At 75.0% G+C, this 55,966-nt stretch carries 52 protein-coding genes, 1 tRNA gene and 1 pseudogene (2 of these 54 only partly in view); 26 read left to right on the top strand and 28 right to left on the bottom strand.

Annotated elements, in window-relative coordinates:
* Window positions 1–1,223, bottom strand: partial view of an ABC transporter substrate-binding protein gene (locus tag ACF053_RS14610; protein WP_391954204.1) — the 5' portion only. The gene continues 61 nt to the left of window position 1, outside the view; only the first 1,223 of its 1,284 coding nucleotides appear in the window; the start codon lies at window positions 1,221–1,223; the stop codon falls past the left edge of the window.
* 170 nt (window positions 1,224–1,393) lie between these two features.
* On the opposite strand from ACF053_RS14610, the gene ACF053_RS14605 reads away from it, so the two are divergent.
* The 5 genes from ACF053_RS14605 to ACF053_RS14585 all read left to right on the top strand — a co-directional run bounded on the left by ACF053_RS14605 (window position 1,394) and on the right by ACF053_RS14585 (window position 6,815).
* Window positions 1,394–2,296: an SIS domain-containing protein gene (locus ACF053_RS14605; RefSeq protein WP_391954203.1), complete on the top strand. Its 903-nt coding sequence runs from the start codon at window positions 1,394–1,396 to the stop codon at window positions 2,294–2,296.
* Window positions 2,297–2,468: 172 nt separating this feature from the next.
* Window positions 2,469–3,419 (top strand): ROK family protein, encoded by a 951-nt coding sequence (locus tag ACF053_RS14600; protein WP_391954202.1) that lies wholly within the window; start codon window positions 2,469–2,471, stop codon window positions 3,417–3,419.
* Window positions 3,419–4,687, top strand: a complete 1,269-nt coding sequence (gene nagA, locus ACF053_RS14595) for an N-acetylglucosamine-6-phosphate deacetylase (protein ID WP_391954201.1) — start codon at window positions 3,419–3,421, stop codon at window positions 4,685–4,687. Before ACF053_RS14600 ends, nagA begins: the two co-directional genes overlap by 1 nt.
* Before the next feature lie 143 nt (window positions 4,688–4,830).
* The gene (locus ACF053_RS14590; protein WP_391954505.1) at window positions 4,831–5,757 is read left to right on the top strand and encodes a 1-phosphofructokinase family hexose kinase; all 927 of its coding nucleotides are present in this window, start codon (window positions 4,831–4,833) and stop codon (window positions 5,755–5,757) included.
* A gap of 164 nt (window positions 5,758–5,921) precedes the next feature.
* The gene (locus ACF053_RS14585) at window positions 5,922–6,815 is read left to right on the top strand and encodes a class II fructose-bisphosphate aldolase (protein ID WP_391954200.1); all 894 of its coding nucleotides are present in this window, start codon (window positions 5,922–5,924) and stop codon (window positions 6,813–6,815) included.
* Between the two features lie 141 nt (window positions 6,816–6,956).
* On the opposite strand, the gene ACF053_RS14580 is transcribed toward ACF053_RS14585, so the two are convergent.
* Complete coding sequence (locus ACF053_RS14580) at window positions 6,957–7,982, bottom strand: carbohydrate-binding protein (protein ID WP_391954199.1); 1,026 nt, start codon at window positions 7,980–7,982, stop codon at window positions 6,957–6,959.
* 65 nt (window positions 7,983–8,047) lie between these two features.
* Complete coding sequence (gene cdgB / locus ACF053_RS14575; RefSeq protein WP_391954198.1) at window positions 8,048–9,772, bottom strand: diguanylate cyclase CdgB; 1,725 nt, start codon at window positions 9,770–9,772, stop codon at window positions 8,048–8,050.
* 271 nt (window positions 9,773–10,043) lie between these two features.
* Here cdgB and ACF053_RS14570 point away from each other — a divergent pair, with 271 nt between their 5' ends.
* Window positions 10,044–10,592, top strand: a complete 549-nt coding sequence (locus ACF053_RS14570) for a flavin reductase family protein (RefSeq protein ID WP_391954197.1) — start codon at window positions 10,044–10,046, stop codon at window positions 10,590–10,592.
* Between the two features lie 288 nt (window positions 10,593–10,880).
* On the opposite strand, the gene arfB is transcribed toward ACF053_RS14570, so the two are convergent.
* Window positions 10,881–11,318, bottom strand: coding sequence for an alternative ribosome rescue aminoacyl-tRNA hydrolase ArfB (gene arfB / locus ACF053_RS14565; protein WP_058944163.1), 438 nt, complete (start codon window positions 11,316–11,318; stop codon window positions 10,881–10,883).
* A gap of 117 nt (window positions 11,319–11,435) precedes the next feature.
* Between arfB and ACF053_RS14560 the strand changes: the two genes are divergently transcribed.
* Window positions 11,436–12,011, top strand: coding sequence for a TerD family protein (locus ACF053_RS14560; protein ID WP_058944162.1), 576 nt, complete (start codon window positions 11,436–11,438; stop codon window positions 12,009–12,011).
* 153 nt (window positions 12,012–12,164) lie between these two features.
* Window positions 12,165–12,677 carry a GNAT family N-acetyltransferase gene (locus tag ACF053_RS14555; protein WP_058944161.1) on the top strand — a complete coding sequence of 171 codons (513 nt, stop codon included), beginning with the start codon at window positions 12,165–12,167 and terminating at the stop codon, window positions 12,675–12,677.
* Window positions 12,678–12,920: 243 nt separating this feature from the next.
* Here the strand turns inward: ACF053_RS14555 and ACF053_RS14550 are convergent, their stop codons facing one another.
* Complete coding sequence (locus tag ACF053_RS14550) at window positions 12,921–14,306, bottom strand: M1 family metallopeptidase (protein ID WP_391954196.1); 1,386 nt, start codon at window positions 14,304–14,306, stop codon at window positions 12,921–12,923.
* A gap of 198 nt (window positions 14,307–14,504) precedes the next feature.
* On the bottom strand, window positions 14,505–15,113 hold the full coding sequence (locus ACF053_RS14545; RefSeq protein ID WP_391954195.1) for a GlcG/HbpS family heme-binding protein: 609 nt from the start codon (window positions 15,111–15,113) through the stop codon (window positions 14,505–14,507).
* 409 nt (window positions 15,114–15,522) lie between these two features.
* On the opposite strand from ACF053_RS14545, the gene ACF053_RS14540 reads away from it, so the two are divergent.
* The 5 genes from ACF053_RS14540 to ACF053_RS14520 all read left to right on the top strand — a co-directional run bounded on the left by ACF053_RS14540 (window position 15,523) and on the right by ACF053_RS14520 (window position 20,709).
* The gene (locus ACF053_RS14540) at window positions 15,523–16,659 is read left to right on the top strand and encodes a sensor histidine kinase (RefSeq protein WP_391954504.1); all 1,137 of its coding nucleotides are present in this window, start codon (window positions 15,523–15,525) and stop codon (window positions 16,657–16,659) included.
* On the top strand, window positions 16,656–17,402 hold the full coding sequence (locus ACF053_RS14535) for a response regulator (protein WP_391954194.1): 747 nt from the start codon (window positions 16,656–16,658) through the stop codon (window positions 17,400–17,402). Before ACF053_RS14540 ends, ACF053_RS14535 begins: the two co-directional genes overlap by 4 nt.
* A 247-nt stretch (window positions 17,403–17,649) precedes the next feature.
* Window positions 17,650–18,150, top strand: coding sequence for a hypothetical protein (locus ACF053_RS14530; protein WP_391954193.1), 501 nt, complete (start codon window positions 17,650–17,652; stop codon window positions 18,148–18,150).
* Window positions 18,151–18,386: 236 nt separating this feature from the next.
* Complete coding sequence (locus tag ACF053_RS14525) at window positions 18,387–19,595, top strand: phytoene desaturase family protein (RefSeq protein WP_391954192.1); 1,209 nt, start codon at window positions 18,387–18,389, stop codon at window positions 19,593–19,595.
* Window positions 19,596–19,710: 115 nt separating this feature from the next.
* Entirely contained in the window at window positions 19,711–20,709 is a 999-nt protein-coding gene (locus tag ACF053_RS14520; RefSeq protein ID WP_391954191.1) for a zinc-binding dehydrogenase, read from the top strand.
* Window positions 20,710–20,843: 134 nt separating this feature from the next.
* Here ACF053_RS14520 and ACF053_RS14515 read toward each other — a convergent pair whose 3' ends face one another.
* On the bottom strand, window positions 20,844–21,320 hold the full coding sequence (locus ACF053_RS14515; RefSeq protein WP_391954190.1) for a GNAT family N-acetyltransferase: 477 nt from the start codon (window positions 21,318–21,320) through the stop codon (window positions 20,844–20,846).
* 159 nt (window positions 21,321–21,479) lie between these two features.
* Window positions 21,480–21,556: transfer RNA gene (locus ACF053_RS14510), tRNA-Thr, on the bottom strand.
* A gap of 181 nt (window positions 21,557–21,737) precedes the next feature.
* Here ACF053_RS14510 and ACF053_RS14505 point away from each other — a divergent pair.
* The 3 genes from ACF053_RS14505 to ACF053_RS14495 all read left to right on the top strand — a co-directional run bounded on the left by ACF053_RS14505 (window position 21,738) and on the right by ACF053_RS14495 (window position 24,297).
* Complete coding sequence (locus ACF053_RS14505; RefSeq protein ID WP_391954189.1) at window positions 21,738–22,874, top strand: ABC transporter ATP-binding protein; 1,137 nt, start codon at window positions 21,738–21,740, stop codon at window positions 22,872–22,874.
* Between the two features lie 237 nt (window positions 22,875–23,111).
* Window positions 23,112–23,525, top strand: coding sequence for a hypothetical protein (locus ACF053_RS14500; RefSeq protein WP_391954188.1), 414 nt, complete (start codon window positions 23,112–23,114; stop codon window positions 23,523–23,525).
* 49 nt (window positions 23,526–23,574) lie between these two features.
* Window positions 23,575–24,297 (top strand): nucleotidyltransferase family protein, encoded by a 723-nt coding sequence (locus tag ACF053_RS14495; protein ID WP_391954187.1) that lies wholly within the window; start codon window positions 23,575–23,577, stop codon window positions 24,295–24,297.
* A 261-nt stretch (window positions 24,298–24,558) separates the two neighbouring features.
* Here ACF053_RS14495 and ACF053_RS14490 read toward each other — a convergent pair whose 3' ends face one another.
* The 7 genes from ACF053_RS14490 to ACF053_RS14460 all read right to left on the bottom strand — a co-directional run bounded on the left by ACF053_RS14490 (window position 24,559) and on the right by ACF053_RS14460 (window position 32,447).
* Complete coding sequence (locus ACF053_RS14490; protein WP_391954186.1) at window positions 24,559–25,152, bottom strand: helix-turn-helix domain-containing protein; 594 nt, start codon at window positions 25,150–25,152, stop codon at window positions 24,559–24,561.
* Window positions 25,153–25,276: 124 nt separating this feature from the next.
* Window positions 25,277–26,911, bottom strand: a complete 1,635-nt coding sequence (locus ACF053_RS14485; protein ID WP_391954185.1) for a DoxX family membrane protein — start codon at window positions 26,909–26,911, stop codon at window positions 25,277–25,279.
* 109 nt (window positions 26,912–27,020) lie between these two features.
* Entirely contained in the window at window positions 27,021–27,971 is a 951-nt protein-coding gene (gene rlmB / locus ACF053_RS14480; protein WP_058944150.1) for a 23S rRNA (guanosine(2251)-2'-O)-methyltransferase RlmB, read from the bottom strand.
* 84 nt (window positions 27,972–28,055) lie between these two features.
* Entirely contained in the window at window positions 28,056–29,456 is a 1,401-nt protein-coding gene (gene cysS, locus ACF053_RS14475; protein ID WP_391954184.1) for a cysteine--tRNA ligase, read from the bottom strand.
* An 881-nt stretch (window positions 29,457–30,337) separates the two neighbouring features.
* Window positions 30,338–30,850 (bottom strand): 2-C-methyl-D-erythritol 2,4-cyclodiphosphate synthase, encoded by a 513-nt coding sequence (gene ispF, locus ACF053_RS14470; protein ID WP_391954183.1) that lies wholly within the window; start codon window positions 30,848–30,850, stop codon window positions 30,338–30,340.
* A complete protein-coding gene (gene ispD / locus ACF053_RS14465; RefSeq protein WP_391954182.1) occupies window positions 30,840–31,610 on the bottom strand; it encodes a 2-C-methyl-D-erythritol 4-phosphate cytidylyltransferase in 771 nt (256 codons plus the stop codon). The genes ispF and ispD overlap by 11 nt, the downstream gene beginning before the upstream one ends.
* 354 nt (window positions 31,611–31,964) lie before the next feature.
* Entirely contained in the window at window positions 31,965–32,447 is a 483-nt protein-coding gene (locus tag ACF053_RS14460) for a CarD family transcriptional regulator (RefSeq protein WP_003953493.1), read from the bottom strand.
* Window positions 32,448–33,128: 681 nt separating this feature from the next.
* On the opposite strand from ACF053_RS14460, the gene ACF053_RS14455 reads away from it, so the two are divergent.
* Window positions 33,129–33,800: a DUF461 domain-containing protein gene (locus ACF053_RS14455; protein ID WP_391954181.1), complete on the top strand. Its 672-nt coding sequence runs from the start codon at window positions 33,129–33,131 to the stop codon at window positions 33,798–33,800.
* Between the two features lie 237 nt (window positions 33,801–34,037).
* Here the strand turns inward: ACF053_RS14455 and ACF053_RS14450 are convergent, their stop codons facing one another.
* Together ACF053_RS14450 and ACF053_RS14445 are read right to left on the bottom strand one after the other, a co-directional pair.
* Window positions 34,038–34,718, bottom strand: coding sequence for a response regulator (locus tag ACF053_RS14450; protein WP_391954180.1), 681 nt, complete (start codon window positions 34,716–34,718; stop codon window positions 34,038–34,040).
* On the bottom strand, window positions 34,715–35,953 hold the full coding sequence (locus ACF053_RS14445) for a sensor histidine kinase (protein WP_391954179.1): 1,239 nt from the start codon (window positions 35,951–35,953) through the stop codon (window positions 34,715–34,717). Before ACF053_RS14445 ends, ACF053_RS14450 begins: the two co-directional genes overlap by 4 nt.
* Window positions 35,954–36,149: 196 nt before the next feature.
* Here ACF053_RS14445 and phoU point away from each other — a divergent pair, with 196 nt between their 5' ends.
* Window positions 36,150–36,830, top strand: a complete 681-nt coding sequence (phoU, locus tag ACF053_RS14440) for a phosphate signaling complex protein PhoU (protein WP_058945344.1) — start codon at window positions 36,150–36,152, stop codon at window positions 36,828–36,830.
* 132 nt (window positions 36,831–36,962) lie between these two features.
* A complete protein-coding gene (locus ACF053_RS14435) occupies window positions 36,963–37,112 on the top strand; it encodes a hypothetical protein (protein WP_391954178.1) in 150 nt (49 codons plus the stop codon).
* A gap of 178 nt (window positions 37,113–37,290) precedes the next feature.
* On the opposite strand, the gene ACF053_RS14430 is transcribed toward ACF053_RS14435, so the two are convergent.
* Together ACF053_RS14430 and ACF053_RS14425 are read right to left on the bottom strand one after the other, a co-directional pair.
* Window positions 37,291–37,944 (bottom strand): histone deacetylase, encoded by a 654-nt coding sequence (locus ACF053_RS14430; RefSeq protein ID WP_391954177.1) that lies wholly within the window; start codon window positions 37,942–37,944, stop codon window positions 37,291–37,293.
* A gap of 221 nt (window positions 37,945–38,165) precedes the next feature.
* The gene (locus tag ACF053_RS14425) at window positions 38,166–39,095 is read right to left on the bottom strand and encodes a LysR family transcriptional regulator (protein WP_391954176.1); all 930 of its coding nucleotides are present in this window, start codon (window positions 39,093–39,095) and stop codon (window positions 38,166–38,168) included.
* 216 nt (window positions 39,096–39,311) lie between these two features.
* On the opposite strand from ACF053_RS14425, the gene ACF053_RS14420 reads away from it, so the two are divergent.
* Window positions 39,312–39,752 (top strand): hypothetical protein, encoded by a 441-nt coding sequence (locus ACF053_RS14420; RefSeq protein WP_391954175.1) that lies wholly within the window; start codon window positions 39,312–39,314, stop codon window positions 39,750–39,752.
* A 3-nt stretch (window positions 39,753–39,755) separates the two neighbouring features.
* Window positions 39,756–39,929 (top strand): annotated as a pseudogene (locus tag ACF053_RS30245) (site-specific integrase); the annotation flags it as partial.
* A 186-nt stretch (window positions 39,930–40,115) separates the two neighbouring features.
* Here the strand turns inward: ACF053_RS30245 and ACF053_RS14410 are convergent.
* Window positions 40,116–40,877, bottom strand: coding sequence for a phosphoglyceromutase (locus ACF053_RS14410; RefSeq protein WP_391954173.1), 762 nt, complete (start codon window positions 40,875–40,877; stop codon window positions 40,116–40,118).
* A 116-nt stretch (window positions 40,878–40,993) separates the two neighbouring features.
* On the opposite strand from ACF053_RS14410, the gene ACF053_RS14405 reads away from it, so the two are divergent.
* Window positions 40,994–42,517, top strand: a complete 1,524-nt coding sequence (locus tag ACF053_RS14405) for an MDR family MFS transporter (RefSeq protein WP_391954172.1) — start codon at window positions 40,994–40,996, stop codon at window positions 42,515–42,517.
* Window positions 42,518–42,731: 214 nt separating this feature from the next.
* Here ACF053_RS14405 and ACF053_RS14400 read toward each other — a convergent pair whose 3' ends face one another.
* Window positions 42,732–43,220 (bottom strand): type III secretion system chaperone family protein, encoded by a 489-nt coding sequence (locus ACF053_RS14400; RefSeq protein WP_391954171.1) that lies wholly within the window; start codon window positions 43,218–43,220, stop codon window positions 42,732–42,734.
* A complete protein-coding gene (gene mshA / locus ACF053_RS14395; RefSeq protein ID WP_391954170.1) occupies window positions 43,213–44,574 on the bottom strand; it encodes a D-inositol-3-phosphate glycosyltransferase in 1,362 nt (453 codons plus the stop codon). Before mshA ends, ACF053_RS14400 begins: the two co-directional genes overlap by 8 nt.
* 631 nt (window positions 44,575–45,205) lie before the next feature.
* Between mshA and ACF053_RS14390 the strand changes: the two genes are divergently transcribed.
* The 3 genes from ACF053_RS14390 to ACF053_RS14380 all read left to right on the top strand — a co-directional run bounded on the left by ACF053_RS14390 (window position 45,206) and on the right by ACF053_RS14380 (window position 48,999).
* Window positions 45,206–46,024 carry a class I SAM-dependent methyltransferase gene (locus ACF053_RS14390; RefSeq protein WP_391954169.1) on the top strand — a complete coding sequence of 273 codons (819 nt, stop codon included), beginning with the start codon at window positions 45,206–45,208 and terminating at the stop codon, window positions 46,022–46,024.
* A gap of 434 nt (window positions 46,025–46,458) precedes the next feature.
* A complete protein-coding gene (locus ACF053_RS14385) occupies window positions 46,459–47,520 on the top strand; it encodes a C40 family peptidase (RefSeq protein ID WP_391954168.1) in 1,062 nt (353 codons plus the stop codon).
* Between the two features lie 243 nt (window positions 47,521–47,763).
* The gene (locus ACF053_RS14380) at window positions 47,764–48,999 is read left to right on the top strand and encodes a PP2C family protein-serine/threonine phosphatase (RefSeq protein WP_391954167.1); all 1,236 of its coding nucleotides are present in this window, start codon (window positions 47,764–47,766) and stop codon (window positions 48,997–48,999) included.
* Window positions 49,000–49,247: 248 nt separating this feature from the next.
* On the opposite strand, the gene ACF053_RS14375 is transcribed toward ACF053_RS14380, so the two are convergent.
* From ACF053_RS14375 to ACF053_RS14365, 3 genes are all read right to left on the bottom strand, one after another.
* Window positions 49,248–49,583 carry a DUF2516 family protein gene (locus tag ACF053_RS14375; RefSeq protein WP_391954166.1) on the bottom strand — a complete coding sequence of 112 codons (336 nt, stop codon included), beginning with the start codon at window positions 49,581–49,583 and terminating at the stop codon, window positions 49,248–49,250.
* Window positions 49,584–49,700: 117 nt separating this feature from the next.
* On the bottom strand, window positions 49,701–50,303 hold the full coding sequence (locus tag ACF053_RS14370; protein ID WP_391954165.1) for a hypothetical protein: 603 nt from the start codon (window positions 50,301–50,303) through the stop codon (window positions 49,701–49,703).
* Window positions 50,304–50,350: 47 nt separating this feature from the next.
* On the bottom strand, window positions 50,351–50,863 hold the full coding sequence (locus ACF053_RS14365; RefSeq protein ID WP_391954164.1) for a helix-turn-helix domain-containing protein: 513 nt from the start codon (window positions 50,861–50,863) through the stop codon (window positions 50,351–50,353).
* A gap of 286 nt (window positions 50,864–51,149) precedes the next feature.
* Here ACF053_RS14365 and ACF053_RS14360 point away from each other — a divergent pair, with 286 nt between their 5' ends.
* Window positions 51,150–52,004, top strand: a complete 855-nt coding sequence (locus tag ACF053_RS14360) for an alpha/beta fold hydrolase (RefSeq protein ID WP_391954163.1) — start codon at window positions 51,150–51,152, stop codon at window positions 52,002–52,004.
* A 216-nt stretch (window positions 52,005–52,220) separates the two neighbouring features.
* On the opposite strand, the gene ACF053_RS14355 is transcribed toward ACF053_RS14360, so the two are convergent.
* The 3 genes from ACF053_RS14355 to ACF053_RS14345 form a co-directional block, all read right to left on the bottom strand.
* Window positions 52,221–53,072, bottom strand: a complete 852-nt coding sequence (locus tag ACF053_RS14355) for a sulfurtransferase (RefSeq protein WP_391954162.1) — start codon at window positions 53,070–53,072, stop codon at window positions 52,221–52,223.
* Between the two features lie 275 nt (window positions 53,073–53,347).
* Window positions 53,348–54,646 (bottom strand): ATP-grasp domain-containing protein, encoded by a 1,299-nt coding sequence (locus tag ACF053_RS14350; RefSeq protein WP_391954161.1) that lies wholly within the window; start codon window positions 54,644–54,646, stop codon window positions 53,348–53,350.
* Window positions 54,647–54,912: 266 nt separating this feature from the next.
* Window positions 54,913–55,966 carry the 3' portion of a HelD family protein gene (locus ACF053_RS14345; protein WP_391954160.1) on the bottom strand. The gene runs 1,025 nt beyond the window's last position, so only the last 1,054 of its 2,079 coding nucleotides appear in the window; the start codon falls outside the window, past its right edge; the stop codon is at window positions 54,913–54,915.

Raw genomic sequence — 55,966 nt, 5'->3', positions numbered from 1 at the left:
GCGCGCGGCTCGCCGCCGGGGGCGACGGCCCGGCCGATGTTCTTCTTCACGCTCTCGCTCACCCGCGCCCACGAGGTGTCGCCGACGGGGTACAGCTCCGAGCCGGCCAGCTCCTCCAGGAACGGCCGCATCGCGGCGTGCTGCTCGTCCGCCTCCATGGCGTCGCTCGCGGAGACGGTGACGGGGAGCAGGTCGTACCGGTCGGAGAAGGCCATGACGTTCTTGTCCTGGTACACGAAGTCCAGGAAGTCGCCTATCTCCTTGCGGTGGCCGTTCTGCTTGAACGCCATCATCCAGTCGGCCACGCCGAGCGTCGCCTTGGACTTGCCGGCGACGCCGGGCAGCGGCACCGTGCCGACCTCCACCCCGGCCTTCTCGGCGGTCGCCATCAGCGTCGGGTGGCCGTTGAGCATGCCGACCTCGCCGCGGACGAAGGCGTCGAACGCCTCCTGCCGGTCGAGTTCGCCGGGGGCGACGGGGCCGGTGAGGCCCTTGCCGACGAGTTCCTTCTTCAGCCAGCCGAACGTCTCGACGTTCGCGGGCGAGTCGATCTGGTACGCGGTGCCGGTCGTGTCCCGGTAGCCGCCGCCACCGCCGAGCAGCCACATCATGGTCTCGGCCTGGGACTCCTCGGGCCCGAGCGGCAGCGCGTAGGGGTACTTCACGTCCTTGGCCTTCAGCTTCTGGGCCGCCTTCTGCAGCTCGTCCCAGCTGCCGGGCGGCGTGGCGCCGGCCGCCTGGAAGAGCTTCTCGTTGAAGAAGAGCATCCGGGTGCTGGCGCCGAACGGCATGCCGTACTGGGCCCGGTCCACCTCGCCGGCCTGCCGCAGCATGGGCAGGAAGTTCGCCTGCGTGGGGACGGAGAGGAGGGTGTCGGCGGAGTAGAGCCGGCCCGCCCGCGCGTGGTCCGCGTACGCGCCGATCTGCGCCATGTCCGGCGCCTCGCCGCGGTCGACCATCTCGGCGACCTCGCGGTCGACGTCCTTCCAGGACAGGACGGTGACGTCGATCTTCACGCCGGGCGTCTTCTTCTCGTACGCGCGGGCCAGCTCGTCCCAGTACTTCTGCGACGTGTTGGCGTTGCTGTTGCCGTAGTCGGCGGCGACCAGCTTCAGGGTGACCTCTCCGGCGGAATCCGCTCCGCAGCCCGACAGGGTCGCCGTGATCGTCAGTGCGGCCATCGCCGCGGTCAGTCCCTTGTAGCGGCGCACTGCCTTACCCACCCTTTGCTCCACGTCGAACGCGAATTCGCTTCCCGGCAGGATAGGAGGTCTACACCTAGGTCTAAACCACCGGGGTTCCTTGGTATCGCTTTCGCAACGCCCGACGACCGGGCGCTTACCGATGGGTACGTTCCGGAGCGTTCGCAGACGACGACAGTGGGAGCCCGCGCATGTCCCGTACAGCCGCCGAGATCACCACCCAGCCGAGCTGCTGGCGCCGCGCCGTGCGGGCCGCCGCCGGGTCCCCGGATGTGCTTCCGCGACCGGGCGAGCGCGTCGCCGTGACCGGCTGCGGCACGTCCTGGTTCATGGCCATCGCCTACGCGGCGCTGCGCGAGGCGGCCGGGGAGGGCGAGACGGACGCGTTCGCCGCGTCCGAGTTCCCGGTCGGCCGGGCCGCGGCGTACGACCGGGTCGTGGCGATCACCCGGTCCGGGACGACGACGGAGGTGCTGGAGCTGCTGGCGCGGGTGCGCGGGACGACGCGCACGGCGGCGCTGACGGCGGACGCGGCGACGCCGGTGGTGGACGCCGCCGACGCGGTGGCCGTGCTGGACTGGGCGGACGAGGACTCGGTGGTGCAGACGCGGTTCGCGACGACGGCACTGGCGTTCCTGCGCGCGGGCCTCGGTCCCGTACCGGGGGTGAAGCCGGTCGAGCTCGCGGCGGTCGACGCGGAGCTGGCCGTGACGGAACCGCTGCCGGAGGCCGTGCTGGCGGCCGACCAGTGGACGTTCCTCGGACGCGGCTGGACCTACGGGCTGGCACTGGAGGCGGGGCTGAAGATGCGGGAGGCGGCGGGCGCCTGGACGGAGGCGTACCCGGCGATGGAGTACCGCCACGGCCCGATCTCGATCACCGGGCCCGGCCGGGTGACGTGGGTGTTCGGCGCCCTGCCGGAGGGGCTGGCGGCCGACGTCGCCCGGGTGGGCGGCACGCTGCACGCCCACGCCTCGGCGGACCCGATGGCCGACCTGGTGCGGGCCCAGCGGCTCGCCGTGGCCCTGGCGGAGGCGCGCGGCAGCGACCCGGACCGGCCGCGCCACCTCACGCGGAGCGTGATCCTCTCCTGACCCGGGTGGCCTCCTCCGCCGGTACGGCCACCCGGCGGCGGCGCCGCCGCCGGCGGGCGGTCCGTCGCCCCGCGGCCGCCCCCCGATCATCCGCTCGTCCGATTTGTATGCTGCGGCAACAATCCACGAAGTGGACTAGACCTTTCACGCCCCTCGGGTGAAACTGTCTCCCGTGAGACACGTCATCGCCCTCGATGTGGGCGGCACCGGCATGAAGGCCGCCCTGGTCGGGGCCGACGGGGCACTGCTGTACGAGGCGCGGCGGGCCACCGGGCGCGAGCGCGGCCCGAACGCCGTCGTGGGTACGATCCTCGACTTCGCGGCCGAGCTCCTCGCCCACGGCGAGGAGCGGTACGGCGTACGGGCCGAGGCCGCCGGCGTCGCCGTGCCCGGGGTCGTCGACCCCGTCGGCGGCGTCGCCGTGTACGCCGCCAACCTCGGCTGGCGCGACGTCCCGCTGCGCGCCCTGCTGGGTGAGCGGCTCGGCGGGCTGCCCGTCGCGCTCGGCCACGACGTGCGCACCGGCGGGCTCGCCGAGGGGCGCGTGGGAGCGGGCAGGGGCGCGGACCGGTTCCTGTTCGTGCCCCTGGGCACCGGCATCGCGGGCGCCATCGGCATCGACGGCACCATCGAGGCGGGCGCGCACGGCTGCGCCGGCGAGATCGGCCACATCGTCGTCCGTCCCGGCGGCCCCGCCTGCGGCTGCGGCGGGCGCGGCTGTCTGGAGACCCTGGCGTCGGCCGCGGCCGTCACCCGGGCCTGGGCGGAGGCGAGCGGCGACCCGGACGCGGACGCCGCCGACTGCGCCGAGGCCGTCGCCTCGGGGGACGTGCGCGCCGTACGCGTCTGGCAGGACGCCGTCGACGCGCTCGCCGACGGGCTGGTCACCGCGCTCACCCTGCTGGACCCCCGCACCCTGATCATCGGTGGCGGCCTCGCCGAGGCCGGGGAAACCTTGTTCACACCCCTCAGGGCCGCCGTGGCGGAGCGCATCACGTTCCAGCAGCGGCCCGCCATCGTGCCCGCGGCCCTCGGGGACACGGCCGGCTGCCTGGGCGCGGGGCTCCTCGCCTGGGACCTGCTCGCCGCCGAGCTCGCCACCGACCTGGAGGTATCCCCCTGATGGCCGTTCACGCCGACCGCAAGGTCCTCGCCGGGGCCCGCGTGGTGCTGCCGACCGGCGTCGTCGAGGGTGGGCGGGTCACCGTCGAGGGCACCCGGATCACCGACACCGCGGGCGGCCGCCCCGCCGCCACCACGGACCGCCGCGCCACCGGCGCCGCCGCCACCACGACCGGCCCCGAGGGCCCCGCAGGCACCACGGGCACCGCACGAACCACGGGCCCCGCCGACGTCGTCGCCGACGTACTGGACCTCTCCGGCCACTGGGTCGTCCCCGGCTTCGTGGACCTCCACAACCACGGCGGAGGCGGCGCCTCCTTCACCTCGGGCACCCTCGACGAGGTGCTCCGGGGCATCCGCACCCACCGGCTGCACGGCACGACCACCCTGGTCGCGTCGACCGTGACCGGCGACATGGACTTCCTCGCGCACCGCGCCGGCGAGCTGTCCGAACTCGCCGAGCAGGGCGACATCGCGGGCATCCACTTCGAGGGCCCGTTCATCTCCCCGTGCCGCAAGGGCGCCCACAGCGAGGCGCTGCTGCGCGACCCGGACCCGGCCGAGGTGCGCAAGCTGGTCGACGCCGCGCGCGGCCACGCCCGCATGGTCACCCTCGCCACCGAACTTCCCGGCGGCATCGACTCCGTACGCCTCCTCGCCGAGCACGGCGTCATCGCCGCGATCGGCCACACGGACGCCACGTACGAGCAGACCGTGGAGGCGATCGACGCGGGCGCCACCGTCGCCACGCACCTGTTCAACGCGATGCCCGGCCTGGGCCACCGCGCGCCGGGGCCGATCGCCGCCCTCCTGGAGGACGAGCGGGTCACCGTCGAGCTGATCAACGACGGCACGCACCTCCACCCCGCCGCCCTCGAACTGGCCTTCCACCGGGCCGGCGCCGCCCGGGTCGCCTTCATCACCGACGCCATGGACGCGGCCGGTTTCGGCGACGGCGTGTACAGCCTCGGCCCCCTGGCGGTGGAGGTGCGCGACGGCGTGGCCCGGCTCGTCGAGGGCGGCTCCATCGCCGGCTCCACCCTCACGCTCGACACGGCGTTCCGGCGGGCGGCGACCGTCGACGGGCTGCCCGTCGAGGCGGTCGTCCAGGCCATCTCCGCCAACCCGGCGAAGCTGCTCGGCCTGTACGACCGGATCGGCTCCCTGGAACCGGGCAAGGACGCCGACCTGGTCGTCCTGGACGCCGACTTCGCCCTCGCGGGCGTGATGCGCAAGGGCGAATGGGTGGTTGAGCCCCAAGTGGGCTGATCATCCCGCGCCTTGCCGCGAGGTGGCCGGCCCAGGGGGGCTGGGCCGGTCGCTTTCCGTTTGGCATGATCGTGCACCGTGATCTTTCCGGGCCGAACATCCGCACACAGCCGGTCCACGACCTTCCGGGGGTGTGGGAACCGTTGATCCTCACGGTCACGCTCAACACCGCGCTCGACCTCACCTACACCGTGCCGGCGCTCGTGCCGCACACCACGCACCGGGTGACCGACGTGGTGGAGCGCCCCGGCGGCAAGGGCGTCAACGTCGCCCGCGTCCTGGCCGCCCTGGGCCACGAGACGGTCGTGACGGGCTTCGCGGGCGGCCCCACCGGGGAGGTCCTGCGCGATCTGCTCGCCCCGCTGCCCGTACGGGACGCCCTGGTGCCCAGCGCCGGCGCCACCCGCCGTACGGTCGCCGTCGCCGACTCCGCGAGCGGGGACACCACGCAGCTCAACGAACCCGGCCCGGTGATCACCCCCGCCGAGTGGGCCGCCTTCCTCTCCGGCTACGCGGAGCTGCTCGACGGGGCCCGCGCGGTCGCCCTCTGCGGCAGCCTCCCGCGCGGCGTGCACGTCGGCGCGTACGCCGAACTCGTCCGCCGCGCCCGCGCCGCCGGCGTGCCGGTGCTCCTCGACACGAGCGGCGAACCGCTGCGCCGGGGCATCGCCGCCCGACCCGACCTGGTCAAGCCGAACGCCGACGAGCTCGCCGCCCTCACCGGCGCCCGCGAGCCGCTGCGCGCCACCCGCGACGCCCGCCGCCGCGGCGCGCACGCGGTGGTCGCCTCGCTCGGCGCGGATGGGCTCCTCGCGGTCACCCCGGACGGCACCTGGCAGGCCGCCCCGCCCGCCCGCGTCGCCGGCAACCCGACCGGGGCGGGCGACTCGGCGGTCGCCGGACTGCTGTCGGCGCTGGTCGAGGGGGCGCCCTGGCCCGAACGCCTCGCCCGCGCCACCGCGTTGGCGACGGCCACCGTGCACGCCAGGGCGGCCGGCGAGTTCGACGCCGACCGGTACGGGGAACTGCTGGAACGGGTGTCGGTCCGGGAGCTCGCCACCGCGGCCTGATCCGCCGCCACCCACGGCCACGGCATACGGCCGACGGCCCACGGCCCACGGCCCACGGCCCACGGCCCACGGCCACCAAGGCTCACCCGGCCCGCGGCTGACGGCCACGGCTCGACCACGGCCCACGGCCACCGGCCACCGGCTCACGGCGGAAGGATCCGGACATGCCCCTCGTCAGCACCGCTGACCTCGTCGCACCGGCGCGGGCGGCGGGCCGCGCCGTCGCCGCGTTCAACGTCATCACCCTGGAGCACGCCGAGGCCGTCGCGGCCGGGGCGGAGCGCGCCGGCCGGCCGGCGGTCCTCCAGATCTCCGAGAACGCCATCCGCTTCCACGGCGGGGACCTCTCCGGCGTCGCGGCGGCCGCCTCGGCCGTGGCCCGCGCCTCCCGCGCTGCCCTCGCCCTCCACCTGGACCACGTGGTCACCCCGGAACTGCTGCACGCCGCCCACGCGGCCGGCATCGACTCGGTGATGGTCGACGCGTCGCGGCTCGGCTACGGCGACAACGTGAAGGCCACGGCGGAGGCCGTCCGCTGGGGCCACGCGCGCGGCATGTGGGTGGAGGCGGAGCTGGGCCGCGTCGGGGGCAAGGCCGGCGAACCGCCGCTGGACGCCCACACCCCCGGCGTCCGCACCGACCCGGCGGAGGCCGCCGCGTACGTGGCGGAGACGGGCGTGGACGCGCTGGCCGTCGCGGTCGGCTCGACCCACGCGATGACGGAGCGGACGGCCACCCTCGACCACGCCCTGATCTCCGCCCTGCGCACGGCGGTACCGGTCCCGCTGGTCCTGCACGGCTCCTCGGGCGTCCCGGACGCCGAACTGCGGGCCGCGGTCCGCGCCGGCATGACGAAGGTCAACGTGGGCACGGCCCTGAACACCGCCTACACGACGGCGCTCCGCTCCCACCTGGCGCAGCACCCCGCCGCGGTGGACCCCCGCCCGTACCTGACCGGGGCCCGCGAGGCGATGGCGCAGACGGTCGCCCACTTCCTGCTGGTGATCACCGGCGGCCCCGACCGACCCGACGGGACCGGCGCCACCGGCACGACCTGACGGGCCGACACGTCCCGACGCACCGACACGGCTCCGACGGGCGGACACGTTGCGAGGACCCGGCAGGACCTCACGGACCGACAGGTACCGCCGCTGCGGCAGGCCCTGACGGGCCTGCGGGTGGCGACGGCCCCGCAGGTCCTAGCTGTCGCGGCGGAGCTGGCCCGGCTTGAGCCAGACCTGGTCGAGGTAGGCGTCACAGTCGTTGCCCGGCTCGCAGGACATCTTCAGGGTGTTCTCGCCCTTGTGCAGCTGGACCCAGGAGTACGTCTCGGTCCAGCCCTTCTCCCACGACCCCTCGGGGGCGTGCGCGAAGTTCGACATGTTGATCTTGCGCGGCTTGCCGCTGTTGACCGTGAGGGACGCCTTCGCGTCCTTGCCGGGGACGCTGTACGTCAGGAACAACGTGTACTGGCCGTCCTCCGGCACGTCGACCTTCCAGCTGGCCGCACCGCCGACACCGTTGAACATCACGTACGCGCCGTCGGCGCCCTTCGCGCCCTTGACCTCCGTGCCGAGCACGGCGGGCGGGGTGAGCTGGAGCGTCGCCGCGTCCCGCTTCTGCGTCTGCGGCTGGGCCGCGCCCGGGTCGGTCGACGGGGAGGGCTGGGTGTCGCCCGGCTCCTGGGAGGCGGAGACCGAGGCGCCCGGGGCGGGGTTCGCCTTGTCCTTGTCGTCGTCGCCGTTGGTGAGGAGCGCCACAGTGATGCCGACCACCACCACGAGGACCACGGTGACGGCGCCGATCAGCAGGCCCTTGGTGTTGGGGCCGCCACGGCCGCCGCGACCGCCCTGCGCCGGTGCGGACCGGGTGGGGGTCCCGCCCGGGTACGTCTCGGGCGCGGCGTACTGGGCGTGCGGCTGGCCGTACGGAGCGCCGGGCTGCTGGCCGTAGGGGGCGCCGGGCGCCTGGCCGTAAGGGGCGCCGGGCTGGCCGTACTGCGGCTGCGGCGGGACCTGGGGCCGCGGGCGCTCGCCGACCGCCCTGACCTGGTTGTACGACGTTCGGGGGCGTCCCGGCTGACCGCTGGTCGGACCCGGGTAGCCGTAGCCGCCCTGACTGCCCGGCGGCTGGGCACCCGACGCCTGGCCGTCCGCGTACAGGTAGCCGAACGGGTCGTCGTCCTCGGGCGTGCCCGCGCCATTGCCGTGGTTACCGGCAGCCATCCCTGGTCACTCCTCATCCGTGCTCGCCAGCCGTCACCGACCCCGGCGAGCCTACCCCGAACGGGCTACCCCGCCCGGCGGTGCACCTTGGCCCGGGACCGCTTCTCCATGTACATCCGCTGGTCGGCCGAGTTCAGCACCTCTTCGACGGACATCCCGCACTCGGCCCAGCCGATGCCGAAACTGGCGCCCACCCGGACCGCCCTGCCGTCGACCCGGATGGGCGGGATGATGCCGTTGCGCAGGCGTACGGCCAGGTCGGCGGCGTCGGCCGCGCCGAGGCCGTCGGCGAGGACGACGAACTCGTCGCCACCGAGCCGGGCGACCGTGTCCCCGTCGCGGACGCCGGCGGACAGCCGGCGCGCCACCTCGATGAGCACGGCGTCACCGGTGTGGTGGCCGAACCTGTCGTTGATCGACTTGAAGCCGTCGAGGTCGCAGAAGAGCACGGCGAGGCCCTTCCGGCCGTCGTCGACCTCGCCGTCCGGGGCGACGGCGTGGACGTGGCCGTCGTAGGGGCCGCCGGGCGCGGAGGGGTCGAAGTCGAAACCGTCCGCCCGGTAGGCGTGGTCGTACTCGTATGCGGAGGGGGCGGCGTCGGCGTGGCCGTTGCCGTACGCGGTGTCGTAGGCGGGTTCGAACCCGGCGGCGTCGCGGCCCGGCTCGAACCCGGCGGCGTCGGCGGCCGTGGCGCGGACGCGGTCGTCGGGGCGGGCGCACAGCCGCGCGCTGAGGCGGGCGCGCAGCTCGGCGCTGTTGGGCAGCCCGGTCAGCGCGTCGTGGGAGGCGCGGTGGGCGAGCTGCAGCTCGTGCCGCTTGCGCTCCTCGATGTCCTCGACGTGGGTGAGGAGGAAACGCGGCCCGTCGGCGGTGTCGGCGACGACGGAGTTCCGCAGGGAGACCCAGACGTACGTGCCGTCCCGGCGGGCGAGCCGCAGCTCGGCGCGGCCGCCCTCGGCGGAGGTGCGCAGCAGGGTGCCGACGTCCTCCGGGTGGACCAGGTCGGCGAAGGAGTACCGGCGCATGACGGCGGCGGGCCTGCCGAGCAGCCGGCACAGCGCGTCGTTGGCCCGGAGGAGCCGTCCGTGCTGGTCACCGCCCATCTCGGCGATGGCCATGCCGGACGGGGCGTACTCGAAGGCCTGCCGGAACGACTCCTCGCTGGCGCGCAGGGCCTGCTGCTCGCGCTCCAGCCGCACCAGCGCCCGCTGCATGTTCGCGCGCAGTCGGGCATTGCTGATCGCAATCGCCGACTGGGAGGCGTACATCTGGAGCGCCTCGCGCCCCCAGGCACCGGGGCGACGGCCGTTGCGGGGCCGGTCCACGGAGATGACGCCGAGGAGCTCGCGCTGCCCGCCGGAGGTGTACATGGGGGCGTAGAGCCGGTCGCGGGGGTGCCACTCGTCCTCGAAACGGGGCTCGGGACCCTCGGTGTGCCACTGCGGCACGTCGTCGTCTATGAGCACCCAGCCCTCGGTGTGCGGGATGAACCGGAGGTCCCCCCACGCCTCGCCCATGTGGAGGCGCCGCTCCCAGGAGACACGGGAGCCGACCCGGCCGGTGATCAGGGCTTCCGCGGCGGCGTTCCCCGCGAAGGCGGCGACGACGAGGTCACCGTCGGGGCGGACGAGGTTGACGCACGACAGCTCGTACCCGAGGCCGGTGATGACGCCGTCGGCGACCGTCTGCAGGGTGTCGGCCAGACTCCGGGCCGTGTTGAGGTTGGCGACGACCTGGTGCAGCTGCCGCAGGGTCGCAAGACGGACGTACGGCTCCGACTCGGTCTCCATCGCTCGCTCTCCCCGAGACCTCGACAGCAACAACTCCAGGTGTGTCAGCGGCTTCCTCGTGCGGGTGTTTACCGCCACTGAATCACAGCGAGCTGCGCACTCGGTACACAGGGTCAACAATTACTGCCCTGTGTGACTCAAGTCACAATAACCAGCCCATTTCCCCGAAATTGCGAAACGCAAATCGATCCTTGGACCTAGGACCCGGCGGGATCCCGCTGGTCCTCCGGCCCGATGCGGCCGGGTGGCGGGCGAGGTTAGCGTTCCCCGTGTGCTCCCAACAACTCGGACCCCGGTGTCAGCCTCCGACCTGCCCCATCCTGAGGGGGTGAGCGACGAGGAATTCCGTGCGGCGATGTCCCGCCTGGCCGGCGGCGTCGTCCTGGTGACGGCCGTGGAGCCACCGATGGACGAGGACGTGGGCATGACGGCCACGGCCTTCATGTCGGTGTCGCTGGACCCGCCGCTGGTCCTGGTGAGCCTGCGCAACGGCTCCCGGATGGACGACCTGCTGGCGGAGCAGCCGCTGTGGGGCGTGTCCGTCCTCGCGGAGAGCCAGCGGCACATCGCGGGCCGCTTCGCGATGCGGGGCCGGATCAGCGACCGCCTGCTGTTCGCCGACATCCCGTACACCCGCGGCGACCTGACCGGCGCGCCCCTCGTCGGCGGGGCGCTGGCCACGCTGGAGTGCCGCACCGAGCGGCGGGTGGAGGCCGGCGACCACACCCTGGTCATCGCCCGGGTCCTGGCCACGGCCCTCCCGAGCCCGGAGGGCGCGCCCCTGACGTACTTCCGGGGCGCCTACCGCCACCTGGCCTGAGCACCGGCCGCCCGCCGCACGACGGGCGCGCGCGGAGCGACAGGCGCGGGCGGCGGGCGGACGGTCGGCAGGCGGTACGGGCGGCGGGCGGTACGGGCCCGGGTCAGGTACGGGCGGCAGGCGGTACCGCGCGGTCAGGCCGTCGGACCAGTCCGGCCGTGAGGTCGTGAGGCCGTGAGGCCGTCAGGCCGTCAGGCCGTCAGGCCGTCAGAGCGGGTCGGGCCGGTCAGCCCCGGTCCAGTCCGGTGGCCGGTCCGGCCCGGTGAGCTCCAGTCCGGTCCGGGCCGGTCAGCTCCAGTCGCGGGAGTTGCGGCCGCGCTTCGTCTCGGCGCGCTGCTTCTTCTCCCGCAGCCGACGTTCGTTGATCCCCCGCGGCACCTTCGTGGGCCGCCGCGGCCTCGGCGGCGGCGCGGTCGCCTCCGCCAGCAGCGCCGCGAGCCGCACGGCGGCCGCCTCGCGGTTGCGCCACTGCGACCGGTGCTCGGAGGCGCGTACGACGAGCACGCCGCCCACCAGGCGGCCGGCGAGCCGCTCCAGGGCCCGCTCCTTCCACACCGGTGGCAGCGCCTCCGTGCGGGCGAGGTCGAAGCGCAGCTCCACCTGGGAGTCGCTGGTGTTGACGTGTTGCCCGCCCGGCCCCGAGGACCTGGAGAATCGCCACTGGAGCTCGGCCTCCGGCAGGGAGACCGAACCGCGGATGACATGGGGACCGGACATGCCCTCCATGTTCCCGAATGGCGGAGTCCCACGTCACCCGCTTTTCCGTGGCAGGAACCACCTCGGCGTGCCCGGCGTTATGAGCTGTGACGCCATCGAGCACTCAGGCAAGGGAAAGGCACTTCCATGGCTGTAAGCCTGTCCAAGGGCGGCAACGTCTCGCTGACCAAGGAGGCCCCGGGCCTCACCGCCGTCACGGTGGGCCTCGGCTGGGACGTCCGCACGACCACCGGCACCGACTTCGACCTCGACGCCTCGGCGATCGGCGTGGACGCGGCCGGCAAGGTCGCCTCCGACGCGCACTTCGTCTTCTTCAACAACAAGACCACCCCCGACGGCACGATCGTCCACACGGGCGACAACCGCACGGGTGAGGGCGGCGGTGACGACGAGCAGATCAACGTCAACCTCGCGGGCCTCCCGCAGAACGTCGACAAGATCGTCTTCCCGGTCTCCATCTACGACGCGGTGAACCGCTCGCAGAACTTCGGCCAGGTCCGCAACGCCTACATCCGCATCGTCAACCAGGACGGCGGCACCGAGATCGCCCGCTACGACCTGAGCGAGGACGCCGCGACGGAGACCGCCATGGTCTTCGGCGAGCTCTACCGCAACGGCACCGAGTGGAAGTTCCGCGCCGTGGGCCAGGGGTACGCCTCCGGCCTGGAGGGCATCGCCCGCGACTTCGGCGTGAACGTCTGACGTTCCGACCGGTGCACCGGCGCGCGCCCGCGCGCGCCGCTGCCGCCGTACGCCACCGGGCTCCGCGCGACGGCGCGGGGCCCGGTGGCGTACGGCGCGGGCCCGGTGGCGTACGGCGCGCCGGGGCGCGTTCCGTTGCCTACTGTGGGCCGCATGATCGTGGAACCGCTGGAGCTCGGCGAGGAGAGCGCCCTCCCCGGCCCGCTCCTGACCGAACTCACCGAGCTGTACGCCTCGAACCGGGAGTTCCAGCAGCTCAGCGGGGACTTCCCGGACCCCGACGACATCCGGCCCGAGCAGGTCGCCACCTCGCTCGCCGAGGAGCTGGCCCGGCCGGACGCCGAAGTGCTGCTGGCGCGCTCCGACGGCCGGGTGATCGGCGTGGCCGTGACCCTCGCCCACCACCCCGACCCGGATGATCCGGACCCGTGGATCGGGTTGCTGATGGTCCACGCCCGGGACCACCGCATGGGGTTCGGCCGTGAGCTGGCGGAGATCGTCGAGAAGCGGTTCCGGGAGCGGGGCCGCACGGGCGTCAAGCTCGCCGTCCTCGCCGGAAACCGCCGGGCCCTCACCTTCTGGCGGGCCATCGGCTACCAGGAGGTCGCCCGCCGCCGGGACCGGGAACGCGGCCGCGACTGCGTGGTGCTGCGCAAGCCCCTGTGACCGTCCGCCCCGACCCACCGCGGCTTGCTGCCGGACCGCCCCGGCCACCCGGTCACCCGCCCGGCCCGACCGCCCCCGCCGGCCCGACCGCCCCCGCCGGCCCGACGGCCCCCGCCGGCCCGGACGTCGCTGCCATCCGCGTCGCCCCTGGCGTCCCCGTCGCCCCGAGCATCCCCGCCGTCCCGACCGGCACCGTCGTCCCGGGCGTCCCGGGCACGCCCGTCCGGGCCGGCCGTCGCGGGCTCAGGGCGCGTCCGGCTTCTCCGTTCCGTACAGCCAGGTGTCCCAGATCTCCGTCAGGTCCTCGCCGGTCTCCTCCTCGACGTACGCGGTGAACTCGTCCGTCGAGGCGTTGCCGTGCCGGTGCTCGGCGGCCCAGCCCTGCAGCAGGCCGAAGAACGCGTCGTCGCCGACGGCCTGGCGCACCTTGTGCAGCACCATCGCACCCCTGCCGTACACGGGCGGTTGCGAGATGTCGGCGGCGGTCGGCGGCTCGGCGGGCGGGAACGCCCAGTTGGCCGGGTCGGCGAAGGCCTCCTCGTGGTTCTCCTGGGCGGGCCGGTCCTCGAAGTCCTCGGCGTACAGCCACTCCGCGTAGGTCGCGAACGACTCGTTGAGCCACATGTCGCGCCAGGAGCGGGGGGAGACGGAGTTGCCGTACCACTGGTGGGCCAGTTCGTGGACGAGGATCTCGACGGTGAACTGGTCGGCGGGGATGACCGGCCGCGTCTGCGTCTCCAGCGCGTACCCCGCGTCGCCCTCCCGCTCGACGATCACGCCGGCGGAGGTGAAGGGGTACGGGCCGAGGTTCTCCGTCAGCCAGCCGAGCAGTTCGGGCAGCCGGGCGAGCACCGGCGCGGCCTCGCGGGTGACGGTGCGGTCGGTGGCCGTGACGACCGGCAGCCCGGCCGGGGTACGGCTGGTGGTGACGTCGAACCGGCCGACGGCGAGGGTGGCGAGGTAGCCGGCTATCGGTTCGGTGGTCCGCCAGGTGACGGTGGTTCGGCCGTCCGCGGTGCGGGCGCGGCCGGGCAGTCCGTTGCCGATCGCCCGGTAGCCCTCGGGGACGGTGACCGTCACGTCGTACGTGGCCTTGTCGGAGGGGTGGTGGTTGCCGGGGAACCACGCCGTGGACCCGGCCGGCTGCCCCAGCGCGAGCGCCCCGTCGTCGGTGGGCAGCCAGCCCTCCCGCGACCCGTCGGCGTCGGTGACGGTGCGGGGCGTGCCGGAGTAGCGGACGACCGTGCGGAAGGTCGTCCCGCGGGCGAGGTCGGAGCGCGGCCGCAGGGTGAGCTCCTGGCCGGCGCGACGGACGGAGGCCGGTTCACCGTCCACGGTGGCGCCGTGGACGGTGAGCCCGGCCAGATCCAGGTTGAACGCGCTGAGGTCCTTCGTGGCGCGGGCGGTGATCTCGGCGGTGCCGTCGAGGCGACCGGTGCCGGGATCGTAGGCGAGGGTGAGCGCGTAGTGCCGTACGTCGTACCCGCCGTTGCCCAGACGGGGGAAGTACGGGTCGCGCAGCCCGGCCGCGCCGGGGGTGCCGGTGACGCCCTGCGTGCAGCCGGCCGCGAGCAGCGCCACGGCGAGCGACGCGGCGGCGAGCCCGCGCACCCTCTTCCCTCGTCTCACACGGCGATCCTAGGCGGGGCCGGGACGCGGGGTTGTCAGGGCGTCGGGAGGGTGGCGGCGTCCGGACGGCCGGGCCGTCAGGACGGCCGCCGTGTCCGGACGGCCGGGCCGTCAGGCGGCGGGCCCACCGTGCCGTCGGGGCATCGGGACATCGGGACGCCAGAGTGTCGGGGCATCCCGCGCCGGCGTGTCGGCGTCTCAGCGGCCGAGTGCGGCGGCACCGGCCCGCGCGTACTCCTCGTCCAAGGTGCCGCTGGGGGCGCCCGCCACGCCGATCCCGGCGATCGGCGCGCCGCCCGCGGCCACGGGCACGCCGCCACCGAGGAAGAGCGTGCCGGGGATGTCCTTGAGGTTGGGCGTGGTCTCCAGGCGCTTGACGAGCTCGGAGGTGGGGGCGTTCCAGGAGACGGCGGTGAAGCCCTTGCGCTCCGCCGACGCGTAGGACTGCGGTCCGGCGCCGTCTCCGCGCAGGACGACGATCGTGTTGCCGGCGCGGTCGACGACCGCGACGCTCACCCGCTGCCCGTCCTCGCGGGCGGCCCGGAGGGCGGCCTGGGCGGCGCGGGTGGCGGCGTCGACGGTGAGGTGACCGGTCCGGTGGACGTCCCGGTCGCCGGCCTCGGCGGCGGCGACGGTCCGCTGCGGGGCACCGGCGGCGGCGGTGGGCGTCGTGGCGTTGGCGGACACCGCGCCGAAGGTGCCGGCGGCGAGCGCGGCGGCGACGGCGGCACCGGTGAGGAGGCGGGTGCGGCGGGACGCGGGGCGGGGGGACGTCGTGCGGTGGGACGGGGTGCGGTGGTCGTTCACAGGTGCTCCCGGGGGGTCGGCTGGTGCAACGCCTCCACCATCCCGCCGTGACCTGCGGTTCCGCGTCGCCGGAGCGGGCGACGGAGGGGTCGGCCGATCGGTTGATGCCGGACGGCGCGGACGGGCGGAGGATGGGGGCGTGACGCACATCGACCCGCCGGGCACACCCCGGCGCCCCGCCTCCCCCGACGGCCCGTACGGCGGCGTCGGTGTCGGCGGCGGCACGGACGGGGGCACGTACGGGGCGGGCGGTGCGCACGACGGTGTCGATCGCGCGTACGACACGGACGACGGCCCGGACGGGGGCGCGTACGGCCGCGGCACCGGCCCGGACGGTGGCGCGTACGACACGGACGGCGGTGCCGGGGACGGTGGCGTCGAGCGGGATGCCCGCGGGCTGGCCCGTGTCATGCACGCGGCGTTCTTCCTGCTGCTCACCGCCTCGCTCGCCCGCTTCCTGCTCCGCCACCCCTGGGACGGGCGGGGCGCGTGGGTCGTGGCGCTGTCGGTCGCGCTGGCGGCGCTGTACGCCCTCGGGCCCGGCGCCGCCGCGCCCGCCTCCCGGCGCGGCCGGGTCTGGCTGGCGGCCGTCGTGGTGGTCTGGACGGTGCTGGTGGTGGCGGCCCCGAGCTTCGCCCTGTGCGCCGTACCGCTGCTGTTCACCGGGCTGCGGCTGCTGCCCCGGCGGGCCGCGCTCGCCCTCGTCACGCTGTTGACCCTCTTCGTCGTCGGTGCCCTCCAACGGCTCGCCGACCCGGGCCTCGACCCGGTCACGCTCGTGGCGCCGCCCGCCGCGGCGGCCATCGCGACGGCCGTGTTCCTGCACGCCCGCCGGCAGGCGGAACGGCAGCGGGCGCTCATCGCGGACCTGCTGCGCACCCGCCGCGACCTGGCGGCGACCGAACGGCGCGAGGGCACCCTCGCGGAACGGCAACGGCTGTCGATGGAGATCCACGACACGCTCGCGCAGGGCCTGTCGAGCCAGCGGATGCTGCTCCAGGCCGCCGACCGCACCTGGGACGGCGACCCCGGGACGGCGCGCCACCACGTCCGTACCGCCGCCGCCATCGCCGAGCACAACCTCGCCGAGGCCCGCCGCTTCGTCCACGACCTGGCCCCCGCCGACCTGGCCGGGGGCGGCGGCCTCGCCCCGGCGTTGCGCGCCCTCGCCGCCCGCGAGACGACCGGTGGCCTCCTGGTGGGCTTCCACGCCGAGGGTGCGGACGCGGCACTTCCGGACCGGGTCGCGTCGGCGTTGCTGCGGATCGCGCAGGGCGCCCTCGCGAACGTACGGGAGCACTCCGGGGCCGGCCGGGCCGCGCTCACGCTGACCCGGCTCGACGACCAGGTGGTGCTGGACGTGGCCGACGACGGCCGCGGCTTCGACCCGTCCACCGCGCCACCGCCCGGTACCGACGCGCGCGGCCACGGCCTGCCGGCGATGCGCGCCCGGCTGGCGGCCCTGGGCGGCACGCTGACCGTCGAGTCGGCGCCCGGCGAGGGCACCGTGCTCTCCGCCTCGGTCCCCCTGGAGGCCCGACGATGACGCCCCCGGACCCCGGCAGCACCGGCGCCCCCGGCGCCCCCGGCACCCCGGGAACCCCCGCGACCCCCGGCACCCCCGCGACCCCCGGCAGCCCGCCCGCCCCCGGCACCGCCGGCACCCCCCGGACCGTCCGGGTCCTGCTCTGCGACGACCACGCCGTCGTCCGCGCCGGCCTGCTCGCCCTGCTCGGCAGCGAACCTGGCGTCGAGGTCGTCGGCGAGGCGGGCAGCGGTGAGGAGGCCGTCGCGGCGGCCGCGAAGCTGCGGCCCGACGTGGTCCTCATGGACCTCCAGCTCGGCTCCGGCATGGACGGCGTCGAGGCGACCCGGCGGATCGCCGCGCCCGACGTACGGGTCCTCGTCCTCACCACGTACGACACGGACGCCGACGTCACCCGGGCCGTCGACGCGGGCGCCACCGGCTACCTGCTCAAGGCCGAACGCCCCGAGGAGCTGTTCGCCGCGATCCGCGCCGCCGCCGAGGGCCGCACGGCCCTCTCCGCGCCGGTCGCCGGCCGCGTCCTGGACCGGGCGCGCGGCGCGGCGGCGCCCGCCCTCACGGCCCGCGAGCGCGACATCCTCGCCCAGCTCGCCCACGGCCTCGGCAACCGCGACATCGCCCGGGCGCTCTTCATCAGCGAGGCCACCGTCAAGACCCACCTGGGCCGCATCTACGCCAAGCTCGGCGTCGACACGCGCGCCGGCGCGGTGGCGGTGGCCAAGGAGCGGCGCCTGGTCCCCTGAGCCCCGCGCGCGGGTACGCCGGGGCCGCGCCGGGCCCCCGCCGGGTGCGCCGGGGCCGCGCCGGATCAGGCCGAGGGGGTGCGCCGGACCCGCGACCAGCCCGCCGGGGGCCGCACCACCCGGAGCCGGCGCATCGGGGGCCGGCGCACCGGAGCCGCGCCCGCCCGTCCGCCCGGTACGCGGTGCGCCCGCGCCGGGCCCGGCGCCCCGGACCACGGCCCGCCGGGGACGTGACACCATCGCGTACGTGCTCGACATCGGCTACTCGCTCTCCCGCCGCTTCCCCGACCCCCCGCAGACCGACTACCGGCGCGCGGACGTCCACGCGCTGCGGCACGACCTGTTCTGCGGGGACGTGTACCTCGCCGACCCGGAGACCGACCGCGAGGTGTCCACGGCCTGGGGGTGGGTGCCGGTGCTCGACTTCGCGTGGGCGCTCTGCGACATCGTCGAGCAGCTCGACCGCGACCCGCACGGCAGCCGGGCGGCGAAGCCGCAGCACGCCGAGCTGGACTTCACCGAATCCACCGACCGCATGCTGTTCGAGCGGCGGTTCGGCTGGGTCGACGTGGAGGCCGACTGGATGCCCGGCGACGAGCCGCCGCTCACCTTCGGCCACGGCGAACTGCGGCGCGAGGCCCGGGACTTCCTCCACGACCTGATCGCCGACCTCGTCGACATGCACGAGGGCCTCGCCGACAACCCCGTCGTCTGGGACCTCCAGGCCCGCTTCCCGCGCCTGCCCTGACCACCGGGCCCCGGCCCCGCCGCGTCCCCGGGCCGGACCCGGCCGGCACCCCGTGCCCCGCACCACCCCGCACCCCGCACCGCCCCGGGTCCGGGCCCCGCCCCGACCGGCCCCGGGCCCCGCGGCACCGCGCCCCCGGCCCACCCACCCGCCGCGCCCCGCCCGCCTGTAACGAACCGACCCCCTGCCCGGTCCTTCTCGGTGACAGCCCGTCCCCTCCCCACCGAGGAGCCACCATGACCCCCCGTCCCGTCCGGCACGTCACCGTCGTCGGCGCCGGCCTCGCCGGACTCACCGCGGCGATCACCGCCGCCGAGGGCGGCGCCCGCGTCACGCTGTACGAGGCCCACCGCACCCCCGGCGGCCGCGCCCGCACCGCGGAACACCAGTACCGCACCAACGAGGGCCCGCACGCCCTGTACTGCCGCGGCCCGCACTGGTCCTGGCTCGCCGCGCGCGGGCTGCTCGGGCCGATGGCGTCCCTGCCCGCCCGTGAAGGCGCGCGGTTCCGCTTCCACCGCGACGGGGCCCTGCGCCGCACCCCGCCGCTCGGGCTGCTGCGCCTGGCGCGCCGCTCCCCGGAGCGGGCCCCGGTCGACGTGGACTTCGCCACCTGGGCCGGCGCCGAGGTGGGCCCCGCCGCCGCCCGTGCGGCCGCGCACTACAGCGGTGTGGCCCTGTTCCACCACGACCCCGGATCGCTGTCGGCCCGCTTCGTCCAGGAGCGGCTGCACCGCTCCGCCGCGCTGCCGCCCGAGGCGCGCTACCCGCGCGGTGGTTGGGGGCGGGTCGTGGAGCGGATGGCGGTGCGCGCCCGGGAGCTGGGCGTGCGCCTGGAGACGGGCGTACGCGTCGACACCTTGCCGGGCACCGCCGACGGGCCGGTCGTCGTCGCCACGTCGCTGGCCGCCGCGCGGCGGCTCCTCGACGACCCGTCACTGACCTGGGAGAGCGGCCGTACGGCCCTGCTGGACCTGGCCCTGCGCACCCGGGAGGGCGACCCGTTCGTCGTGTCCGACCTGGACGCGCCGGGCTGGCTGGAGCGGTTCACCGCGCAGGACCCGACGCTCGCCCCCGCCGGCAGGCAGCTGCTCCAGGGTCAGTTCCCGGTCGGTCCCGGGGAGTCGAGGGACCGGGGCCTCGCCCGCGCGGAGCGCCTGCTCGACCTCGGCTTCCCCGGCTGGCGCGACCGTACGGTGTGGCGCCGCGACGCGCTCGCGACCGGCCGGACCGGCGCCGTCGACCGCCCGGGGACGACGTGGCGCGACCGGCCGGCGATCGATCGCGGCGACGGGGTGTTCCTCGTGGGCGACGCGGTGGCGGCGCCGGGCGTCCTGGCGGAGGTGGCGTTCACCAGCGGGCGGGAAGCGGCCCTCCTCGCCCTGGGAGCCCTCGACGCACCCGCCGGGCGGGGCACCCGGCACCCCGCTCTCCGTACGCCTTGACCTCAACCTTGGTCGAGGTACCAGGCTGTCTCTCGCCCACCCGCACGCCGCCGCCCGGCCGTCGCCGCGCCATCGCGCCGCCGGCCGGGGGCGGGAGACAGACAGGAGCCCCACCATGCGCGCGATCCGCCTGCACGCCTTCGGCCCCGCCGAGAACCTCGTCCTCGAAGAGCTCCCGGACCCCGTCCCCGGCCCCGGTCAGGTGCGCGTGGCCGTCGCCGCCGCCGGCGTCCACCTCCTGGACACGGCCCTGCGCGAGGGGATGACCGGCCCGTTCCCGGCCCCGGCGGAGCTGCCCACCGTCCCGGGCCGCGAGGTCGCCGGCCGGGTGGACGCGGTCGGCGAGGGCACCGACCCGGCCTGGCTCGGCCGGCGGGTCGTCGCCCACCTGGGCACGGCCCCCGGCGGCTACGCCGAACGCGCCGTCGTGGACGCCGCGCGGCTGCACGTGATCCCGGCCCGGCTCGACGAGGCGGAGGCCGTCGCCATGATCGGCACGGGCCGCACCACGATGGGCATCGTGCAGTTCACCGACCTCACCCCCGACGACGTCGTCGTCGTCCCGGCGGCGGCCGGCGGCATCGGCACGCTCCTCGTCCAGTACGCGAAGAACGCCGGCGCCGTCGTCATCGGCCTGGCGGGCGGCCCCGCGAAGGTCGCCCGGGTCCGCGCCAACGGCGCCGACGCGGCCGTCGACTACACCCGCCCCGACTGGCCGTCCGAGGTCCGCGCGTTCCTCGGTGACCGCCGGGCCACGGTCCTCTACGACTCCGTCGGCGGCGACACCGGCCGGACGGCCGTCGACCTGCTCCGCGAGGGCGGCAGGCACATCGTCTTCGGCTGGTCCGGCCAGGGCCTCCACGACGGCGGGCCGCTCACCTTCACCGACGGGGAACTGGCCGACCGCGGCATCACGTCCCAGCAGGTCCTCGGCCGCGTCATGCTCGACCGGGCGGGCGGCGACGTCCGCACCCTGGAGACCCGCGCCCTCACCGAGGCCGCCACGGGCCGCCTGCGCCCGGCCGTCCAGCGCTTCCCCCTCGCCGCGGCGGCGGAGGCCCACCGCGCCCTGGAGACCCGCCGCACGACGGGCAAGGTCGTCCTGGTCCCCTGAGGAGCCCGAGCGACCCGGCACGGCCCCGCGGCGACCCCTCGCGACCGCCCGGCCGTACCCCACCGGAGCCGGAGCGCCCCGCCCCGGGAGCCGGAGCCGGACCGCCCCGCCGACGGCACCCCGCCGGCGACGGACTACTCCGCCGCCCCCAGCGCGGCCAGCGCACCGTCCGTCAGCCGGTACACCGTCCACTCGTCCTGCGGGCGGGCGCCGAGGGACTCGTAGAAGGCGATCGACGGGGCGTTCCAGTTCAGGACGGACCACTCCAGGCGCTCGTAGCCGCGCTCCACGCAGATCCGCGCCAGCTCCCGCAGCAGCGCCTTACCGTGCCCGCCCCCGCGCGCCTCGGGGCGTACGTACAGGTCCTCCAGGTAGATGCCGTGCACGCCGCGCCAGGTGGAGAAGTTGAGGAACCACAACGCGAAGCCCACGGCCTCGCCGCGCTCGTCCTCGGCGATGTGCGCGAAGGCGGCCGGGTGCTTCCCGAACAGCGCCTCGTGGAGGTCCCGCTCGGTGGCCCGCACCTCCTCCAGCGCCTTCTCGTACTCGGCGAGGTCGCGGATCATGGCGTGGACGAGGGGCACGTCGTCAGGCGTGGCGGTACGGATCATGCCCGCAGCCTGCCCGGCCCCGACCCCCGCCGTCCACCCCTTCCCCGACCGCCCGCGAGGCCCGCCCGCGAGGCCGGCCGCCCACGGGCCGCGACGGGCGCCACAGCGGGCCGGCGACGCAAAGGACCCCCGGCCCTGCACGGGCCGGGGGTCCTCCGGTGGAGCCGCCTGTCGGAATCGAACCGACGACCTCAAGATTACAAGTCAAGCGCTCTAGCCAACTGAGCTAAGGCGGCAGCCGGGCCAGTGTAACCGGACCGCTCCGCCGCCCGGTCGAAAATTTCACCGACCCAGGACTGCTGACAGGGCCGGGTCCGGCAGGTAGCGTCACCGGGGGTCCACCTGGGTGGACCCGCTCCCATCCTTCCTTTACTCGGATCGTCCGGCACGTTCCTGCCGGTGAAGGGACCCATCACCATGGCTTCTGTCACGTTCGACAAGGCGACCCGGCTCTACCCGGGCAGCACCAAGCCCGCCGTCGACCAGCTGGAGATCGAGATCGCCGACGGCGAGTTCCTCGTCCTGGTCGGCCCCTCCGGCTGCGGCAAGTCCACCTCCCTGCGCATGCTCGCCGGGCTCGAGGACGTCAACGGCGGCGCCATCCGCATCGGTGACCGCGACGTCACGCACCTGCCGCCGAAGGACCGGGACATCGCCATGGTGTTCCAGAACTACGCGCTGTACCCGCACATGACCGTCGCCGACAACATGGGCTTCGCACTCAAGATCGCCGGCGTCAACAAGGCGGAGATCCGCAAGAAGGTCGAGGAGGCCGCGAAGATCCTCGACCTGACCGACTACCTCGACCGCAAGCCGAAGGCGCTCTCCGGCGGCCAGCGCCAGCGCGTCGCCATGGGCCGCGCCATCGTCCGCGAGCCGCAGGTCTTCCTCATGGACGAGCCGCTGTCGAACCTCGACGCCAAGCTCCGCGTCTCGACCCGCACGCAGATCGCGTCCCTCCAGCGCCGCCTCGGCATCACCACCGTGTACGTCACGCACGACCAGGTCGAGGCCCTGACCATGGGCGACCGCGTCGCGGTCCTCAAGGACGGCCTCCTCCAGCAGGTCGACACGCCGCGCAACATGTACGACCGCCCGGCCAACCTCTTCGTCGCCGGCTTCATCGGTTCCCCCGCCATGAACCTCGTCGAGGTGCCGATCACCGACGGCGGCGTGAAGTTCGGCAACAGCGTCGTCCCGGTGTCGCGCGACGCGCTCTCCGCCGCCGCCGACCGCGGCGACACGACCGTGACGGTCGGCATCCGCCCCGAGCACTTCGAGGTCATCGAGCACGGCGGCGCCGACGCCGGGCAGTCCCTGTCCAAGGACCCGTCCGCCCCGGCCGGTCTGGCCGTCTCGGTCAACGTCGTCGAGGAGCTCGGCGCCGACGGCTACGTCTACGGCTCCGCCCAGGTCGGCGGCGAGCTGAAGGACCTCGTCGTCCGTGTCGGCGGCCGCGCCATCCCGGAGAAGGGCTCCGAGCTGCACGTCGTCCCGCGCCCGGGCGAGCTGCACGTCTTCGCCACCTCCACGGGCGAGCGCCTCAGCGACTGACGGTCCCCGGCGCCCACCGCGCCGCCACGGTCCGCCTCACGACAGCGCTCACGACGGCTCCGCGTACCCCACGCGGAGCCGTTCGCGTTTGACGGGCGCAAAGCCGTCGGAGGCCCCGGCACAGCGGCCGTTTCGCCTCCCGTTCGTCAACACGGAATTCGAAAAGGAGCAGAAAACGCTCCCTCGTGAGAGTGACTAACTGTCGCCGAAACTTCACCGAGCGCTACGCTCGCCTCCGTGAACCAGACAGCACGCCGCATCGGCCGCTCACTCGCCCTCGTCCTGCCCGTCGTTCTGGTGCTCTCCGGAACGCTCGCGGTCACCAGCGTCCCCTGGGCGGGCCCGCACTCCGACACCCAGCTCCTCACCGCCTCCGCGGAGAACGTCTCCGTGCCCGCGAAGCCGCGCGCCCCGGAGGACCTGCTGCGCGAGCGGCTCCTCACGGAGCTGGAGCAGAAGGACCCGGGCGTCGCCCTGACGCACCTCCAGCGCGCCGTGGAGCAGAGCCCGTCCCTCTCCCGGCACTGCATGTCGATCGCCCGTGAGCTCGGCACCGCCGCCGTCCGCGTCTACGGCCCGACCGAGGCCCAGTCGTACTCCCGGCCCGTCTGCGACACGTCGTTCGCGGGTGGCGTGGCGGGCGCGAGCTGAACCGCGGAGCGCCCCCCGTGGCCACCGCGGTACGCCTATCGTGCCCGGTATGCACACCACCCCCACGCAAGCCGTGGTCCTGGCGGGCGGCCAGGGCTCGCGACTGCGCCCCTACACCGACGACCGCCCCAAGCCGATGGTCGAGATCCCGGGCACCGGGACCCCGATCATCGGCCATCAGCTGTCCTGGCTCGCCGCCGAGGGCGTGACCCACGCCGTCGTCTCCTGCGGCCACCTCGCGGACGTCCTCCAGCAGTGGCTGGCCGGCGCGGACCTGCCGCTGCACGTCACCACCGTCGTCGAGGACGAGCCCCTGGGGCGCGGCGGCGGCCTCCGCCACGCGGCGGCGCACCTGCCGCACGCCGACGAGCCCTGGTACGCCACCAACGGCGACATCTGGACCCGCTTCTCGCTGCGCGAGATGGCCGGCTTCCACACCGAACGGGACGCCACGGCCACCCTCGCCCTCGCCCGCCCCCGCATCCCGTGGGGCGCCGTCGAGACCGACGCCTTCGGCCACATCACCGACTTCATCGAGGCGCCCCCGTCGCCGTACCTGATCAACGCCGGGGTGTACGTCTTCTCCGCGTCCTTCCGGGAGCTGCTGCCCGAGCGCGGTGACCACGAGCGGACCACGTTCCCCCGGCTCGCCCGGGAGCGGCGCCTCGCCGGCTTCCCGCTGCCGCAGGGGGCTTACTGGCGGGCCATCGACACCGCGAAGGACCTCACCGAGGCCGCCCGCGAACTGGCCGCGCAGACCGCCCTCCCGTAGCCCGCCCTCCCGCGGGCAGGCTCCCCCGCCGACGGGCCTGCCGAACGGCGGGCCGCTCCCCCGCGGAGGGCGCTCCTCCCCCGCGGACGCCCCCCTGAAGCCCGGCCCTCGCGGCGCGTCCGACCCTTCCGGCGCGTCCGGCCACCACCGGGTCCGTACCCACCACCGCACCCGGCCCACCACCGCGTCCGGGCCCGCGCGGCGCGCCCAGCCCCTCCCGGCGTGTCCACCCCCTCGGTGGGCCGGGCGCTCCCGTACGCCCTACCGGCGGGTCCGGGCGCGGACGTGGACGCGCTCGCCCTGGCGCCCGAAGAGGCTGAGGACCTCCACCGGCCCGTCGCCCGTGCTGCCGAACCAGTGCGGCACCCGCGTGTCGAACTCGGCCGCCTCGCCCGCCCCCAGCACCAGGTCCTGATCGCCCAGCATCAGCCGCAGCCGCCCCGCGAGCACGTACAGCCACTCGTGCCCCTCGTGGGTGCGGGGGTCGGGGGTGGCACGGGACGGCGGGAGGACCATCTTGTACGTCTGGAGCGGCCCCGGCAGCCGGGTCAACGGCACGACGGTCGAACCGTGGACGGTACGCGGCTTGAGCCGGACCCGCGGGTCGCCGACCTCCGGTGCGCCGACCAGCTCGTCCAGCGGCACCTGGTGGGCCTGGGAGAGCGGCAGCAGCAGCTCCAGGGTGGGGCGCCGCAGGCCCGTCTCCAGCCGCGAGAGGGTGCTGCGGGAGATGCCCGTCGTCTCGGAGAGCGCCGTGAGCGTCACGCCGCGCCGCCGGCGCAGCTGTCTGAGCCGCGGGCCGACCGCGGCCAGCGCCTGTTCCATGTCCGGTGTCTGCTGGCCCATGCCGGTCATTGCACCCCGGCCGTCCCGGGGGCGGCAACAGACGTTGCCGGTTCCGGGAAACGGAACGCGTGGCACCGCCGAGGGCGGCCCCCCCCCACGGGGTGGCCGCCCTCGGTGCGCCGCTGCGGACCGGTCAGCCCAGCAGACCGCCGAGCGGGTTGCGGTTGCCGCCGGATCCACCGGATCCACCGGATCCGCCGGACGAACCGTCCTCGGCACCGCCCGAGCCGGAGTCCTCGTCCGAGCCGCCGCCGGAGCCGCCGCTGGACGTCGGTCCCGCGCTGGAGGTCGGGGGCGGTTCGGGCTGGGACTGCTCCGGACGCTCGCCCGTGCCCTGGGAGGCCGTGGGCCGCTCCTCCTCGACGCGGCCCTCCTCGCGGACGGGTTCCCGCGTCGCCTCCTGCCCGGCCGTGGGCGCCTCGGACGGCACCTCGGACGCGGACGGGGACGCCGACACCGTCGGCTCCGGCTCCCTGGACGCCTCGGGGCTCGCCTCGCTGCGCGGCTCCTCGGGAAGGGGCTGGCCGGGCAGGTGGTTCGTCGGGTCGGCGTTCGGCCCCGGCACGGTGATCAGGTCGGAGGAGCGCACCGCCCCGCCCAACACCGAGCCGATCAGCAGGGTCAGACCGATGACGACCGCGGCGACGACCGTGCCCCGGCGCAGCACGCGCCGGCGCAGCTCCCACAGCGCGGACCGCGGGCCGAGCGTCCGCCACGCCTCGCCGGCGAGGCGTCCGTCGACGGAGTACACCGGGGCACCGGCGATGATCAGCGGCGACCAGGCGGCCAGGTAGATGATGTCGGGCGCGTCGTACACCGGCACGGCCCGCCAGCTCACCGTGAGCAGCAGCGCCGCAGACAGCAGCCCGCCGAACACGGCGGCCACCCGCTGCCACAGGCCGAGGATCGTGAGGACACCCACGATGACCTGCGCGAACGCGATGGTCAGACCGGCGCCCACCGGGTGGGACAGGGCGAAGTCGCGCAGCGGCTCGGCCAGCGGCCACGGGTGCAGCGACGTCAGCCACTTCACCATGGAGCCGCGTTCCCCGCCGTCGAAGTAGACGGGGTCGCAGAGCTTGCCCATACCGGCGTAGACCGAGATGAGGCCGAGGAAGACGCGCAGCGGCAGCAGCACGACCCCGAGGTTCATCCGGCGGTCGGGGTAGTACGCGTGCCGCTGGTGCGCGGCGGAGCCGTCATCGTCGTCGTACGCGTCGTCCTCGTACGCGTCGTCGTACCCGTCATGGGGGTGCGCGTCGTGCGGGTGCGCGTCGGGGCGGGCGTCGTACGCCCCCTCGGCGCGCCGCATCGGCGGCAGCAGCGGGGTCTCGGGGCCGCGCGGGCCGCCGACGACGGGGGTCGGCATCGTGTCGTCGGAGAGGTCGACGCGCGGGATGAGCCGGGTCGCGCCGCCGTCGCCGCCCAGGAGGGCCTCGCCGAAGGGGGCGCCGACCCGGCCGCGTTCGAGCGTGTCGACGGAGGCGGAGTCGCGCATCGCCTGGAGCAGTCCGGTCGCGCCGGGGTCGCCGGGCGAGGACTTGCCGCTCCACACGACGGGGGCGCGCCGCCGCCCTCCCGGCACCACCCCGCTCATGACGGGCAGGCGGGCCGTGTCGGCGAACCGGTGCGACTGCACCGGGGCGAGCTGTACCCGGAAACTGGCGTGGTTCACGATGACCTGCGCGGGGTCGCTGTTCACCTTGACCATGCTCAGCGCAGGCTGATCATCGAACCCGGGCCGGGGCGTTCTGGTGTCCACACTCATCTAACCGAGTGACGCGCCGTTAGGACACTGCCTTGACAGCCCCTGAATGTCCGAGACCCGTCAAGATCATGACGGGTCCCGGGACGATGTGACGGAAGGTGCGGACGGGTCAGGCGCGGCGGCGCGCCGCCTCGTACAGCACGACACCCGCCGCGACACCGGCGTTCAGCGACTCGGCGCCGCCCGGCATGGCGATGCGGACGAGGACGTCGCAGGTCTCGCCGACGAGCCGGGACAGGCCCTTGCCCTCGCTGCCGACGACGATGACGACCGGGCCCTCCAGCGCCGCCAGGTCGCCGACCTCGGTCTCGCCCTCGGCGGCGAGGCCGACGACGGTCAGCCCGGCCTTCTGGTACGCCTCCAGGGCGCGCGTCAGGTTGGTGGCGCGGGCGACCGGGGTGCGGGCGGCCGTACCGGCGGAGGTCTTCCAGGCGCCCGCCGTCATGCCCGCGGCACGGCGCTCCGGCACGACGACGCCGTGGCCGCCGAACGCCGACACCGAGCGGACGATCGCGCCGAGGTTCCGCGGGTCGGTGACGCCGTCGAGGGCGACGATCAGCGGGTCCTCGCCGTCGTCGAAGGCGGCCGCGGCGAGGTCCTCGGGGTGGGCGTACTCGTACGGCGGGACCTGGAGGACGAGGCCCTGGTGGTTGAGGCCGTTGGTCATCCGGTCCAGCTCGGCGCGCGGGGCCTCCATGAGGTTGATCCCGCCGCGGTCGGCCGCGAGCTTCAGCGCGTCGCGCACCCGCTCGTCGTTGTCGATGAACTGCTGGACGTACAGCGTCGTCGCCGGTACGCCGTCGCGCAGCGCCTCGAAGACGGGGTTGCGGCCGACGACCATCTCCGACTGGCCCTTGCCGCCGCGACGGGCGACCGGGCGGCGCTGGGACTGGCGGGCCTTGGCGTTGGCGACGCGGTTCTTCACGTGGCCCTTGCGGGCGGACGCGGGCGGCGTCGGGCCCTTGCCCTCCAGGCCCCGGCGCCGCTGGCCACCGCTGCCGACCGTCGCGCCCTTCTTGTTGCTGGTGCGGCGGTTCCTGCGCTGGCTGTTCCCGGCCATGACCTACCTGTCTCCGTCAAACTTCACAGTCGTACTACGTCAGTGTGCCGCCCGGCCGGGCCGGGCGGCACGTTCCAGAGTGCGTCAGCGGGCGCCCAGCGTCCAGCGCGGGCCGTCCGGGCCGTCCTCGACGACCAGCCCCGACTGGGCGAGCCGGTCGCGCAGCGCGTCGGCCGTCGCCCAGTCCTTGCGGGCGCGGGCGGCCTCCCGCTGGTCCAGGACGACCCGCACGAGGCCGTCGACGACGCCGTGCAGCTCCCCGCCGCGGTCGGACCCGTCGGCCCACTGCGGGTCGAGCGGGTCGAGGCCGAGGACGCCCAGCATCGCCCGGACCTCGGCGAGGCACGTCACGGCGGCGTCCTTGTCGTCGGCGGCGAGGGCGCTGTTGCCCTGCCGCACGGTGGTGTGGACGATCGCCAGCGCCTGCGGCACGCCCAGGTCGTCGTCCATCGCCTCGGCGAAGGCCGGGGTGACCTCGGCGGCCGGCTCGACGACCCGGCCCGCCTTCTCCACGACGCGCTGCACGAAGCCCTCGATGCGGGCGTACGCGGACTCCGCCTCGCGCAGGGCCTCCTCGCTGTACTCGATCATCGAACGGTAGTGCGGGGTGCCGAGGTAGTAGCGCAGGACGACCGGGCGCCACTGCTTGACCATCTCGCTGACGAGCACCGAGTTGCCCAGCGACTTGGACATCTTCTCGCCGCTCATGGTGACCCAGGCGTTGTGCACCCAGTACCCGGCGAACGCGTCGCCGTACGCCTTGGCCTGCGCGATCTCGTTCTCGTGGTGCGGGAAGACCAGGTCGAGGCCGCCGCCGTGGATGTCGAACGCGGTGCCCAGGTACTTGTGGGCCATCGCCGAGCACTCCAGGTGCCAGCCGGGGCGACCGCGACCCCAGGGGGTCTCCCAGCTGGGCTCGCCGGGCTTGGCGGCCTTCCACATGGCGAAGTCCCGCGGGTCGCGCTTGCCGGTCTCGCCGTCGCCGGACGGCTGGCGCAGCTCGTCCAGGTCCTGCCGGGACAGCTCCAGGTACCCGGGGAACGACCGCACGTCGAAGTAGACGTTGCCGTCCGCCTCGTAGGCGTGGCCCCGCTCGATGAGGCCGCGCATCATCTCGACCATCTCGGTGACGTGGCCGGTGGCGCGGGGCTCGTAGGTCGGCGGGAGGCAGCCGAGGGCCCGGTACCCGTCGTTGAACGCGCGCTCGTTCTCGTACCCGATCGACCACCACGGGCGGCCCTGCTCGGCGGCCTTCGCGATGATCTTGTCGTCGATGTCGGTGACGTTCCGCACGAACGTCACGTCGTAGCCCCGGTAGGCGAACCAGCGACGCATGATGTCGAAGTTCAGCCCGGACCTGATGTGCCCGATGTGGGGAGCCGCCTGCACGGTGGCGCCACAGAGGTAGATCGAGACGCAGCCCGGACTGAGCGGGGTGAAGTCGCGGATCTGCCGGGCGCTGGTGTCGTACAGCCGAATAGTCACGGGTCCAGAGTAGTGGCCACCCACTACTGCCCCACGCCGGTCCGCCCCGGAACACGCCCCGGCCGCGCCCCCGTCCAGCCCGCTCCGCCACCCCTCCCCGCCACCACGGCGGTCCCTCCACGGACCGGGCGGCACCGCAGCCCCGCCGCGACCTGCGCGCGCATGCCCTTCCACGGCGCCTGCACGTGCCTGCACGGAGCGCCCGCCCCGGCGTGCCGACGCCCCGGACGCCCCCGCACCCCGCTCACCGTCCCGGGCGCCGCACGCCCTTTCCCGACCCGGACCGCAGCCCTTCCCGTCCTGGGCGGCGCACCCCGTTCTCGCGGCACGGGCGCCCTCCGGCGGCGGGCGCTCCGCGGCCGTGGCGCGGACCGGAGGGGAGGCGCCGGACGGCCGGGGCTCGCCGAGGCTGCTCGCTGCGGGGACCTCCCGCAGCGCCTGCGCGGAGGCGCCACCACGGGGCGCCGTGAACCCGGACGCCGCCGCCCGCCTTTCGCTGCCTGGGCCCCGCCGTTACGGCGGGCCCTCCGCGGCCGTGGCGCGGCCCGGAGGGGAGGCGCCGGACGGTCGGGGCTTGCCGAGGCTGCTCGCTGCGGGGCTCTCGCGGCGCCCTGCGCGCGGAGGGCCCGACCCCGGGGTGCCGTTGTACGCCGGACGCCGCCGCCCGCCCTTCCCGGCCAGGAGCGCACTCCCTTCCCGACCGGGCGCCACACACCCTTTCGCGGCCTGGCGCCGCGCCGCCGATACGGCAGGCCCTCCGCGGGCCGTGGCGCGGACCGGAGGGTGGGCGCCGGGCGGCCTGGGGGTCTGCTGCTGGGGGGTCCTCCACGCCGGGACGGGCGGCGGCCCTCCACCAGGGGGCCGCCGCTCCGGGGCGGGCTTCAGGAGGTGCGGTACACCAGGGCCGTGGCGATCGCGGCCAGTCCCTCCGCGCGCCCGGTCAGCCCGAGGCCGTCCGTCGTCGTGCCGGAGACGGAGACCGGCGCGCCCACCGCCGCGCTCAGCGCCTCGCGGGCCTCCTCCCGCCGCTTGCCGATCTTGGGACGGACGCCGATCACCTGGACGGCGACGTTGCCGATGGCGTACCCCTCCGCGCGGACGATGCGGGCGGCCTCCGCGAGGAGGGTCACGCCGGACGCGCCGGACCACTCGGGGCGGTCGGTGCCGAAGTGGGCGCCGAGGTCACCGAGTCCGGCGGCGGAGAACAGCGCGTCGCACGCGGCGTGCGCGGCGACGTCGCCGTCGGAGTGGCCGGCCAGGCCGAATTCCTCGCCCTCCCACAGCAGGCCGGCGCACCACAGCTCGCGGCCGCGCTCGAAGGCGTGCACGTCGGTGCCGACGCCGACGAGCGGCAGCACGGGCGGGGCGGGGGCGGCGGGGTGCTCAGAAGCCATCGTTGACCCTCCTGCGGGCGAGGACCGCCTCGGCCAGGACGAGGTCGAGGGGCCGGGTGACCTTGAACGCCTCCTCGTGGCCGGGGACGGCGACGACCCGGACGCCGAGCCGCTCCACCATGCCGGCGTCGTCGGTGACCTCGCCGGTCACCTCGGCGTGCGCGCGCACGAGCGTCCCCCGGTCGAAGCCCTGCGGGGTCTGCACGGCGCGCAGCCGGGACCGCGCGGGCGTGCCGAGCACCGGCTCGGGCGCGCCGCCCTCGTGCGGCTCGACCTCCTTGACCGTGTCGGCGAGCGGCACGGCGGGGACGACGGCGGGCGCGCCCCCGTCGCGTACGGCCTCGATGACCGCGTCGACGGTGTCGACCGGGACGAGCGGCCGGGCGGCGTCGTGGACGAGCACGGTGGTCACCGTGTCGGGCAGCGCCTCCAGACCGAGCCGTACCGACTCCTGGCGGGTGGCGCCGCCGGCGACGACGACCACCTCGGTGCGCTCGGGCGCCGGGTACTCGTCGAGCAGGGTCCGTACGCCCGCGACGTCGTCCGGGGGCGCCACGACGACGACGAGGGAGACGGCGCGCGAGGCGGACATGGCGCGGACCGCGTGGACCAGCATGGGGATGCCGCCCAGCGTGCGGAGCGCCTTGGGGGCCCCGGGGCCCAGCCGTACGCCTCGGCCCGCAGCGGGGATGACCACCGCGGTGCTGCGGGTGCCTCCCGCGCCGGCGGCCCGGGGGGAGGGAGGTGCTGCGTCTGACATCGGTTGCACTCCGGCAGGTTTGTTCACTCGGCCGACATGGGTATGGCCACAGCGCGGGCGAGACGCCCCGACCGGACCCTTCCGTGACCCCGGTCGAGCGGGTCGCCCCCGGCCCGTCGTCAGCCCGGGGCCGGTCCGCGTGCGGACATGCCGCAGCGCCCGGCGACGCTACTGTGGTCTCACAGCATGTCATCGGGCACCGCGGCAGTGATCACTGCGTTCAGCGTTCACATGTGAGGCGTACCGCACAGGTGGCGAACCGCACACGCGGCGATCCACTCGTGGCACTCGGCGCTCAGGACCCGGTGGCGGCGACGCTCCGGGGTTCCGTCAGGGTCCGAGGGCTCGGCGACGTCAGGACGCGAGGACCTCGTCGAGCAGGGCCTCGGCCTTGTCCTCGTTGGTGTTCTCCGCGAGCGCGAGCTCGCTGACCAGGATCTGGCGCGCCTTCGCGAGCATCCGCTTCTCTCCGGCGGAGAGACCGCGCTCGCGCTCACGGCGCCACAGGTCGCGCACCACTTCGGCGACCTTGATGACGTCGCCGGACGCGAGCTTCTCGAGATTTGCCTTGTAGCGTCGGGACCAGTTGGTCGGCTCTTCGGCGTACGGTGCGCGCAGCACCTCGAAGACCCGGTCCAGCCCGTCCTGACCGACGACGTCGCGCACGCCGACGAACTCCGCGTTGTCCGCCGGTACACGTACCGTCAAGTCGCCCTGGGCGACCTTGAGCACCAAGTAGGTCTTGTCCACGCCTTTGATCTGACGAGTTTCGATGGCCTCGATCAGCGCGGCCCCGTGATGGGGATAGACCACGGTGTCGCCAACCTTGAACGTCATGTGACAGGTACCCCTTCCGTGGCTATCCAGGGTAACACGAGAACGGCTTCTTCTGAATGGCGTTTTCGCAGGTCAGGGCATATCTCGGGGCTTGACAACAGTAACGCGAACGTGCTGCGGAGGGCTTCCGCGGGCCGGTATTCGCAGGTCGGAGCGGCTGTGGACGCGGTCGGAAACGGCTTCGTCACACCCCCCGGGAGGGGGGCCGGACGGGCGAAAGATCCCGGTTTGTCGGGTTCGACGGTGTCCAGTTCCCGTACTCCGTTCGGTTGTCGGTCACTCGCACGGGGGTGTGGCCGGAGGATTCCCGAATTGATCACCGTGGCTTTTCCGCGGGGAATGCGTGAGGGTCGGGGAATTGATCACGACGGTTATGTGAACGGCGTGCGAGAAGACGAGCGGGTCGGGCGTGGCGCGACGGCGGGCGCGGCGGGGGCGCGGCGGGGCACGTGGGGGCCTCGCGCGGGCGGGTGTCGTCCCGCGTCGTCGCGGGGCGATCGGGCCGCGGGCGGATGGGCCCACAGGGGCGGGTCGGGTGCGGGAGGTCGACGCGGGGTCGGTAACCTGAGCCCGCTGACTGCCCCTCCATGGTCCGGTCCCGCCGGTCCGGCACAGGGACGGTCGCGCCGTTCCACCGACCGTGCCCGTCCTCCGTCCGTACGTCTAGGAGTTGCCGCCGCCGTGAGCCGCAGCCTTCGACGCGGCGCCATCGCCGCCACCGCCCTCGTGATCTCGATCGCCTCGCTCACCGCATGCGGTGCGGGCAACGACGCGCAGACCCTCGGCATCAAGCCGGACACCGCCGGCGCCACCGTCGGCAAGCTCAAGGTCCAGAACACCCTGGTGATCACCCAGCCGAAGGCCGACGCCGAAGGCCCGGCGGTCGTCTCCGTGACCGTCTTCAACGACGGCCCCAAGGCCGAGACGCTGGAGTCCGTCAAGGTGGGCTCCGCGCAGGCCGAGCTGAAGCCCTCCAAGGGCTCCGGCCCGCTCACCATCCCCGCGGGCGCCTCGCTCGTCCTCGGCGGCCCGGGCAACGCCACCGCGGAGCTCCCGGACGGCGTGGGAGAGACGAAGGACGGCGACGTCCAGGAGGTCGTCCTCCAGTTCAGCGAGAGCGGCGAGGTGAAGCTGAAGGCCATCGTCGTCCCGGCCACGAGCTACTACGCGGGGTTCGGCCCCTCCGGCGCGCCCGCCCCGTCCGGCTCGCCTTCCGGTTCCCCGTCCGGCTCGCCTTCCGGTTCCCCGTCGGGCGCCGCCTCCGTGTCGCCGTCGGCGACGCCGACCGGCAACGTGACCCCGTCCGCTCCGGCCGCCGGCGCCTCGCACGCCGAGGGCGGCGACGGCCACTGACGACGTCCGCCCCGGCGCCGCCCCCTCGGCGCGGCGCCGGCGCGCACGGCCCGTACGCCCCGGACAGGGCGCGTGCGGCCCGTACGCCCGCATGCGGGCCACGCCCCGGACGCGGCGCACGCCCCGGACGCGGCACACGCGGCCCGCACGAACGACGCGAAGGGCGCCCCACCGGTCTCACCGGCGGGGCGCCCTTCCCGCGTGCCCGCCCGGGCACGCGGCTCGTCACACGGCGGCCTACGGCTCGAACTTGTAGCCCAGGCCGCGGACCGTCACCAGGTAGCGCGGCGCGCCCGGGTCCGGCTCGATCTTGGCGCGCAGCCGCTTCACGTGGACGTCGAGGGTCTTCGTGTCGCCCACGTAGTCCGCGCCCCACACCCGGTCGATGAGCTGCATGCGGGTGAGCACGCGGCCCGCGTTGCGCAGCAGCATCTCCAGCAGGTCGAACTCCTTCAGCGGCAGGTCGACCTTGCCGCCGTCCACCGTGACGACGTGGCGGTCCACGTCCATGCGCACCGGGCCCGCCTCCAGGGCCGCCGGCGTGGACTCCTCCGGCTCGCCGCGGCGACGCAGCACCGCCCGGATGCGGGCGACGAGCTCGCGCGACGAGAACGGCTTCGTGACGTAGTCGTCGGCCCCTATCTCCAGGCCGACGACCTTGTCGATCTCGCTGTCCTTCGCGGTGACCATGATGACGGGCACGTTCGAACGGCTCCGCAGCTGGCGGCAGACCTCGGTGCCCGGCAGCCCGGGCAGCATCAGGTCGAGCAGGACGAGGTCCGCGCCGTTGCGCTCGAACTCCTCGAGCCCCTCCGGCCCGGTGGTCGCGACCGCGACCTCGAATCCCTCCTTGCGGAGCATGTAGGACAGGACGTCGCTGAAGGACTCCTCGTCCTCGACGACAAGAACTCGGGTCACGGATGGACCTCCGGGGCGGTGAGCGGATCGCTGGTGGTGGGGGTGCCGGGGGTACCGCGGCCGCCGTCGCTGACGCGGTCACGGCGCGCGGCCGCCTCGGGGAGGCGGAGCGTGAAGGTGGAGCCTTGGCCCTCGGTCGACCATACGGTGACCTCGCCTCCGTGCGACGCGGCGACGTGCTTGACGATGGCCAGGCCGAGGCCGGTACCGCCGGTGGCGCGGGAGCGGGCGGGGTCGACGCGGTAGAAGCGCTCGAAGATGCGCTCCTTGTCCTTGTCGGGGATGCCGATGCCCTGGTCGGTGACGGCTATCTCTATGAGGTCGCCGCCGGGGGCGGTGACGCGGCGGGCGGCGATGCCGACGCGGGTGTGGGCCGGGGAGTAGTTGACGGCGTTCTCGACGAGGTTGCCGAGCGCCGCGGCGAGCTGGCCGCGGTGGCCCCAGACGCGCAGCGCGCTGGTGCCGCCGGCGGCCATGGTGATGTTCTTGGTGGTGGCGGTGTGCCGGGAGCGGTCTATGGCCTCGGCGACCAGCTCCTCGACCCGTACGGGCTCGGCGTCGTCCAGCGGGTCGTCGTTCTGGACCCGGGACAGGTCGATGAGCTCCTGCACGAGGTTGGTGAGGCGGGTGGCCTCGATCTGCATGCGGCCGGCGAAGCGGGTCACCGCCTCGGGGTCGTCGGCGGCGTCCATGACGGCCTCCGAGAGGAGGGAGAGGGCGCCGACGGGCGTCTTCAGCTCGTGGCTGACGTTGGCGACGAAGTCGCGGCGCACCGCCTCTATGCGGCGGGCCTCCGTCAGGTCCTCGACGAGCAGCAGGACCAGCCGCGAGCCGAGCGGGGCGACGCGCGCGGAGACGGCGAGGGCCTCGCCGCGGCCGGTGCCGCGCCGGGGGAGGTCCAGTTCGACCTGGCGTATCTCGCCGTCGCGGCGGGTGTCGCGGGCCATCTGCAGCATGGCCTCCACCGCCAGCTTGCCGCCCCGGACCAGTCCGAGCGCGTACGCCGCCGAGCTGGCCTTCACCACGGAGTCGCTCTCGTCGAGGACGACCGCGGAGGAGCGGAGCACGGACAGCACCGTGTCCACACCGGGCGGCAGCACGGCGTCGGTGTGCAGGGAGGTCCGGCTGGGCCTCGCCTGGTCGCGCTCGCTCCACCGGAACGCGAGCATGGCGATGACGCCGGTGAGCAACCCGGCGATCGCTGCCGCTGCGGCGACCGCCGCGTTCACGTCCATGCACCCAGGTTAGGCATGGTCACGGGCGCTCTCCCAGCCGTCCGAGTGGCTGCTCGAACAGTCGTCGCTCAGAGTTCACCGAGGGGACGGTGCCGGTTCACTTGTGGTGGAGGCCCTCGACTTGTGACCGTCCGAACGTGGGAGCGTGGGGTCCGAGCCCCACCCGGACCCCGAGCGTAGTGAGAGAGGGACATCCATGCGGGACGCGTACCACGAGGAACTGGACTCGATCGGCGAGGGGCTGGTCGAGATGGCCCGGCTGGTCGGATCGGCGATCGGGCGCGCCACGACGGCGATGCTCGACGCGGACCTGAAGCTGGCCGAGGCGGTCATCGCCGCAGACCAGAAGGTCGACGACCTGCAGCACGACCTGGAGGCCCGCGCGATCGCGCTGCTCGCCCGGCAGCAGCCCGTGGCGACGGACCTGCGGATCGTGGTGACGTCGCTGCGGATGAGCGCCGACCTGGAGCGCTCCGGCGACCTGGCGCAGCACGTGGCGAAGCTCGCCCGGCTGCGGTTCCCGGACCGGGCGGTGCCGGGCGACCTGCACGCGACGATCCTGGAGATGGGCCAGCTCGCGCAGCGCCTCATGGCCAAGGCGGCGGAGGTCATCATCACGAAGGACGTCGACCTGGCGCTCCAGCTGGAGCAGGACGACGACGAGATGGACCTGCTGCACCGCACGCTCTTCCAGCACCTGATGGACGACCGCTGGAAGCACGGCATCGAGACGGCGGTCGACGTGACGCTGCTGGGCCGGTACTACGAGCGGTTCGCCGACCACGCGGTGTCGGTGGCGAAGCGCGTGGTGTACCTGGTGACGGGCGAGCACGCCGACGAGCTCCAGCTCCCGGAAGCCCCGGTCGAGGGCGCCTGAGGCGGGGGCGCCAGGTGGTGCGGTGGGGGCGCGGGCCCGGGCCGGCGCCTCCGTGCGCCGTTGATGCGCCCTCGTCGGGGGGCTTCCAATGGGTGACGAGGCGAACACACGCCCGCCGTTGAGGAGGAACCCATGGCCGATTCCCCCACGACCCAGCCCCAGCAGGACGCGCCGGACGAGGTGGTGAGCCTGCCCCTGCTCGGTGCCTGCGGCTGCGGCTCCGGCTGCAGCTGCGGCTGCCAGTCGGGCGGCCCCTGCTCGTGCAGCGGCAGCTGCGGCTAGCGCCACACCGCACCCGCACGACGGCCCCGCGCCGGGAAGATCCCCGGCGCGGGGCCCCGTGCGTGTCCCGGGCGCGGGGCCCGTGCGTGTCCCGGGCGCGGGGTCACCCCGGCAGCAGCACACCGGAAGCAGCGCACCAAGAGCAGCGCACCAGGGGCAGCTCACCGTGAGCGCCGTGTCATCCGCCTCCCGCCGGGCCCTGCCCGCACCCGGCGAGGTCCAGGACCTGCCCCGCCGTCCAGCACCCCGCCGCACCCGGCCTGGCGGCGAGGTAGCCGGCGACCGTCCGGGCGTCCCAGGCGCCCGCGCCGAGCAGACCGCGCGCCACGCACCGCAGGTACGCGGCGGAGGGCGGGTTCGGCGGGACCTCGCCCATCGCCCAGGGGGCCGTGAACGTCAGCAGCGGACGCCCGTCCAGCAGCCCGGCGCACACGAGCGTCTCGTACCGCCCGTCCCCCAGCACGGCGCGACCGTCGCGGAGCACGCCCGCCAGGTCGAGGTCCGGGCCCTGCCCGGGCGTGCGGTACATCTCCTGGGCGGCGAGGTCCGAGAACTGCCCCGGCGTGATCAGGTACGCCCGGGCCAGCACCGGCCCGCCCGGGACCGTGGGGTCGTAGAACGCCCGGCCGCCGCCCCACACGGGCGACTCGGTGGCGAAGTACACCGCCCCGGGCACCTCCACGGCCGCGCTCGCCCGCGGTGCCGCCCGGTCCCGGCACCCGGGGTACACCCGCCGCCCGCCCTCGGGCCGCCCGCCCCGCAGGTAGCAGCCGAGCCGGCCCGGATCGGCGTTGGACCCGTAAGCCAGGTACCAGACACCGGTACGCCCCACCCGGGCCGCGGTCCCGTCCCCCGCCCCGGCTCGCGGGGGCTCCGGCGTCCTCACCACCACACCCACACCGCCATGCTGCCGGCCCGCCGCCGGGCCCGGCGGCCGTACCGCCCACCCGGGGAGGCGGCGGGCCGGGCGCGTACGTCACGGCGGTGCCGCGACCGACCGGAGGCGGGCCGGAGGCCGGCGCCCCGGCCGCCGTGCGGACGGCGGGCAGCGCGTCAGCGGACTCGGCGCGTGGCCGCCGGGGTGGTGTGGTCGTCGATCCGGCGGGGGCCGAGGTCGCGGGCCGTGTCGACGAAGGCCTGGACGTGGGGTGCGGGGGCCGGGTCCGGCAGTGCCAGAGCCCATTCGGTGAGCGGGGCGTCGTCGATGGGCAGCAGCGTGACGCCGGGGTAGCTGTAGTAGCGCGGGACGTGACCGTTGAGGGGGCAGACGATGCGCCCCGCCGCCACCAGGGCGAGGATCTCGTGGAAGGTGCGCGCCCGCGGACCGCGGTGGATCGGCCGTCCGCCGGGAGTGCGGTCGGGACACATGGCCCGGAACCACTCCGGGGGCACCTGCTCACCCGGGTCGAGGACCGTCCGGCCGGCCAGGTCCTCCATGGACACCGAGCTCCGCGCCGCCAGGGGCGAGTCCTCGGCGACGGCCAGGACCCGGCCCTCCGTCAGGACCACCGGGCCACCGCGGAAGCGGTGCTCCGGCACGGGCAGCCACATCAGCTGCACGTCCACCTCACCGGTGCGCAGCTTCACGAACGGGTCGCTGAAGTGGAACTCCACGAACTCCACACCGCACTCCGGGTACCGGGCACGGTACGCGTCCACGAGCCAGGTGAGCTCGGACGGCAGGGCGCCCATCGCCCCCAGCCGCACGGTCCCGCAACAGCCACGCGCCGCCACGGCGGCCCGGTCCACGGCCGCCCGGATCAGTCCGAAGCCCGGTTCGAGGTCGTCCCGCAGGCGCTCCCCCAAGCGGGTCAGCGCGACTGTCCGGGTGCTGCGGTCGAACAGGGCACCGCCCAGGCGGCGTTCCTGCTGCCGGATCGACTGGCTGACCCGTGCCTGGGAAAGGTGGAGCCGCTCCGCGGTCCGGCCGAAGTGCAGCTCCTCCGCAAGGGTCAGAAAGATCTCGATGTCCCGCAGTTCCATCGCACCCCCCGATTGATCATCACCGCTTATGAGTGCCGTGCGGAGTTCGGCGTTGTTCGGTCGGCCAGCGTAGAGGAGGGTGGGTCCCGGCCTGGCGCCACGGGGAGTCGACCTGCCCGTCGACGGCGCCGGCCGGTCAACGCCCGTCCGGTCACGGATGGTTCCGCGTGCCCGGGTACTCCCGGGGCATGCCACAGATCGAGGGGAAGGCACATCATGCGTCTCAAGAAGGTCGCACTGGTCGGCGCGATGGCCGGCGCGCTCGCGTTCACCGCCTCGCCGGCCAGCGCCGACGAGGTCAAGTGGAAGGCCGTGGACACCGATTCCACCTGGCACTGCACGAAGTACTACGACCACAAGGGCTCGAAGAACGTCTTCTTCAAGACCTGCAACGTCATCAACGCGGCGAACTACGCGCAGACCGTCCTGGTCGTCCAGAACAAGGCGAGCGTCACCATCGACATCGAGGGCGAGATCACCACGAACTTCGGTGGCCACGTGGACTGCGCCCCCTCGCCGCTCGGGGCGGGCGCCACCCGGGGCTGCTACGGCCCCTCCAAGTACGTCGGCCCCGCCGCCATCGTCGGCAACAACGCCCGACTGAACTTCAACGGCATCGACGAGTGGCTGGACGAGGCGATGAAGCGGCAGGGCTGAGCCACGTCGCTCAACGAGAAGGCGTGGAAACCGGAGCTTGCCGCGGCCGGCGTGATCCCCCGGGCCCGAGCGAGGCCGGCCGCGGAGTCCGGTGAGAACGGCATGCACGCCCTCCGCCACTTCCACGCCTCGGTGTTCCCGGACGCGGGCGAGAACACCAAGGCCCTCGCGGAGTACCCCGCCTACAGGGCCCGGTCCGCTGTCGCTGTGCTCCAGAGCGCCGGCGCCGGAGCGGAGTGGGGACAGGAGCCGGAGCCCGGAGAGCGCACGGCCCCGTCGCCCTGACGGCCCGGAGACGGCCCAGAGGCAGCGAAAAGCCCCCTCCCGACGGAGAAACCGCAGGTAGGGGGCTTGTTCGTGGGGTTACTTCTTCTTGCCCTGGTTCTTCACGGCCTCGATGGCGGCCGCGGCGGCGGCCGGGTCGAGGTACGTGCCGCCCGGGGTGAGCGGGTTGAAGTCGGCGTCCAGCTCGTACGCCAGGGGGATGCCCGTCGGGATGTTGAGGCCCGCGATGTCGGCGTCGGAGATGCCGTCCAGGTGCTTGACCAGGGCGCGCAGGCTGTTGCCGTGGGCGGCGACCAGGACCGTGCGGCCGGCCAGGAGGTCCGGGACGATGCCGTCGTACCAGTACGGCAGCATGCGCTCGACGACGTCCTTCAGGCACTCCGTGCGCGGGCGCAGCTCGCTCGGGATGGTGGCGTAGCGCGCGTCGCGGGCCTGCGAGAACTCGCTGTCGTCGGCGAGGACCGGCGGCGGGGTGTCGTACGAGCGGCGCCACAGCATGAACTGCTCCTCGCCGAACTCGGCGAGCGTCTGCGCCTTGTCCTTGCCCTGGAGGGCGCCGTAGTGGCGCTCGTTCAGCCGCCAGGAGCGGTGGACCGGGATCCAGTGGCGGTCGGCCGCCTCCAGGGCGAGCTGCGCGGTGCGGATCGCGCGCTTCTGGAGCGAGGTGTGCAGGACGTCGGGGAGCAGCCCGGCGTCCTTCAGCAGCTCACCGCCGCGGACCGCCTCCTTCTCGCCCTTCTCGGTGAGGTTGACGTCCACCCAGCCGGTGAACAGGTTCTTCGCGTTCCACTCGCTCTCGCCGTGGCGGAGGAGGATCAGCTTGTACGGTGCGTCGGCCATGCGTACGAGATTAGTGGACGCTCCGACGCTTGACGGTCCGCGTCAATTGAGTGGCCTCGACGCACGTGGGCTCGTAAGTTCCGTTACAGCAATCAGCCACTTACGGGGGAGCTCGCGTGTCCATCGTCCCGCTCATACGTTCAGCACGCGCCACCGTCTCGGGGCTCCCACCCGGGTTCTGGTGGCTGTGGCTGTCGACCCTGGTGAACCGGACGGGCGCGTTCGTCCTGACGTTCCTCTCGCTCTTCCTCACCCAGGAGCTGGGCTTCTCCGGCTGGTACGCGGGGCTCGTCGTCGCGCTGCACGGCCTCGGCGGCATCGCCGGCTCGCCGCTGGGCGGCATGCTGAGCGACCGGTGGGGGCGCCGGCCGACGATGGTCACCGGCCATCTGGCGGCCGCCGCGTGCGCCGCGGCCCTCGCGGTGGTGACCAGCCCTTGGGCGGTCGCCGCGGTGGTGCTGGTCATGGGCGTCGCGATGCAGTCGGTGCGGCCCGCGATCGGCGCGACCATCGCCGACCAGGTGCCCGAGCACGACCGGCGCCGTGCCTACGCGCTGAACTACTGGGCGCTGAACCTCGGCTTCGCCATCGCGGCGACCGGCGGCGGCGCGGCCCTGGTCTTCGGCTACCGGGCGCTGTTCGTCGCCGAGGCGGTCGCGGTGGTCCTGTGCGCGCTGATCGTCTTCATGCGGCTGCCGGAGACCCGTCCCGAGGCCGCGGTCGGCACGGACGGCGAGAGCACGGCCGAGCCGCGCCTGACCACGCTCGACGTGCTGCGGGACGGACCGTTCCGCACGCTGGTGCTGCTGAGCCTGCTGGTGTGCACGGTCTTCAGCACGCCGTGGGTCGGCCTGCCGCTGACGATGACCTCGCAGGGCCTGGAGCCGGACGCGTACGGCATGGTCATCGCGGTGAACGGCGTGGTGATCGTCGGCTTCCAGCTGCTGGTCAACCGCATCACCGACAAGCGCTCGCCGGTCGCGCTGCTCGTCGTCTCGTCGCTGCTGTTCGCCGCCGGTACCGGCGCGACGGCGCTGGCGGGGTCGCCGGTGGCGTTCGCGGCGACGGTGGTCGTGTGGACGATCGGCGAGATGGTGTACATCCCGGTCAACGCCGCCGCCACGGCCCGCCTCGCCCCGGTGCACGCCCGGGGCCGGTACCAGGGCGTGATGGGCATGGCGTGGGGCGTGGGCGGGTTCGTGGCGCCGGTGCTGGCCGGCTGGATCGCCACCGGCCCGGGCCCGGCCGCGCTGTGGATCGGCTGCGCGGTCGTCGCGCTGATCGCCGCCGTCGGGTACGGGACGCTGCTGCGACGGGCCCTGGGCTCCGACGAGCGGGAGCGCGGGGCGGTGGCGGGCGGCGCCGGGGGCGCGGGCGGCGCGGGGCCGGTCGCGGCTGTCGGGGCGGATGGTTCGGTGGAGGCGGTCGGTCCCGCTGGGGCCGATCGTCCCGCTGGGGCCGTGGGTCCGGAGGCTGCGGGGCGGGTGGACGCCGCGGTGGTGAAGGTTCCCGCGCAGAAGACCGCGGCGGACGCCGTGGCCCCGGCGGCTGTCGTTCCCGCTGCCGGGGCGGCGACGGCCTCCGCGGCGGCCGGGGCCGGTGACGGTGGGGCCGCGGCGGGACGTGCCGGCGCCGTCTGAGCGCGCGGGGCGGTCGGCCGGCGAGGGTTCCGGGGGCGTACGGACACGGGGGTGCCGTACGCCCCCGGGCGTGTACCCGGGGGCGGGGATCCGGGCGGCCGGGGGGCGCCGCGGTCGCCACGTCGCGGTGGCGGGGGGCCGGGGTGGCCACCGTGACGGTCGCGGGGCGTCCGGGCGGGAGGTGCCGGGGGCGGGGCGGGGCGGGGTGCCGGGGTCAGTCGGACGGCTGGGTGAGGTGGCTGAAGGCGTCGAGGTTGCGGGTGGACTCGCCGCGCGAGACCCGCCACTCGTACTCCTTGCGGATCGCCGACGCGTACCCCATCTCCAGCAGGGTGTTGAACGAGCCGTCCGCCGCCTCCAGGACCGAGCCCATGAGCCGGTCCAGCTCGTCGGGCGTGACGGCGGAGAGCGGGAGCTTGCCGGTGAGGTAGATGTCGCCGTGGCCGTCGACGGCGTAGCCGACGCCGTACAGCTTGAGGTTCCGCTCCAGCAGCCAGCGGTGGACGCCCGCCTCGTTCTCCTCCGGGTGGCGGATCACGAACGCGTTCAGCGACAGCGAGTGGTTGCCGAGGCGCAGGGACAACGTGGTGGACAGCTTGTTGGTGCCGGGCAGCGTGACGACGTACGAGCCGGGCTCCGGTGACTCCCAGGCCAGGTCGGCGTCGTGCAGTGCGGACTCGATGATCTGCCGTGCGTCAGCCATGGGGCGAGCGTACGCGACGGCGGTGCTCGTGCATCGCAGCCGCGTACACGTCGGCGGTGGCCGACGCGGCCCGGTCCCAGCCGAAGGACCGCGCGTGGCGGGCCGCCGCGTCCCCGAGGCGGCCGGTGAGGTCCGGGTCGGCCGCGAAACGGCCCAGTACGCGCGCGTAGTCGCCCGGGTCGTGGCCCTCGACCAGGAACCCCGTCTCACCGTGCCGTACGGCCACGGGCAGGCCCCCCACGGCGGCGGCCACGACCGGGGTGCCGGCCGCCTGCGCCTCGATCGCGACGAGTCCGAACGACTCGCTGTGCGAGGGCATGACCAGGACGCTCGCCGCCCGGAACCAGTCCGCGAGCCCGGCCTGGGCGACCGGCGGGTGGAAGCGCACGACGTCCGCGATGCCGAGGCGGGCCGCCAGCTTCTGCAGGCCCTCCGGCTTGCTGAGGCCGCTGCCGCTGGGCCCGCCCACGACGGGCACGACCATCCGCGCGCGCAGCGACGGCTCGGCGGCCAGGAGACGGGCGGCCGCGTGGAGCAGCACGTCGGGGGCCTTCAGGGGCTGTATGCGGCCCGCGAAGAGCGGCACGAACGCGTCGGCCGGCAGTCCGAGGCGGGCGCGGGCGGCAGCCCGGCCGTCGGCGGGTCGGAACCGGTCGAGGTTGACGCCCGGGTGGACGACGGCGACGCGCCCCGGGTCGGCGTCGTAGTGGTGGATCAGTTCGTCGGCCTCGCCGGCCGTGTTGGCGATGAGCCGGTCGGAGGCCCTCACGATCTGCGTCTCGCCGATCACGCGGGCGGCCGGTTCGGGGGTGTCGCCCTCGGCGAGCGACGCGTTCTTGACCTTGGCCATCGTGTGCATCGCGTGCACGAGGGGCGTGCCCCACCGTTCGGCGGCCAGCCAGCCGACGTGGCCGCTGAGCCAGTAGTGGGAGTGGACCAGGTCGTAGTGGCCGGGCCGGTTGCCCGCCCAGGCACGCATGACGCCGTGGGTGAAGGCGCACAGCTGGGCCGGGAGGTCCTCCTTGTTGAGGCCCTCGTAGGGGCCGGCGTCGACGTGCCGCACGAGGACGCCGGGGGCGAGCTCCACGGACGGTGGCAGCCCGCCGGCCGTGGCGCGGGTGAAGACCTCCACCTCGATGTCGATCGCGGCGAGACGTTTCGCCAGTTCCACGATGTAGACGTTCATGCCGCCGGCGTCGCCCGTGCCCGGCTGGTGCAGCGGGGACGTGTGGACGCTCAGCATGGCGATGCGCCGGGGGACGCGGTGCCCGCGCGTGCCGCGGTGGCGGCCCGGCAGCCGGAGCCGGGGCGGCGGTACCAGGGTGCCGGCGAGCCGGGACACGTACTGGCTCACGTCGTCGGTCCTTCCGCTCAGGGTCTGGGGCCGGGCCGGGACCCGTGTTCCGGACCTGTGGGCCGGTTCCCGGGGCCGGATGTGCGGGCGTAGGGGCATGGCGGAGGGGAGGCGCGTACTCCTCTCCCGTTGGCGCACAACAGTGGAAGGGCTCCTTTCATTTCCCTCTTTGCCAATTCATTACGGGGGTCGGGGCGGGTCGTGGCGGGCCCCGGGCGCGGGGCGGGCGAGGCGGGGGTGGTCCGGGGGCGGCTGGGGCGGGTCCGCGTCCGGGGCGGCGAGGGCGGTGCGCGCCGGGGGCGGTGCCGGGGCGTATCCGGGCGCGGGGCGGGCGTGGCACGGGGGCGCGGGGGCCGGGGGTGCGGGGCCGGGTGTGCGGGGCCGGGGCGGGCGGGGAGGCGCGGGGGCACGGGGGCCGGGGGTGCGGGGCCGGGTGTGCGGGGCCGGGGCGGGCGGGGAGGCGCGGGGGCACGGGGGCAGGCCGGCGCCGCGGGTGGCACGGGGGTGCGGGGGCGCGGGGGGCGGGCCGGCGCTGCGGGTGGCACGGGGGCGCGGGGCGGGCGCCCCGGGTCGCCCTCCGGCGGTGGCCGGGCCCCCGGCGGCCCGATGGGGAGCGTCTACGCTCGTCCCCATGGCCCCGCGTACGACCCGACCTGTCGGCACCCCCACTCGCGGGACCACCAACCCGAACCGGTTGCGGCGCATGGACCGCTGGATCGCGGCCGAACACGGCCCCGCCCTGCGCCGCGCGGACGCCCCGCCGGTCGCCGTGGACCTCGGGTACGGGGCGGCGCCCTGGACGGCCGTCGAGTTGCTGGAGCGGCTGCGGCGGGACGCGGACCCACGCGCGCGCGTGGTGGGCGTGGAGATCGACCCCGCGCGGGTGGCGGCGGCACGCCCCTTCGCGCGCGAGGGCCTGTCCTTCGCGCACGGGGGCTTCGAGGTGCCGGTCGACGGGCCGGTGTCGCTGATCCGGGCGGCGAACGTGCTGCGCCAGTACGACGAGGACCAGGTCCGGGAGGTGTGGGCGCGCCTGTGCGGCCGGCTCACGGCGCCGGACGGGCTGCTGGTGGAGGGCACCTGCGACGAGGTGGGGCGCCGGCACGTGTGGGTGGCGCTCGGGCCGGAGGGGCCGCGCACGGTGACGTTCGCCACGCGGTTGGGCTCGCTGGAGCGGCCGTCGGACCTGGCGGAGCGGCTGCCCAAGGCGCTCATCCACCGGAACGTGCCGGGTGAGCCCGTGTACGACTTCCTGCGGGACTTCGACCGGGCGTGGGCGGCCGCCGCCCCGTACGCCTCCCTCGGCGCCCGGCAGCGCTGGATCGCGACGGCGGCGGCACTGGGCGCGCGGTGGCCCCTGGTCGACGGCCGGAGGCGGTGGCGGCAGGGGGAGTTGACGGTGCGTTGGGAAGCGTTGGCGCCGCGCGGATGGCGGGGCGCGGGAGCCTAGCGCGCGCGGCGGTCCAGCCCGCCGCGGGGCGCGGGAGCCTAGCGCGCGCGGCGGTCCAGCCCGCCGCGGGGCGGCCGGGTGCGGACGCGAAGCACCGGGACGCGGGCGCCCGGGTGCGGACGCGGGGCGCTCGGGCGCGGACGCGGGGCTCCGGTACGCCCTGCAGGTGCGGCCGCGGGGGACGCGGGTACGCGGGGCCGGCGGGTGCGGGAGTGTAGGGCCCCGGGCCCGTCCGCGAGGGGCGGCCTGTGGACAACCCGCCCTGGTGGCGCCACCTGTGGGCAGCCTGTGGACAGTGGGGCCGGCGCCGCTCCACGACCCTGTTACTTTCGCGTTCTACATGGCACGATCGCCGGGGCACCGAAAGTTACTGACGGTAAATCAGATGGGGTGCGGTGCCGCCTGGTCGGTCGACGTCCGGAGGGGGAGAGCTTGTGAACCGACGCCGCTGCGTCTCTGTCGCGATCACCGTGGTGTGCGCCCTGACCGTGCTGGCGGGGCCCGCGCACGCCGCGCCCGCGCCGACACCGTCACCGGGCGCCGGCGCCCCGGTGGCACCGAAGAAGAGCCTGGAGGAGGTGCGCGCCGAGATCGACGCCCTGTACCGGCAGGCCGCCTCCGCCACGGACGCGTACAACCTCGCCGAGGAGCAGGCGAAGAAGCAGTCCGCGGAGATCGTGCGGCTGTCGAAGGCGATCGTCGACGGCCAGGAGCGGATCGACGACCTGAAGAGACGGGCGGGAGCCGCGGCTCGCGCCCAGTACCGCAACGGCGGCATCCCCGAGGAGGCGAAGCTCGTCCTCACCGACGACCCGCGCCTCTTCCTGGAGAGCACCAACCGCGTCGTGCAGGGCCAGAAGGCCACGCGGGACCTGCTGACCGAGCTCCAGAAGCGCCAGGACGACCTGGAGACGTACACCAGGGACGCCAGCGCCGAGTACGGCCGACTGGAGGCGAACCGCGTCAAGCAGGCCCGGACGAAGAAGCTCATACAGGACAGGATCGCGGCTGCGGAGCGGCTGGAGTCCCGCCTGGAGGTCGCCGAGCGGGAACGGCTGCGCGAGCTGGAGCGGCAGGCGCAGAACGACGCGCAGGCCAAGTGGCTCGCCTCCGGCGCCCTGCGGGAGATCGGCAGCAGTGCGACCGCCGAGGGCAGGAAGGCCATCGCGTACGCGACCGCGCAGATCGGCAAGCCGTACGTGTGGGGCGCCGAAGGCCCGGACTCGTTCGACTGCTCGGGGCTCACCCTGCGGGCCTGGGGCGCGGCGGGGCGGGGCATACCGCGCACGTCGCAGGAGCAGTGGCGGCTCCTGCCGCGCGTCGCGGTGCGGGACCTGCGTCCCGGCGACCTGATCATCTACTTCGCGGACGCCAGCCACGTGGGGATCTACGTCGGCGACGGCCGGATGGTGCACGCCCCGCGACCGGGGCGGGACATCACGGTCGCGGGCGCCGGCTCGATGCCGATCCTCGGCGTGGTCCGACCGGACAAGTAGGGGCGTTCAGGACACAGTGGCGCGGCTCACGGCCGCGAGGGGCGACCGTCCGCGGGGCTCCGCCGACCGCGTGATGTTTCTCATGGGGAGCGCGCCAACTACCTCCCCATGCGCGGCATATGCCGCCGACTCTTCACCGATCGCCATTCCGTTCGGACGCCGGGTGCCGCTATGGTCCCCGTCGGCGGGGCGTCGTCCGACGCTCAGCCCGCACCCTCGGGGGGAGGGAAGGAAACCGAACCGATGCCCGTACCCGCGCCCGTGCCCGCGCAGCGCCAGAGGGTGAACCCGCTCGACCTGTCGAACGGCGACCTGACCCTGCTGGTGATCGAGGACGACCCTGCGGGCACCTTCACCGTCCCGGAACTGGTCGATGCCGGCGGCGGACGGGTCCGCATACGCACCGCCCGGAACCTCACCGAGGCCGAGCGGCTCCTCACCGACGACGTGCACTGCGTCCTGGTCGACCTGGACCTGCCCGCCGACGCCCGTCGTGGCGACGACCCGCTGGCCGCCCTGCGCCACGTCCTCCAGGTGGCCCCGCGCCACGCGGTGCTCGCCCTGACCACGTCGGACCGCGCCGAACTGGCCTCCGCGGCGGTACGGGCGGGGGCTCAGGACCGGCTGTTCCGCGAGGAACTGGACGGACCGCTGCTCAGCCGGGCCATCCGGTACGCGGTGGAGCGCAAGCGCGCCGACTCGGTACAGGTGAAGCTGGCGGAGTCCCGGCTGCGGGCCCAGGAGAACGCCCGGCTGGAGCGCGGCCTCCTCCCGACGCCCCTGCTCCAGGGCTCGGACCTGCGGTTCGCCGCCCGCTACCGGCCGGGCCGCTCCCGGGCCCTGCTGGGCGGTGACTTCTACGACACGGTGCGCACCCCGGACGGCACGGTGCACGCGATGATCGGCGACGTGTGCGGGCACGGCCCGGACGAGGCGGCGCTCGGTGTGGAGCTGCGCATAGCGTGGCGGGCCCTGACGTTCGCGGGGCTCTGCGGGGACGAGCTGCTGTCGACGCTCCAGCAGGTACTGGAGCACGAGCGGGAGAGCGAGGAGATCTTCGCGACGCTGTGCACCGTGGACATCGCCCCCGACGGGCGGCGCGCGGGCCTGTGCCTCGCCGGCCATCCGGCGCCCCTGCTGGCCCGTCCCGGCCAGGGCGCCCAGCTGCTGCCGTACGAGGACGGCGGTCCGGCGCTCGGCCTCCTGCCGAGGGCGCGGTGGCCACGGCGGCAGGTGGAGCTGGGCGGCGCGTGGAGTCTGATGATGTACACGGACGGACTGATCGAGGGCCGCTCGGCGGGTCCGGGCTCACCCCGGCTGGGCCAGGACGGCATGGTCGACATGGTGAACCGCCAGCTGGCACGCGGCCTGGGCGGCGAGGACCTGCTGGAGGCCGCCGTCGCGGAAGTGCGCGAGCTGAACGGCGGCGAACTGACGGACGACGTGGCGGTCCTGCTCCTGGACCGAACCGGCCGCTGACCCACCCCGGAGCCGGAGCCGGAGCCGGGCCGGGCCCCGGAGACGGGCCCGGAGCCGTGGCGGCATGGGCGGCCCGGCCGTCGCGGTCGCCCTGGCCGCCTGGGTCGCCTTGGCCGCCGCGGACTCCCAGGCCGCCTGGGTCGCCCTGGCCGCCGGGCGGACGACGGAGCCCCGTGCCCGGCGTCCTGGGACGTCCGGCACGGGGCGGGTACGGCGGGGGGAGGGAGGGGGAGGGAGGGGCGGGGCCCCTACCGGCCGCCGTTGTACGGGCCGTACGGGCCGTCGCTGCTGGAGCCGCGGGGGCCGCGGCCGCCGCCGGACACCTGCCGCAGGGCCGGGCGGACGTCCACCATGAAGACGATGGTCGCGATGAGGCCGGCGAGCTGGAGGATCAGCATCGGCAGGAAGAGGTCGACGACGACCGTGACGCCCAGGATGATCAGCCAGAAGGACTTGCTCTGCTTGTCCGCCGCCCGGTAGGCGTCCTCACGTGCCAGGGCCGCGAAGACCAGCGCGACGGCGGCGAAGACGAGCATCGCGATGAAGAGCAGCCCGATCAGCGAGTTGAAACCGGACATCAGCATGGTGAGCACCGCCTGGTAGGTGGATGGAGCGCCTCGCGGCCAAGGTACCCGTACAACGCTCCGCGTTCCGTGAATGTGCCCGGCCGGGCCGCTCGCAGACCTGGCCGGGCCGTGCGGTCACTTCTCGCCGGCGGGCTCCGACGGGGTGTCGTTCTTGCGGGTGGCGGCCCTGCGGGTGGCGGCCGTGCGCCGGGCGGTGGGCTTCGCGCCGGGCTCGGCGGTGTCGGCCGCCTTGGTGTCGGTGGTGTCGGTCGCCGTGGTGCTGCCGGCGTCCGCCGTCGCGGTACCGTCCTGCGCCGGAGTGGTGCCGGGCTCGACGGCGATGGCGATCTCGGTGATCTCCTCGGCCGCCTCGCCCCGCCACGTCCGGACGGTCTGCTCACCGTGCTCGGCGACCTTCTCGTACGTCTCGCGGGCCTTCACCGCGTACTCGGCCGCCGCGCCGACACCCCGCAGGGCCAGGCCCTGGGCGGTCTCGCCGAGCTTCTTCAGGTCCGTGTCGAGGTTGCCGACCAGCTCGGTGACCTTGGCCTGGAGCGACGCCTGGGCCTCCTTCGCCTGCGTGCTGACCTTCTCCTGGACGACCTTGGGGTCGGTCTTGCGCAGCTCGTCGATACGGGCCGGGGCCTCGGCGGCGAGTCGGCGGGCCTGCTGCACGGCGAGGTCGGCGGTTCCGGCGGCGAAGTAGAGGGGCGTGCGCAGTTCGTCGATGATGGCCATGGTGTGGGGTCCTCCCGTGTCGCGGGGTTCTCGCGGAGTCGTCGCGGTCAGAGTTCGGTGGATCCTGCGCCTGCTGCGGCATCACCCGCGCCGGAGGCCGTGCCCGGCCCGCCGGATGTCGTACCCGGCCCGCCGGAGGACGATCCCGGCCCGCCGGAACCGGAGGTCCCGTCGGGCCCGTCGGACGTCGCATCCGGTCCGGCGGGGGCCGTGTCGAGCCCGTTCTCCTTGCGGAAGGACTCGTAGATCTGGACCAGGACCTGCTTCTGCCGCTCGGTGATGGACGGGTCCGCGAGGATGGCGGCCCGCGTCTCCAGCTCGTCGCGGTCCTGCTCGTCCAGGATCCCGGCGCGGACGTACAGCGTCTCGGCGGAGATCCGCAGCGCCTTGGCGACCTGCTGGAGCACCTCCGCGCTCGGCTTGCGCAGCCCGCGCTCGATCTGGCTCAGGTACGGGTTCGACACCCCGGCGGCCTCCGCGAGCTGCCGCAACGACAGCTGCGCGGTGCGCCGCTGCTCGCGCAGGTACTCGCCGAGGTTGCCGACGTTCAGTGATGCCATGCACCGATGGTGCACCACCTCCGCTAACAATTGCAAGCAGGCGCTTGCAGGAGTTAACCATTCGGACGTGTCCGCGTTGCCACGCGACGCAGCCCGCAGCACGCGGACATCCGAAGGACGAAAGCGGAACGCCGCACCCGCCTGCCCCCGCGCCCGGCCGGTACACCCCGCCGCGCAAGCCGCACTCCGGCGCGACGGCCGAGACGACGGCCAGGCCGCGGGATCCTCGACACCTCTCCCGCATCATCGATCTTGCCCTGGAGATCGTCGTGTTGGAGGCTGAGGCATGCAGACCCTGCCGACCTTCGTCCTTGTTCACGGCGCCTTCGCCAACTCGTTCTCGTTCGCGCCACTGCAGGCCGAGCTCGCCCTGCTGGGGCACCGCTCGGTCGCGGTGGACCTCCCGGGGCATGGGTTCGAGGCGACCTTCCCCGCGGCCTACCAGGCCCCCCAGGACTTCGACGCGCTCGCCGCGGAGCCGGGGAGCATCAAGGGGGTCACCCTCGCCGACAACACCGCCCGCGTCATGGAGGTCCTCGAACGGGCCAAGCGGAACGGGCCCACCGTCCTCGTCGCCCACAGCAGGGGCGGCATCACGGCCACCGCCGTCGCCAACGCCCGGCCCGACCTGATCGACCGGATCGTCTACGTCTCCGCCTGGTGCCCCGTCGACCTGGACGTGAACGACTACTACGCCCAGCCGGAGATGGCGGACGTCGACGCGGGGGCCTTCGCCGCCAGCCTCGTCGGGAACCCGGCCGAACTCGGCCTGCTCCGGGTCAACTTCCGCACCGCCGACCCGGCGGCGCTCGCCGCCTTCAAGGGGGCGTTCGCCGCCGACCTCACCGATGACGAGTTCCGGACCTTCCTGAACACCTTCCAGCCCGACGAGAACCTCGACGTCGGCACGTCCGCCGACCGGGCACAGGCCACCACCTGGGGCCGGATCCCCAGGACCTATGTGCGCCTGGCCGCCGACGCCAGCATGCCGCCCGCCGTGCAGGACCGCATGATCCGCGAAGCCGACGCGCTGACCCCCGACAACCCCTTCGACGTCCGGACCCTGGAAGGGAGCCACCTGCGCTGGCTCGTCCACCCGAAGCCCGCCGCCGAGTTGCTCGCCGACCTGGCGGCGCGCTGACACCCCGCCACACCGGCACCGGCACCGGCACGGGCGGGGCGGTGCCGGTGTGGCGGTGGGCGCGCCGGGCCGCCTCGCGTGAGCCGTTCCGGGCCGGCGCGGACCGCCGGCCGGCCGGGGCTTCGCGGCGCCCGCCCCTGATGGCAGCCGGCCCCGGGCCGGGGGCGAGAGGAGCCCGCTCGTCCCGTCCGGCCGCGACCACCGCGGCTCAGCGCCTCACCGGGCCCCTGACCCCGGGGGCGGCCCGCCCGCGCCCGTACCCGTGGCCACCGGGCGTTCCGACGGGCGGCCCCAGTCGCTCCACGAGCCGTCGTACACGGCGAGCCCGTCGAACCCGGCGACCTCCGCGCCCAGGGCGAGGACGCAGGCCGTCACGCCGGAGCCGCAGCTGAACAGCAGCCGCTCGGTCCTCCCGGCGACCAGCGGGGCGAACAACGCGCGCAGTTCGGGCGCGGGGCGCAGCCGCCCGGAGTCGTCCAGGAGCTCGCCGAACGGCAGGTTCGCCGCTCCGGGCATGTGGCCGCCGCGCAGCCCGGCCCGCGGTTCGGGCTCCGTACCGGCGAAGCGGCCGCGCGTCCGGGCGTCCAGCACCAGCGCGGCCGGGTCCGCGAGCGCCGCCGCGACCACCTCGGCGTCGACGAGCCACCCCGCCCGCGGCCGTGCCGTGAAGCCGCCCCGCACCGGGGCCGCGGCGTCCGGCGCGCGCTCCTCCACCGGCAGCCCCGCGGCGGTCCAGGCGGGCAGGCCGCCGTCCAGTACGGCGACCCGGTCGAAGCCCGTCGCCCGCAGCATCCACCAGGCGCGGGCGCTGGAGTAGACGCCGGCGGTGTCGTAGACCACCACGGTGCTCGTGTCGTCGACGCCGAGGGCCCGCAACTCCTCGGTGAAGGCGGCCGGGCCGGGCATGGTGTGCGGCAGGGGCGAGGCGTGGTCGGAGAGCGGGCCGTCGAGGTCGAAGCGCCGGGCGCCCGGAACGCGCCGGTCGGCGTCCCGGTGCGCGCCGACCGACGCGTCGAGCACGACGAGCCCGGGCACCGCCAGGCGGGCCGCCAGCCAGGTCGGGTCCACCAGGGGACCGGGGAGCGCCGCATCCGCCACGACGGCCGAAGCCCCGGGCGGGCTCCCGTCGGGAACCTCGGAGGAACTCCGATCGGGGTCCCCGGACGGGACTTCGTGAGAAGCCCCACAGGGCGCCCCGGGCTCCCCGGACCGAGCCCCGGCCGGGGTCCCAGCCGCCACCCCGGGCAGCGCCCCCGACGCCACCCCGGGCAGCGCCCCGGACGCCATGCCGGACGGGCGCCCGGGCGGGGCCTCCTCCGGCTGCTGTCGTCGTCCCGTACCGGTCATGTGTCCTCCTCGGAGCGGTCGGTCGTCACGATCGGCAGGGCCGTCAGCTCGTCGACGGCCGCCGCGCAGGCGGCGCCGCTCGGGGCCGTGAGCAGCGCCATGCCCAGCCGGTCCGCCGACGACCTGAGCGGCGACACCGGGTCCCCCGGTTCCACCTCGACGTCCCACCCCACGACCCGGCCCGCCGCGAGCCGGGGCCGGGGCGCCACCGCGGTCACGCGGCCGGGCGCCGCGGTGAGGAACACCGTCGCCGCGGCGGCCGCCAGCGGACCGCCCGGCTCCTCGCGCGGACCCTCGCCGACGGCCCAACCGAGGGCCGCCCGGCGCCAGTCGACGCCGCGGGTGAGACGTACGAGGTCGGCGATGCCGTCGCCGCCGGGCCGGTTGTGCGTCTCGATGACGGTCACGCGGTCGCCGTGGACCTTGACCTCGGTGTGGGCCGGGCCGTCCACCAGCCCCACGGCGTCGAGGAGTTCGGCGACGGCCCGCTCCACGCGGGTGCTCCCCGGGCCGTCGAGCGAAGGCGCCGGCATGAGATGGGCGAGTTCGACGAAGCCCTCCCCCGCCGTGCGCTTCTCGGCGATGCCGAGGCAGGTGTGGCGCCCGCCGGACGAGAGCGTCTCGACGCTGAACTCCTGCCCGGGTACGTACCGTTCGAGCAGGGTGGCGGGGGTCCGGCGGTCGGCCGGCAGGTCGGCGGGGGTGCGGACGAGCGTGACGGCGTTGCTCCCGGTGCCCGCCACCGGTTTGGCGACGACCGCCGTGCCCGGACGCCCGTCGAAGAGACGTGCCACCGCCTCCGGGTCGTCACCCGCCGCGAACGCCGGGTTCAGGTGCGGTGCCGCGCGGTGCAGTGCCCGGCGCATCGCGAGCTTGTCGCGGGTGGCGCGTACGGCCTCCGGTGGGGTTCCGGTCGCGCCGAGGTGCCGTGCCGCGACGGCCGCCGGTTCGAGCCCCAGCTCGGTGAGCGAGACGACGGCGGCCGGGGCGAGGGGCCGCAGTACGGCGTCGACGAAGGCCAGGAAGGTGGGGGCGTGCTGGTAGTCGACGGAGTGCTGCACGACGTGCCGGCGCGGGCGGGTGGCGGGCCGGCACGGGTGCACGGCGGACCGGGACGGGTGCGGGGGCACGGCCACCGTGGGCGCGCCGTGTTCCGGGGCGCCTCGGCCGACCGGGTCGTACGTGCCGCGGTCGAGGGGGGCCGCCCCGGGCAACCGTACGTGGACCACGTCGACGGGCAGGGTGGCCGCCGCCCGCGCGACCGCAGCGTCAGCGCCGAGGACGACGAGCGTCACGGCCCGCCCGGCACCCCCGCGGCCGCCCACGTCACCCACGCCCCCGTCGACCGCGCCACCCGCGCGCCACACGCGGCCGCCCACACACCGCCCATGGGCCCCGCGCACCAGGCGACACCCACGCACCACGCGTCGACGTCCACGCACCGCCCGGCGCCGGCGCCACGCGCGGCCGGGCGGCGGGTGCGCGGCACAGGTCCCCCAGGCGCATCTCCCCCAGGCGCATCTCCCCCACCCCCTCGGCTGATCGTAACCGTCCCCCCGCCTCACCCCACCCCGGTCGCGCCCGCCAACTCCCGTGGCAGCGGCCGAGTGTGCAGCACCTCCAGCCGGGAGACGGCGCGGGTGAGGGCGACGTACAGGCGGTGTGCGCCGCGCGCCTCGGCCTCGACCACGGCGGCGGGCTCGGCGAGGACCACCTGGTCGTACTCCAGGCCCTTGGCGAGGCCCGCCGGCAGCACCGTGACGCGCGGGGCGCCTGCGGTGACGTCCCCGGGGTGGCCGGTCGCCACACCCGCCGCCGTGAGGGCGCCGCGCAGCTCCTCGTACGCGGCGTCCGGGGTGATGACGCCGATCGAGCCGTCACGTCCGAGCGCCGCCCGCACGGCGTCGACCACCGCCGCCTCCAGCCGGTGCACCCGGCGGACGGTCACCTCGCCGTCCCGCCGCACGGACCGGGCGGGCGGTACGTCGACGTCGAGGGTGCCGAGCAGCCGGTTGGCCAGGTCGACCACCGCGCCCGGCACCCGGTAGCCGGCCGTCAGCGCGGTGATCCGCGCGTCCGGGCGGCCCAGGTGGGCGAGGTGTTCCCGCCAGTCCCGGGCGGCCCAGGGGGTGGTGCCCTGGGCGAGGTCGCCGAGCACGGTCAGCGACCCGGAGGCGGCGGTGCGGCGCGCGACGGCCCGGCACTGCATCGGGGACAGGTCCTGCGCCTCGTCGACGACGATGTGGCCGTACCCGGAGGGCCGTTCGAGCAGCGCGGCCAGCTCGTCGAGGAGGAGCAGGTCGGCGGTGGTCCAGCGGGCCGACCGGTACGAGCGCGAGGGCCGGGGCCGGCGGAGCGCGGCGCGTTCGGCGGGGGTGAGGGCCTCGTCGCGGGGGTCGGCCAGCACCTCGGCGAGCACCTGCTCGGGGGTGGCCTTCGGCCAGCAGGCGTCCACCAGCCGCGAGACCGGCCGCGCCCGCGCGGCGCGCCGTTCCCAGGCCGCGCCCACCGGTCCCGCCCGCCGCTCGGCACGGTCCCGCAGGGCGCGTACGAAGCGGTGGCGCACCCGTTCGCGACCGACCGCGTAGGGCGGGACGTCGGTCCGTACCCGCTCG

The organism is Streptomyces kanasensis, assembly GCF_043077165.1.
Classification (GTDB): domain Bacteria; phylum Actinomycetota; class Actinomycetes; order Streptomycetales; family Streptomycetaceae; genus Streptomyces; species Streptomyces changanensis.
Note: the sequence above shows the minus strand (reverse complement) of the source record. Positions and strands in the feature narration are given on the sequence as shown.

Excerpts from the sequence above, each read along its gene's own strand:
- ACF053_RS14605 (WP_391954203.1), top strand. The coding sequence starts at position 1,394 with ATGTCCCGTACAGCCGCCGAGATCACCACCCAGCCGAGCTGCTGGCGC.
- nagA (WP_391954201.1), top strand. The coding sequence starts at position 3,419 with ATGGCCGTTCACGCCGACCGCAAGGTCCTCGCCGGGGCCCGCGTGGTG.
- ACF053_RS14585 (WP_391954200.1), top strand. The coding sequence starts at position 5,922 with ATGCCCCTCGTCAGCACCGCTGACCTCGTCGCACCGGCGCGGGCGGCG.
- ACF053_RS14580 (WP_391954199.1), bottom strand. The coding sequence starts at position 7,982 with ATGGCTGCCGGTAACCACGGCAATGGCGCGGGCACGCCCGAGGACGAC.
- cdgB (WP_391954198.1), bottom strand. The coding sequence starts at position 9,772 with ATGGAGACCGAGTCGGAGCCGTACGTCCGTCTTGCGACCCTGCGGCAG.
- arfB (WP_058944163.1), bottom strand. The coding sequence starts at position 11,318 with ATGGAGGGCATGTCCGGTCCCCATGTCATCCGCGGTTCGGTCTCCCTG.
- ACF053_RS14560 (WP_058944162.1), top strand. The coding sequence starts at position 11,436 with ATGGCTGTAAGCCTGTCCAAGGGCGGCAACGTCTCGCTGACCAAGGAG.
- ACF053_RS14555 (WP_058944161.1), top strand. The coding sequence starts at position 12,165 with ATGATCGTGGAACCGCTGGAGCTCGGCGAGGAGAGCGCCCTCCCCGGC.
- ACF053_RS14540 (WP_391954504.1), top strand. The coding sequence starts at position 15,523 with ATGCACGCGGCGTTCTTCCTGCTGCTCACCGCCTCGCTCGCCCGCTTC.
- ACF053_RS14535 (WP_391954194.1), top strand. The coding sequence starts at position 16,656 with ATGACGCCCCCGGACCCCGGCAGCACCGGCGCCCCCGGCGCCCCCGGC.
- ACF053_RS14525 (WP_391954192.1), top strand. The coding sequence starts at position 18,387 with ATGACCCCCCGTCCCGTCCGGCACGTCACCGTCGTCGGCGCCGGCCTC.
- ACF053_RS14520 (WP_391954191.1), top strand. The coding sequence starts at position 19,711 with ATGCGCGCGATCCGCCTGCACGCCTTCGGCCCCGCCGAGAACCTCGTC.
- ACF053_RS14515 (WP_391954190.1), bottom strand. The coding sequence starts at position 21,320 with ATGATCCGTACCGCCACGCCTGACGACGTGCCCCTCGTCCACGCCATG.
- ACF053_RS14505 (WP_391954189.1), top strand. The coding sequence starts at position 21,738 with ATGGCTTCTGTCACGTTCGACAAGGCGACCCGGCTCTACCCGGGCAGC.
- ACF053_RS14495 (WP_391954187.1), top strand. The coding sequence starts at position 23,575 with ATGCACACCACCCCCACGCAAGCCGTGGTCCTGGCGGGCGGCCAGGGC.
- ACF053_RS14490 (WP_391954186.1), bottom strand. The coding sequence starts at position 25,152 with ATGACCGGCATGGGCCAGCAGACACCGGACATGGAACAGGCGCTGGCC.
- ACF053_RS14485 (WP_391954185.1), bottom strand. The coding sequence starts at position 26,911 with ATGAGTGTGGACACCAGAACGCCCCGGCCCGGGTTCGATGATCAGCCT.
- rlmB (WP_058944150.1), bottom strand. The coding sequence starts at position 27,971 with ATGGCCGGGAACAGCCAGCGCAGGAACCGCCGCACCAGCAACAAGAAG.
- ispF (WP_391954183.1), bottom strand. The coding sequence starts at position 30,850 with ATGGCTTCTGAGCACCCCGCCGCCCCCGCCCCGCCCGTGCTGCCGCTC.
- ispD (WP_391954182.1), bottom strand. The coding sequence starts at position 31,610 with ATGTCAGACGCAGCACCTCCCTCCCCCCGGGCCGCCGGCGCGGGAGGC.
- ACF053_RS14460 (WP_003953493.1), bottom strand. The coding sequence starts at position 32,447 with ATGACGTTCAAGGTTGGCGACACCGTGGTCTATCCCCATCACGGGGCC.
- ACF053_RS14445 (WP_391954179.1), bottom strand. The coding sequence starts at position 35,953 with ATGGACGTGAACGCGGCGGTCGCCGCAGCGGCAGCGATCGCCGGGTTG.
- phoU (WP_058945344.1), top strand. The coding sequence starts at position 36,150 with ATGCGGGACGCGTACCACGAGGAACTGGACTCGATCGGCGAGGGGCTG.
- ACF053_RS14435 (WP_391954178.1), top strand. The coding sequence starts at position 36,963 with ATGGCCGATTCCCCCACGACCCAGCCCCAGCAGGACGCGCCGGACGAG.
- ACF053_RS14425 (WP_391954176.1), bottom strand. The coding sequence starts at position 39,095 with ATGGAACTGCGGGACATCGAGATCTTTCTGACCCTTGCGGAGGAGCTG.
- ACF053_RS14420 (WP_391954175.1), top strand. The coding sequence starts at position 39,312 with ATGCGTCTCAAGAAGGTCGCACTGGTCGGCGCGATGGCCGGCGCGCTC.
- ACF053_RS14410 (WP_391954173.1), bottom strand. The coding sequence starts at position 40,877 with ATGGCCGACGCACCGTACAAGCTGATCCTCCTCCGCCACGGCGAGAGC.
- ACF053_RS14400 (WP_391954171.1), bottom strand. The coding sequence starts at position 43,220 with ATGGCTGACGCACGGCAGATCATCGAGTCCGCACTGCACGACGCCGAC.
- ACF053_RS14390 (WP_391954169.1), top strand. The coding sequence starts at position 45,206 with ATGGCCCCGCGTACGACCCGACCTGTCGGCACCCCCACTCGCGGGACC.
- ACF053_RS14380 (WP_391954167.1), top strand. The coding sequence starts at position 47,764 with ATGCCCGTACCCGCGCCCGTGCCCGCGCAGCGCCAGAGGGTGAACCCG.
- ACF053_RS14375 (WP_391954166.1), bottom strand. The coding sequence starts at position 49,583 with ATGCTGATGTCCGGTTTCAACTCGCTGATCGGGCTGCTCTTCATCGCG.
- ACF053_RS14370 (WP_391954165.1), bottom strand. The coding sequence starts at position 50,303 with ATGGCCATCATCGACGAACTGCGCACGCCCCTCTACTTCGCCGCCGGA.
- ACF053_RS14365 (WP_391954164.1), bottom strand. The coding sequence starts at position 50,863 with ATGGCATCACTGAACGTCGGCAACCTCGGCGAGTACCTGCGCGAGCAG.
- ACF053_RS14360 (WP_391954163.1), top strand. The coding sequence starts at position 51,150 with ATGCAGACCCTGCCGACCTTCGTCCTTGTTCACGGCGCCTTCGCCAAC.